Genomic DNA, 57,671 nt, shown 5'->3' on the forward strand with positions numbered 1-57,671 from the left:
GTGCCACGCGCTCGTCGCTGAGAGCAATCATCTCGGCGGCAAGTATGGCAGCGTTCTGTGCGGCATTGACTCCTACTGTGGCCACGGGTATGCCTGGGGGCATCTGGATAATGCTCAGCATGGCATCGAGTCCGTCGAGCATGCCCTTGATGGGTACTCCGATGACGGGCAGAGTGGTCGAGGCGGCAATCACTCCGGGCAGGGCTGCCGCCATGCCTGCTGCAGCGATGATGACGCGTATGCCCCGCTCCTTGGCTCCGCGTGCGAATGTCTCTACGGCGTCGGGGGTGCGATGTGCCGAGAGTGCGTTGACCTCAAAGGGAATCTCATGGTCGTTGAGCCACTTGCAGGCTTTCTCCATTACGGGCAGGTCGCTGGTGCTGCCCATGATAATGCTAATGATTGGTTTCATAATATGTATGTTTATGATATGCAGTTCAGATGATAACAATAAAGCCGATTAACAGTCCGATGCCATAGCCGGCAAGCACCTGTCCGAGGGTGTGCTGGTGGAGGATGATGCGGCTGGAGCCCACCATGCCCGAGACGAGCAGGGTGAAGCAGAGCCACCACACGGGGTTGAAGGCAAAGAGCATCGAGAACGCCATGAGCGCTCCCGTGACGCCACCGATGGCGGCGGTATGGGTGGAAATCTTCCACCACACGTTGACGATGGCGCACACTATCTGGATGAGCAGTGCCGCCATGAGGATGCGCGCCATAAAGCTGGGGATGCGCAGCCGCGTCATGAGGTAATAGCAGGCGAAGTAGCAGAAGATGGAAACGGCGTAGGGCACCATGCGGCGCTCCTTGACGCCTATCTGCAGCGGCGTCCAGCCCTGATAACGGTGGTAGAGGTGGATGAGCAGCGTAGGCACGAGGATGGTAAACAGATAGACCATGCCCAGTACCAGCAGCTTGTATGCCCAGGGGAGTAGCCCGAGATAACTGAAAACAAACAGGGCTACCAATCCCACGATGGGAAGGTAGAAAGGAGTGAAGATGGCGCTCATCACGCGCGCCGCAATGATTATCTTTTTCGTGTTCATCGTCTAAGTCGTGCTACGGGAATGCCCAGTCGGTCTCTGTATTTGGCTATGGTGCGCCGCGCCACGGGAAATCCCAGTTCCTTCATCTTCTCTGCCAGTGTGTCGTCGCTCAGTGGGGCGCGCTTGTCTTCCTTGTCGATGAGCTCCTGGAGCGCCACGAGCAGCCGGCGGGTGGATGTCTTCTTGCCATTGCTGCCCACATAGCCGTCGGAGAAGAAGAACTTGAGCGGGTGGATGCCCCACTGGGTCTGCATGTACTTGGCGTTGGCCACGCGGGAGACGGTAGAGATGTCGAGTCCGGTGACGGTGGCGATATCCTTGAGTATCATGGGTCGCAGGTCGCTCTCGTCGCCGTCGAGGAAATACTGTCGCTGCCAGTCGATGATGGCTTGGGTCACCAGAGTGAGCGTCTGTCGCCGCTGCTCTACTGCGCGGATAAATCCGCGTGCCTTGTCTATCTTCTCTTTGGCAAAGAGAATGGCCTCTTTGGCGTTGCGGTTGAGTCCGTCCTTGTTGCGCTTGTAGGTGTCGACCATGTCGAGAAACTCTCGGCTCACGCAGAGCTGCGGGATGTCGCCGTCGTTGAAGGTGAAGCTGATGTGTCCGTCGTCAGAGGTTTCGACGATGATGTCGGGGGTTATCTGCTGCCACTTGCCGTTGGCAGTGCCGTCGTAGGCCACGCCGGGCTTGGGGTTGAGCTTGGACAACTGGGCGCGTAGGGCTTCGGCCTGGACGTCGCTGAGCTGCAGACTCTGCTGTATCTTGTCCCACTGGTTGTGGGTGAAGGCTCTGTAGTACTGTGTGATGACGCGCCGCATGAGCTGCTTGGTCTGCGACTCCTCACGGCGGTTGATCTGGATGAGCAGACACTCCTGCAGCGAGCGTGCGCCTACGCCAGCAGGGTCGAAAGTCTGCAGAATGGCGAGCATACGTTCAATCTCGCTCTCGGCAACGTCGATATTGTTGTAGATGGCGAGCTCGTCGCAGATGGTGCTGATATCCTTGTGGAGCAGGCCGTCGGACTCGAGCGAACCGATGAGGTATTCGAGTATGGCGCGCTCGGTATCGGTGAGCTGTAGCTCCATCATCTGCTCCTTGAGCTGGTCGTAGAACGAGGGGATGTCGGCTTCGTACTGTGCAGGTTCGGCAGAGGCTGTGCCCTGGTGGTATCCGTCGGCGGGCGAGACCTCGTCGTCGTTGTCGCCCAACTGCTCGAGGGCGCTGTCGAGGGCGTCTTTGCGCTCCTGGCGCTCATTCTGCTCGTCAAAGGTCTCTGCGGTGTCGTCGTTGTCGAGCTGGTTGTCGCTATGGGTCAGGTCGTCGGCGTCGTCAACACGCTCGAGGGCGGGGTTGTCGTTGAGCTCGGTGTTGACGTGCTCTGCCATTTCTGCGGCGGGCATCTCAAGCATTTTGACCAGCATCATCTGCTGCTGGGTGAGGCGCTGCTGCTGGATGAGGCGCTGCTGCTGTTCCTGTATTAAACGTTGCTCGTTCATAACCTGAAGTCTGACTTACTTGAAATAGTCCTTCACCTGTGCGGCAAAGGACGCAAGAGGGTTGGGGTCGTCGTTGCCGAAGCGGTTCCATATCGCCTTGCACGCCTCGTAGAGCGCGCCTTCGGTATCGGTAGTTCTATTAAGGTAGGGGTCGAATCCCTGGAATATATCCATCACCTGGCATACCTCGGCGGGGGTGATGCCGATGAGCTGTGCCAGCTCGACGATCTCGGGCGTCTCGGGCACCATGGTGATGGGCACCAGCCTGAAGTAGAGGTCGAGCACCAGCACCAGCGCGAGGGGAATAAGGGTAGTGCCGTCGATGGGCTTGAAGTCGTTCTCCCACGACATGCCGCTCACCTCGACGCCCTGATAGAACTCGCTGGCAAGCCCGAATCCATTCATGCGCCGCAGCAGGTTGACCTCCTTGCGCAACCGAGCGGGGTGGGTTGCGTACTTGTCCCAAAGCTGCTGGATGACCGGGGCGTCAATCTGACGCAGGCGGAACATCTGGGCGCGCAGCACGCGTGGCTCGATATGCAGCTCGAGGGCCAACTGCACCAATCCACGTGAATATAGCGCCTTTACACCTACGGGTTTGCGCAGGTAGAGCTGCATCAGCAGCAACCAGTAGTCGTCCGACCAAGATACATTCTTTGCCATATACCTTATGATTATAAGTGCAAAGTTAGTGTAAACCGCAGAGAAATACAAAATAAAACCCGTTTATTTTCTCTCTTGTTGCGCTGTCGTCGTCATGATGGTTGGCGCGATGGAGATTGCCCCCAGGTGTGAAATCGAGAAAGAAACGGCCCGTGGGGGAAAAAATGGAGCAGATTGTTTTGTATTCTCTGCGGTTTGCATTACCTTTGTAGCAAAGATATATAATATGTATAAGAAGACGATATTAGCTATGGCGCTGCTTGCCATGTCGGTGATCTCGACACAGGCACAGAAGCAACCGGTAGATTATGTCGATCCGTTTATCGGAACGACCAATTTCAGTGTGTGTAACCCTGGCGCCATCCGGCCTCACGGCTTGATGTCTGTGGTTCCGTTCAATGTGATGGGGTCCGACCTCAATGTCTACGACAAGGACGCCCGCTGGTGGTCTACGCCCTATGTGCATGAGAACAAGTACTTCACCGGCTTTGCCCATGTCACCCTGAGCGGTGTGGGCTGCCCCGAGATGGGTTCTCTGCTGCTGATGCCCACGCAGGGCAAGCTGGATGTAGACTACCGCAACTATGGCTCCGAGTACCGTAACGAACAGGCTACGCCGGGCTACTACTCCAACGAGCTCACCAAGTATGGCATCAAGTGTGAGGTCACTGCCACCGACCGCTCTTCCATTGAGCGCTTTACCTTCAAGAAGGGCGAGGCCCATCTGCTCATGAACGTCGGCGACGGCCTCACCAACGAGGTGGGAGGAAGCATCCGCCGGGTTTCGGATACCGAGATAGAAGGCATGCGACTGTTGGGAACATTCTGCTACAACCCTCAAGCCGTGTTCCCCATGTACTTCGTGATGCGCGTGAACAAGGCGCCGCGCGAGGCAGGCTTCTGGAAGAAGCAGCCGCCTATGACCGGCGTCGAGGCACAGTGGGACCCAGACAACGGAAAGTACAAGATATACCGTAACTATAAGCGTGAGCTCGCCGGCAATGAGGTGGGCTACTATTTCAGCTACGACGCCGAAGAGGGCGAGCAGGTTGAGGTTCAGATAGGCGTCAGCTTCGTGTCTATTGCCAACGCCCGCGAAAATCTGGACCACGAGCAGCAAGGTTTCCAGTTTGACAAGGTTCGCGCAGAAGCACGCAAGCGTTGGGCCGAAACCCTCAACACCATTACCGTTGAGGGCGGAACCGAGGCACAGCGCCGCGTGTTCTATACCGCTCTCTACCACACCCAGATACATCCCAATATCCTCCAGGACGTCAACGGCGAATACCCCGAGATGGAGAACGGACGCATAGGACGTACCGACCGCACCCGCTACACGGTCTTCTCGCTCTGGGATACGTATCGCAACCTGCACCAGCTGGAGACTCTGCTCTATCCCGAGCGACAGACCGACATGGTGCGCTCGATGATAGACATGTATAAGGAGTGGGGATGGATGCCGAAGTGGGAGTTGTTCGGACGGGAGACATGGACCATGGAAGGCGATCCGTCGATACCGGTCATTACCGATACCTGGCTCAAAGGTTTGCGCGACTTCGACATCGAGACAGCCTACAAGGCGTTCCGCGCCAGTGCCACGCTGCCCGGCAAGGACAACCGCATGCGTCCCGACATCGACGACTATATCGCCAAAGGCTACGTGCCTCTCGGCGCCTTTGCCCAGGACAACTCGGGAGACAACTCGGTGTCGCACGCCCTCGAATACTATATCGCCGACTATGCCTTGAGCAATCTGGCGACAGCCTTGGGCAAGAAGGACGATGCCGCCCTGTTCTACAAGCGTTCACTCGGCTACAAGAACTATTACGACAAGAAGTTTGGAACCCTGCGTCCACGCCACGCCGACGGCTCTTGGCTCACCCCGTTTGACCCCAAGGACGGCGCCGACTTCTCCAACGCTCCCGGATTCCACGAGGGCTCGGCCTGGAACTACACCTTCTACGTGCCCCACGATGTGAAGGGACTGGCACGCCTCATGGGTGGCGAGAAGGCTTTTGTCAACAAACTGCAGCGGGTGTTTGACGAGAATCTCTATGACCCTGCCAACGAGCCCGATATCGCCTATCCCTACCTGTTCAGCTACTTCAAAGGCCAAGAGTGGCGCACGCAGAAAGAGGTGGCACGCCTGCTCGACAAGTATTACAAGGCCACGCCCGACGGTATTCCCGGCAACGAAGACTGCGGCACCATGTCGTCGTGGGCCATCTTCTCGATGATGGGTCTCTACCCCGACTGCCCCGGCCAGCCCTACTACACCCTCACTACGCCCGTTTTCGACCGTGTGACGCTGCATCTCGACAAGCGTTACTATCCCCAGGGCGACATAGTTATCGAAGCCAACCGCGACCTTGACGGTCAGAAATTTATCAGCAGCATGTCGCTCGGTGGCAAGAAACTCAGCCGCTACCGCATCTCTCACGACGAGCTGACCCGTGGCCGCCACCTGGTCTTCAACCTCAAATAAGAAACTTATCACAAAGTTTGTAGAAACCGGCACCTGCATCAGGGCGATTTCTACAGACTTTATCATTACTACACGTTATCTCTATACCATTATCATGAAACAGAAATCAATGCTATTGGTGGCGCTTCTCGCCACATTCTTGGTTTACGCCAAGGCCGACAACTTCTATGAGCCCTATCGCCAGACAGCGCTGCGCCTGCCTGCCGTTCCGCTCATCACCAATGACCCTTACTTCACCCTCTGGTCGCCCTACGACCACCTCAACGATGGTAACATCACCCACTGGTCGCCCCGACAGAAGCCCCTCGAGGGTCTGTTGCGCGTAGACGGACAGGTATACCGCTTCATGGGAGCCCCGGGCAAGAAGCTGCTCGACGTGGTGGCGCCCAATGCCGAAGACGCCGAATGGGAGGGCCGCTACACCACCGACACTCCTGCCGACGGATGGCAGAAGCCCGGCTTCGACGACACCGCATGGAAGCAGGGCAAGGCCGCCTTTGGCACCAAGGAAAACCTCACCATGCGCACGCTCTGGACCGGCGACGGCAGCAATATCTACATACGCCGCACCGTCACGCTCACTGCCGACCAGCTCGCCCGCGACCTCTATGTCATCTGGTCGCACGATGACGATGGCGCCCTCTTCATCAACGGCACCCAGGTGCGCAGCGAGAAGGGCTATAGAGACGGCGCCCGCATCGCGCTCACTGCCGACATGAAGCGGCTGCTGCACGAGGGCGAAAACCTCATTGCCATGCACGGACACAATGGCACCAAGGGCGCACTGGCCGACTTCGGCCTCTACTGCGACGCTGCCCCCGTGCTCAAGGAGATACGCCAGGCGCGCCAGACCTCTGTCAGCGTGCTCGCCACCAGCACCTACTACACCTTCGAGTGCGGCCCCGTCAAACTCGACGTGGTCTTCACCTCGCCCATGCTCTACGACGACCTCGAGCTGCTTTCCACCCCAGTGGGATACATCTCCTACCGCGTGGCAGCCACCGACGGCAAGACCCACGATGTGCAGTTCTTCATGGGCGCCGACCCCATGGTGGCCAAGTTCAAGAAGCCCCAGCCCACGCGGTCTACCTTTGAGACCCACAATGGCGTGAACTATGTCAAGACAGGCACCATAAACCAAGCCATCCTTGCCACCAAGGGCGACGGAGTGTGCATCGACTGGGGCTACTTCTACATGCCCGCCGTCAATGGTACCGTGAGCCTGGGCGAGAGCACCGCCATGATGACCGCCTTCATACGCAAAGGTGCCCTGCTCGCGACCCAGACCGAGATGATAAGCCGCAAGAGCTACGATGTGCCCACCCTCGCCTATATGCGCAATCTGGGCCAGGTGACCACTGCCGAGAGCTACATGATGATAGGCTACGACGAGATTTTCGACATCGAGTACATGTTCCACCGTTACAAGGGCTACTGGGCACGTGACGGCCGCACCACTATCTTTGACGCCTTCGACCGTTATCATAGAGACTATCAGAATATCATGGAGCGCAGCCGCCTGCTCGACAAGCGCATCTACGACGACGCCCTCGCCGCAGGCAACGTGCACTACGCCGAGCTGCTCTCTGCCTCCTACCGCCATGTCATGGCAGCCCACAAGCTCTTTGAAGACAACGACGGCAACCTGCTCTTCTTCTCCAAGGAGAACGCGTCCAACGGCTGTGTCAACACCGTCGACCTCACCTATCCCTCAGCCCCTCTCTTCCTGATATACAATCCCGAACTGGTCAAGGCCATGATGACCAGCATCTTCGAGTATAGCCGCAGCGGCCGGTGGGACAAGCCCTTTGCCGCCCACGACCTGGGCACCTATCCCATAGCCAACGGCCAGGTATACGGAGCCGACATGCCGCTCGAGGAGGCTGGCAATATGCTCACCCTCGCCGCCGAAATCTCGCGCATCGAGGGCAACACAGCCTACGCCGACCGCTACTGGGACATCATCACCACCTGGGCCGACTATCTGGTAGAACACGGACTCGACCCCGCCAACCAGCTCTGCACCGACGACTTCGCCGGACACTGGGCACACAACGCCAATCTGGCGCTCAAGGCCATCATGGGTGTGGCTGGTTATGCTAAGATGGCAGAGATACGCGGCAATGCCGATGTGGCCAAGCGCTACATGGACAAGGCCCGCGAGATGGGCAAGCAGTGGGAGCAGATGGCGCGCGAGGGCGACCACTACCGGCTCGCCTACGACCGCGAAGACACCTGGAGCCAGAAGTACAACATCGTGTGGGACAAGATGTGGGGCACCCATATCTTCTCGGACAAGGTGATGGACCGCGAGTTCAAGTATTATCTCACCAAGCAGAACAAGTATGGCTTGCCGCTCGACTGTCGTAAGGACTACACCAAGAGCGACTGGATCATGTGGCTCGCGGGTATGGCCCCCAACGCCAAGACCTTTGAGGCGCTCATGGAGCCTGTCTATACCTATGTCAACGAGACGCCCACACGCGTGCCCATCAGTGACTGGCACAACACCAAGACCGGCCGCCAGCAGGGATTTAAGGCCCGCTCGGTTATCGGTGGCTACTGGATGAAAGTGTTGATGGACAAAAACAAGAAGAAATGAAATACACATTCCTATCATTGACCCTATTGGTGGTTTCGGCGATGGCCGGAGCCACCAATGCCGTTGCTGCCCCCGCCAAGGGTAAGCCCGCTGTGGCGGTGACAGCCACCCGCGTCGAGGGGCTCGACCACGCCGAGGGCATAGACTGCCCCCGACCACGCTTCAGCTGGCAGCTTGATGCCTCTGTGCCCAACGTCAAGCAGACGGCTTACCGCATACGCGTGGCATCGTCGCCCCAGCTGCTGCGCAAGGGCAAAGCCGACCTCTGGGACTCTGGCCGTCAGCCGTCTGACCGCCCCCAGGGCGACATAGTTATCGAAGCCAACCGCGACCTTGACGGTCAGAAATTTATCAGCAGCATGTCGCTCGGTGGCAAGAAGCTCAGCCGCTACCGCATCTCTCATGACGAGCTGACCCGTGGCCGCCACCTGGTCTTCAACCTCAAATAAGAAACTTATCACAAAGTTTGTAGAAACCGGCACCTGCATCAGGGCGATTTCTACAGACTTTATCATTACTACACGTTATCTCTATACCATTATCATGAAACAGAAATCAATGCTATTGGTGGCGCTTCTCGCCACATTCTTGGTTTACGCCAAGGCCGACAACTTCTATGAGCCCTATCGCCAGACTGCGCTGCGCCTGCCTGCCGTTCCGCTCATCACCCATGACCCTTACTTCACCCTCTGGTCGCCCTACGACCACCTCAACGACGGTAACATCACCCACTGGTCGCCCCGACAGAAGCCCCTTGAGGGCCTGTTGCGCGTAGACGGACAGGTATACCGCTTCATGGGAACCCCGGGCAAGAAGCTGCTCGACGTGGTGGCGCCCAATGCCGAAGACGCCGAATGGGAGGGCCGCTACACCACCGACACTCCTGCCGACGGATGGCAGAAGCCCGGCTTCGACGACACCGCATGGAAGCAGGGCAAGGCCGCCTTTGGCACCAAGGAAAACCTCACCATGCGCACGCTCTGGACCGGCGACGACAGCAATATCTACATACGCCGCACCGTCACGCTCACTGCCGACCAGCTCGCCCGCGACCTCTATGTCATCTGGTCGCACGACGACGATGGCATCCTCTTCATCAACGGCACCCAGGTGCGCAGCGAGAAGGGCTATAGAGACGGCGCCCGCATCGCGCTCACTGCCGACATGAAGCGGCTGCTGCACGAGGGCGAAAACCTCATTGCCATGCACGGACACAATGGCACCAAGGGCGCACTGGCCGACTTCGGCCTCTACTGCGACGCTGCCCCTGTGCTCAAGGAGATACGCCAGGCGCGCCAGACCTCTGTCAGCGTGCTCGCCACCAGCACCTACTACACCTTCGAGTGCGGCCCCGTCAAGCTCGACGTGGTCTTCACCTCGCCCATGCTCTACGACGACCTCGAGCTGCTTTCCACCCCAGTGGGATACATCTCCTACCGCGTGGCAGCCACCGACGGCAAGACCCACGATGTGCAGTTCTTCATGGGCGCCGACCCCATGGTGGCCAAGTTCAAGAAGCCCCAGCCCACGCGGTCTACCTTTGAGACCCACAATGGCGTGAACTATGTCAAGACAGGCACCATAAACCAAGCCATCCTTGCCACCAAGGGCGACGGAGTGTGCATCGACTGGGGCTACTTCTACATGCCCGCCGTCAATGGTACCGTGAGCCTGGGCGAGAGCACCGCCATGATGACCGCCTTCATACGCAAAGGTGCCCTGCTCGCGACCCAGACCGAGATGATAAGCCGCAAGAGCTACGATGTGCCCACCCTCGCCTATATGCGCAATCTGGGCCAGGTGACCACTGCCGAGAGCTACATGATGATAGGCTACGACGAGATTTTCGACATCGAGTACATGTTCCACCGTTACAAGGGCTACTGGGCACGTGACGGCCGCACCACTATCTTTGACGCCTTCGACCGTTATCATAGAGACTATCAGAATATCATGGAGCGCAGCCGCCTGCTCGACAAGCGCATCTACGACGACGCCCTCGCCGCAGGCAACGTGCACTACGCCGAGCTGCTCTCTGCCTCCTACCGCCATGTCATGGCAGCCCACAAGCTCTTTGAAGACAACGACGGCAACCTGCTCTTCTTCTCCAAGGAGAACGCGTCCAACGGCTGTGTCAACACCGTCGACCTCACCTATCCCTCAGCCCCCCTCTTCCTGATATACAATCCCGAACTGGTCAAGGCCATGATGACCAGCATCTTCGAGTATAGCCGCAGCGGCCGGTGGGACAAGCCCTTTGCCGCCCACGACCTGGGCACCTATCCCATAGCCAACGGCCAGGTATACGGAGCCGACATGCCGCTCGAGGAGGCTGGCAATATGCTCACCCTCGCCGCCGAAATCTCGCGCATCGAGGGCAACACAGCCTACGCCGACCGCTACTGGGACATCATCACCACCTGGGCCGACTATCTGGTAGAACACGGACTCGACCCCGCCAACCAGCTCTGCACCGACGACTTCGCCGGACACTGGGCACACAACGCCAATCTGGCGCTCAAGGCCATCATGGGTGTGGCCGGTTATGCCAAGATGGCAGAGATACGTGGCAATGCCGACGTGGCCAAGCGCTACATGGCCAAGGCCCGCGAGATGGGCAAGCAGTGGGAGCAGATGGCGCGCGAGGGCGACCACTACCGGCTCGCCTACGACCGCGAAGGCACCTGGAGCCAGAAGTACAACATCGTGTGGGACAAGATGTGGGGCACCCATATCTTCTCGGACAAGGTGATGGACCGCGAGTTCAAGTATTATCTCACCAAGCAGAACAAGTATGGCTTGCCGCTCGACTGTCGTAAGGACTACACCAAGAGCGACTGGATCATGTGGCTCGCGGGTATGGCCCCCAACGCCAAGACCTTCGAGGCACTCATGGAGCCTGTCTACACCTATGTCAACGAGACGCCCACACGCGTGCCCATCAGTGACTGGCACAACACCAAGACGGGACGCCAGCAGGGATTTAAGGCCCGCTCGGTTATCGGTGGCTACTGGATGAAAGTGTTGATGGACAACAACAAGAAGAAATGAAATACACATTCCTATCATTGACCCTATTGGTGGCTACGGCGATGTCCGGAGCCACCAATGCCGTTGCTGCCCCCGCCAAGGGCAAGCCCGCTGTGGCGGTGACAGCCACCCGCGTCGAGGGGCTCGACCACGCCGAGGGCATAGACTGCCCCCGACCACGCTTCAGCTGGCAGCTTGATGCCTCTGTGCCCAACGTCAAGCAGACGGCTTACCGCATACGCGTGGCATCGTCGCCACAGCTGCTGCGCAAGGGCAAAGCCGACATCTGGGACTCCGGATGCCAGAACTCTGACCGCCAGCTCTACATCGACTATGCAGGACAGCCGCTCGCCAGCGGCACCCGCTACTACTACCAGATAGAGAGCCAGACCACAGCCGGCAGCGCCGTGAGCCGCGTGGGCAACTGGCTCACTGGCCTGATGGACCGCACCGAGTGGCGTGCCCTGTGGATAGGTGGCAGCTTCGACTCTGATGTCGAGGCGCCCAAGGACCGACGCACCCGCATCAACGCCCGCTATCTGCGCCGCGACTTCAGCATCGCGGGGCGTGTAAGGAGCGCCGTGCTCTACATCAGCGGACTGGGACTCTACGAAGCCTACATCAACGGACACCGCATAGGCACGCAGGTGCTTGCCCCCGGACCCACCAACTACGACCGCGAGGTGATGTACAATACCTTTGATGTGACCCGCGAGGTCAGGCGCGGAGCCAACGCCATAGGCGTGGTGCTGGGCAACGGCCGCTTCATGGCCATGCGCAACCCCGGCATGCGCGGATTTGGACTGCCACGGCTCCTGGCCCAGCTCGTAGTGACCACCACCGACGGCCGCCAGACGGTGATCGCCACCGACACCTCGTGGCGCATGATGGCCGACGGCCCCATACAGACCAACAACGAGTTTGACGGCGAGCGCTACGACGCCACCCGCGAGATGCCGGGCTGGAGCCTCGCCGGATATGACGACAGCCGCTGGCGGCAAGCCGAGCGCGTCAAGACTCCGGCGCCCGTGGTGCGCGCACAGATCAACCCCAACATCGAGGTGATGGACAGCGTGGCGCCACGCTCCATCTACCGTACTGCCGACGGCCGATATATCATGGACATGGGGCAGAACATGGTGGGATGGCTGCGCATCAGACTGCGCGGCGACGAGGGCGACACGCTGCGGCTGCGCTTTGCCGAGCGCATGAAGGACAGCGACTCGCTCTTCATGCTCAATCTGCGCACGGCGCTCGTCACCGACACCTACGTGAGCGCCCACAAGGCTGCTACCTGGGAGCCGAGGTTTACCCTCCACGGCTTCAGGTTTGTCGAGCTGAGCGGCTTCAAGCGACAGCCCTCGCTTGCCGACATCCAGGGGCGGGTGGTCTACGACCGCATGGCCACTACCGGCACCTTCGACACCTCTGACCCCACCATCAACGCCGTGTACCACTGCGCCGTCTGGGGCATACGCGGCAACTACCGCGGCATACCCACCGACTGTCCGCAGCGTGACGAGCGGTTGGGATGGCTCGGCGACCACGCCACAGGGGCTTATGGCGCCAGTTATATCTACGACGCCCACCAGCTCTACGCCAAATGGGTGCGCGACATCACGCTTACGCAGCGTGCCGACAGTGTGGTGAGCGACATCGCACCGCGCTACTGGAGCGTATACAGTGACAATGTGACCTGGCCCATGGCGTGGTACACCGTGGCAGCGATGCTCGACGAGCAGTATGGTGACTCGCAGCCCCTCCGCGAGGCCTATGAGCCGATGAAGAAGTTCATGCTGCACCTCAAAAACCGTTACGATGACCACGGCATCATCACCCGCGATGTCTACGGAGACTGGTGTCTGCCGCCCGAAAGCCCCGAACTCATACACTCCAAGGACTCTACACGCATCACCCGCGGACCCGTGCTCGCCACGGCAGCCTACTACCGGCTGTGCCGGCTCATGGAGCGCTTTGCCGGGATAGCGGGCAAGACCGCTGATGTGGCGCTGTGGCAGGAGATGGGTAGGGAGACGCGCGAGGCGTTCAACCGCCGCTTCTACCATGCCGACAAGGGCTGGTATGACAACAACACGGTGACCGCCAACATCCTGGCGCTGCGCTGGGGGCTGGTGCCCGAGGGCGAGGCCGATAGAGTGTTTGGCCAGGTGGTAGCCAAGATGACCGCCGCCGGCACTCCCCATATCTCTACCGGTGTGCTGGGCACGCAGGAGATCATGCGCGGACTCACCGACTACGGGCGTGGCGACATAGCCTACACCCTCGCCACCAACCGCACCTATCCCAGTTGGGGATTCATGACCGACCACGGAGCCACCACCATCTGGGAACTGTGGAACGGCGACACCGCCAACCCACGCATGAACTCGGGCAACCATATCATGCTCCTGGGCGACCTCGTCATCTGGTACTACCAGTATCTGGCGGGCATTGGTCAGACCAACGACAGCCGCGGCTACAGCCACATACGTCTGCAGCCCCGCATCCCAGAGGGTCTGAGCCATGTCAATGCCACCCACCGCTCGCCCTATGGTCTCATAGAGAGCCGCTGGCGTAGAGACGGCAATATGCTGCACTGGCAGTTTACCATCCCTGCCAATACTACTGCCGAAGTGTGCATCCCCCAGCGTGGAGGCACCTACGACACGCGCCACTATGGTTCGGGCACCTATGAGGTAAGCACCGCCATCAGGTAGGGCGATAGACCGTCAAAGGGGGCACAAGCTCAATAACCACAATTACCCCAAAATCGGTCATTAGGGCTTGCTTAGAGAAGATAACATTGATTGACAATATGATAATGAAATAGAATAATATGACGAAGAAGGAATCTCTTCAACTATTTGAAGAAAAGAAGGTGCGCACTGTATGGGACGATAAGGAGGAAAAATGGTATTTCTCCATTGTGGATGTATGCGGTGTGCTGACTGACAGCAAAGATGCCAATGCTTATTGGAGAAAGCTGAAGCAGAGGCTCAAAAAAGAAGGTAATGAAACCGTGACAAATTGTCACGGGTTAAAACTTCGTGCCTCAGACGGCAAATTGCGCATGACTGACGTTGCCGACACTGAGCAACTCTTCCGCATTATCCAGTCGATTCCTTCACCGAAGGCAGAGCCTTTCAAGGTATGGATGGCACAGGTGGCAAGCACTCGTTTGGAACAGATGCAGGATCCTGAAAAGAGCATAGACCAAGCCATTGTTGACTACAAACGTTTGGGATATTCCGATGCTTGGATAAACCAGCGTATTAAGTCTATAGAAATCAGAAAAGAACTCACCGATGAATGGGCACGCACTGGTGTACAGCAAGGCCTGCAATATGCTTCTCTTACCGACATCATTACCCAAGAGTGGAGCGGAATGACGACCAAACAGTACAAGAGTTTCAAAGGCTTGAAGAAGGAAAGCCTGCGCGACAATATGACCAACATGGAGATAGCTCTCAATATGCTTGCCGAGGCATCTGCCACGGAGTTGTCCAAACAGCGCAACCCTAATGGATTCCATCAGCAGAAGCAAGTTGCTAAGGATGGTGGCAGCGTGGCGAAAGCGGCACGCACGCAGTTGGAGTCAAAGCTGGGACACGGAGTGATAACACAGGCTAAAGCCAGTGATTATCTGCCAAATATAGAAGATAACGATGAATAAGAATATTTTTGCTGTCCGCTAAAACTCTAAAGAGCACAAATACCTCGCCCGGAGTCCTCTGAAAATGGGATTTCGGGCTTGTTTCTTCAAAAAGTAAGCCCCACTCTAATCAAAACTTGGAGAATGTTATTGATTGAGTGTAAAAAGCGTTAGGTTATGACCACAAATAATCAACCTCTAATGACCGATTTCCTCTATAAATAGTATATTTTTATCCTACTGGTGTAAAAGGGGTTTTATATATGTTTGGGTTTATAGTGGGTTGTTGTCTTGCGCTGCTGCAGCGTTGCGCTTGCGTCTCAGCTCTTCGACCGAGTCGGTAAGGTTGACGATGCCTGTGGTGGGGTCGAGCCTCAGATTGTATTCCTCGTGGCTGCGCTTCCAGCGGTTGTGGGTCCAGAGATAGCACTCGGGCTGCCGGCGTATCGACGCCTCAAGCAGCTGGAAGTAGCGGTCGGTGAGCTGCCACTCGGTGGTCTGCTCGGGATGGTCGGTGATAGGCACGAAGTGGGCCTCGTAGTATCCGCGTCGTATGCGGCGCACGTCGATGTAGAAGACTGCCTGCCGGGTGCCTCGCATTATCTTCTCGGTGCCCGTGAGCACAGGCGTATCGTGGTGGAGGAAGTCGAGCCAGTGGTGGATGTTGTTCCAGAAGGGTATCTGGTCGGATATATATCCCATGATGATAGGCTGGTGCTCGGCACGGTAGCGCGCGATGCGTCTCAGGGTCTCTGCCATAGGTATGCTCTCAGACCCGAAGCGCGAGCGCAGATGGAGGAAGAGGCGGTCGAACTCCTTATTCTCCAGTACATGGTATATCTGTGTGCACTGTGCTGCCTGTGTCACCCACAAGGGTAGTGAGGTAATCCACTCCCAGTTGCAGAAATGTCCGAGATAGATGCCCACGGACTGTCCGCGCTCGATGGCCTCGTTGACCTTGTCTGTTCCGGTGAAGCGCATGTGGCGCATCATCCATCGGCGGTTGACGGAGAGGAGCTTGATGGTCTCGACCAGATAGTCGCAGAACCATGAGTAGAAGCCCCGTTCTATGGCGCGGCGCTGTGTCTCGGACTTCTCGGGGAACGACTCTGCCAGATGGCGGCGCACGAGTCGCTTGCGGTAGCCCACAACGTGGTAGACGAGCAGATAGAAGAAATCTGACACGATGTAGAGCACCCGTAGCGGGAGCAGCGAGAGCAGGTAGAGCAGACTGAAGATGAACTTGTATAAGATACGCATCATAGTGGTAGTCGTGGGGTTAAACCTGCTGCATGTCGTGCAGCTTCTTGTAATAGCCGTCTATCTGGAGCAGCTCGTCGTGGGTACCCCGCTCTACGATACGGCCCTCGTGGAGCACGCAGATTTCGTCGCTGCTCTTGATGGTAGAGAGTCGGTGGGCTACGGCGATGGTTGTGCGCGTCTTCATGAGTCGCTCCAGCGCCTCCTGAACCAGTCGCTCGCTCTCGGTGTCGAGCGCCGAGGTGGCCTCGTCGAGGATGAGTATGGGCGGGTTCTTGAGTATGGCGCGGGCTATGCTGACGCGCTGTCGCTGTCCGCCGCTGAGTCGTCCGCCGCGGTCGCCGATGTTGGTATCGAAGCCGTGCTCAGACTCGGTGATGAACTCATAGGCATTGGCTATGCGTGCGGCGCGCTCTACCTCTTCCTTGGTGGCGTTGCTCACGCCGAAGGTGATGTTGTTGTAGAACGAGTCGTTGAAGAGGATGGCCTCCTGGTTGACATTGCCGATGAGCTGTCGCAGGTCGTGTATGCCCAGGTCCTTGACATTGATGCCGTCGATGAGCACCTCGCCCTCCTGCACATCGTAGTAACGGGGGATGAGGTCGAGCAGGGTAGACTTGCCCGAGCCGCTCTGTCCCACGATCGCGATGGTCTTGCCCTTGGGTATGACGAGGTTGATGTCGCGCAGCACCCACTGCTGGTCGTAGCGGAAGGACACGTGGCGGAACTCAATCTGGTGCTCCAGCCCGCTGATGTGTACGGGGTCGCTCTTCTCGCGGATGTCGATTTCGGCATTGAGTATGCGGTCGATGCGCTCCATGCTGGCCAGACCCTTGGGGATATTGTAGCTGGCGCGCGAGAACTCCTTGAGCGGATTGATGATGGAGTAGAGGATGACGAGGTAGTAGATGAATGTGGGGCCCGTCATGACGTGGCTGCGCAGTACCATGATGCCGCCAAACCACAGCACGATGACTATCATGAGTGTGCCCAGGAACTCGCTCATGGGGTGGGCGGCCTGCTGGCGCACCTGCACGCGGGCGAGGTTGTCACGGTAGCTGGAGTTGGTGCGGTCGAAACGCTGGTTCATCTTCTCCTCGGCGCAGAAGGCCTTGATGATGCGCAGTCCGCCGAGGGTCTCCTCGACCTGGCTCATGGTGTCGCTCCATAGCGCCTGGACTTTGATGCTGCTGGCCTTGAGCTTGCGTCCCACCACGCCCATAAACCATCCGAAGAGGGGCACGAAGCAGAGGGTGAAGAGGGTGAGCTTCCACGAGATGAAGAGCAGGGCGCAGAAGTAGAAGAGTATAAGGATAGGGTTCTTGATGAGCATGTCTATCCAGGCCATGATGCTGTTCTCAATCTCCTGCACGTCGCCGCTCATGCGGGCGATGATGTCGCCCTTGCGCTCTTCGCTGAAGAAGCCGAGCGACAGCGAGGTTATCTTCTTGTACAGCGAGTTGCGGATGTCGCGCACCACGCCTGTACGCATAGGTATGATGGCTGCCGAAGACAGGAAGTAGGCTGCCGTCTTGAGGAAGGTCATGAAGGTGAGAATCAGACCTATCAGCAGCAGAGTGGTCACGGGGTTGGTGATGCTGATCAGTTCGCGCACGTAGTAGTCGGCATTGTTGGACAGCACGTCCTTGATGTTACCGCTGCCCCAATCCATGAGGTGGGTGGCTGTGGCATGTCCCTTGACGTCGAAGAGTATCTGCAGGATGGGGATGATGGCTGCAAACGAGAAGATGTTGAGTATGGCTGCCAGGATATTGAATATCACCGAGCCTACCAGATAACGCTTATAGGGCGGTACGAACCGTCTGATAATTTGTAAAAACTCTTTCATAATTACAAAGGTATGTCATTTATGAATATAAAACAACAAAAGGGGTAATGTTTTTTACGCCTCGGCGTGTATTTCTTCGCCGAAGAGTGTGGCGCTGGTGCTGCCGGTGATGCGCACGCGTATGGTTTCGCCCACGTGGTGGGTGCCCTTGTCCACAACTACCGCCTTGTTTTGCGGGGTGCGTCCCATGAGCTGTTCGCGGCTGCGCTTGCTCACGCTCTCGAGCAGCACGTCGAACTCGCGGCCTACATCCTTGCGGTTCTGCTCGGCGCTGACCTCGGTCTGGAGCTGTATGAGCTGGTTGAGTCGGGCAATTTTGACCTCCTCGGGCACATTGTCGGGCAGATGCTTGGAGGCGTAGGTGCCGGGGCGCTCGGAGTACTTGAACATGAAGGCGCTGTCGAAGCCCACCTCGCGTACGAGCGAGAGGGTGAGCTCGTGGTCTTCCTCGGTCTCGTCGTGGTAGCCCACAAAGAGGTCGGTGGATATGCCGCAGTCGGGTATGATGCGCCGTATGGCGGCTATGCGCTCCAGATAGTCCTCGCGGGTGTACTTGCGGTTCATCAGATGGAGTATTTTGTTGGAGCCGCTCTGTGCCGGGAAGTGTATGTGGTGGCAGAGATTGGGCTCCTCGGCGATGGCGTAGAGTATGTCGTCGGTCATATCCTCGGGGTTGGAGGTGGTAAAGCGCACGCGCATATCGGGCACCGAGCGCGCCACAAGCCGCAGCAGCTGGGCGAAGGATGTGGAGCCCTCCTCGCGCTTGCCGGCGGGCGAGAGTCCATAGGAATTGACATTCTGGCCGAGCAGCGTCACCTCGCGGAAGCCCCGGTCGCGCAGGTCGGCAACCTCGCGCAGGATGCTGTCGACATCGCGTGAGCGCTCGCGGCCTCGGGTGTAGGGCACGATGCAGTAGTGGCAGAAGTTGTTGCATCCGCGCATGATGCTGACAAATCCGCTGATGTGGGCGAGGCCTATACGCTGTGGGATTACATCCCGGTAGGTCTCGGTCTTGCTCAGGGCGATGTCGATGGCATTGTGGCCGTTCTCGCACTGCGCCATCATGTCGGGCAGATTGAGATAGCTGTCGGGTCCGCATACCAGATTGGCGTGGTGGTGGTCAATGAGTTCGTCCTTGACGCGCTCTGCCATACATCCCAGTACACCCAGGATGAGATTGCGGCCCTTCTTCTGCTCGGCATGGAGGGTCTCGAGGCGGTTGTATATCTTGTTTTCGGCGTTCTCGCGTATGCTACAGGTGTTGAGGAAAATGGCGTCGGCGTCGGCCTCATTGTCACACAGGTCATAGCCCGCCATCTTCATGATGGAAGCCACCACCTCAGAGTCTGCCACGTTCATCTGGCATCCGTAGGTCTCTATATACAGTTGTTTCATTATCTTGAATATTCTATAGGTTTTCTATCTGTGTCTGCGTTCAATCATGCCGCGCGAAACGGCCATGAACAGGGCGAAGAAGAGGGCTCCCGTGGCCAGACCTGCCAGTGCGTCGATGGCGTAGTGGGCCTGGATGTAGACCGTGGCGAGGCAGAGGAACACGTAGAGCGGCAGCAGGCATATCAGGTGCTTGCGGCTGCGCACATGCCACAACAGGAGCATGCACACGGTGGATATGCCCACATGAGAGCTGGGGAAGGCTGCCGTGGGGCGTTCTCCGGCGGCTTTGGCGTCTTCGACCATCTGGTAGAAGATGCCGTCGGTATAGCCCGGAGTGGCGAGGCAGTCGGTGTGGGTGCTGAAGTAGTGGCCCAGGTTGGGGAACACGCCTTCGGCGATATGGCGCAGACCTACCGCCTTATAATAAAAGGTGGGGCCTACGACCGGCACCAGGTCGAAGATGACATAAAAGGCCATAAACGATGCCATGATGACGAAGATGCAACGCTGGAACTCGGCATAGTGGCGGAGGAAATAGACCAGAGCCACGCAGGCTATCATGGGGTAATAGGCGGCGTAGCCCATGCTCATCAGCTCGGAGATGACGGGCGAGGAGAACTTCTCGGCAAACACCAGCGCGGGCTGGAAACCAAACAGCGCCTGCTCCCACTGGGCAAAGACGTGGTCCAGATTGGGCAGCACGCGGTTGAGCTCATAGGTATCGGGATACCACCATGCCAGCAGCGCCATCTGTCCCACAACTCGGGCAAACATAGTGGCACGGCAGGGCACGATGCGATAGACTGTCCACAGGGCAGCCATCATCGCCACCACGCGCATGCGGCCCCAAATCATCGAGTCGGGGTTGGCGAGCTTGGTATAGGTAAACAGGATAAAGAGCAGGGTAAACACCAGATAGCCCAGCACCACCCACTCCATCGCCAGGAGTCCGCGGCGCGGCTGTTTCTCTATGCGGAAATAATCTAACAGTTTTTTCACTTCTTGTATGTATTATGATATGCAAGCCGATGGCATCAGAGCCATCCCTCATTCTTGTACCAGTCTATGGTTTCGGCCACGCCGCGGGCGAGGTCGTAGTGGGGGTGGTAGCCCAGTTCGTCCATAGTGGGCTCGATGTCACAACGCCAGTTGCGCTGGCGCAGGATGTTGAACTTGTCGTGGTTGAGGGCTGAGATGCGTCCGGTGGAACGCGCCACGAGTTCGCCTATGGATGTCACAATCCTCAGCACCCAAACCGGCGCAGTGATGCGTATCCACCAGGGGTTGCCCAATGCCTTACGGATAAGGTTGCTGAAATCGGACGAACGATAGACATTGCCGTCGCTGAGGAAGTATTTGCGACCGTTCATGCCGTGGTCGAGGGTGAGGAATATGGCTTGCACCACGTCTTTGACATAAACAAAGGTGATGTCCTGACGCTGGAAGCCTACGGCGAAGTCGATGTGGTTGCTGATGGATTTCGCCATCATGAAGTAGTCTTTCTCCCGAGGGCCATAGACGCCCGTGGGTCGGAGAATGACGTATGGAAAATTGTTGCCTACGGACTCGAGGAACCTTTCGGCCTTGAGTTTGCTCTTGCCGTAAGCAGTATTGGGGCGGGGGTAGTCGTGCTCGGTTATCTCCTGATAGGGCTGCTCTTCGCGGATGGCTCCCATCACGCTGAGCGAACTGAGATAAACAAAGCGGTGGATGGGCATCTGCAGGTTGAGTATCGCCTTGACCAGCCGCTTGGTTCCCTCGGTGTTGACCTCGTAGAACGTGTCCTCGTTGAGGCACTTCGTGGCTCCGGCGGCATGGATGATATAGTCGAAGGAATGGGTGCTTAACGCCTCTTCCAATCGCTCTTGCGACGAGAAGTCCAGCTCGATAAAGTGGATACGTGGGTCGGCGAGATACTTACGCGAACTCGATGGGCGCACGGCTGCCCAGGTCTCCATGCCTTGGCGCAATGCCTCCTCAACGATAAAGCTGCCTATAAAGCCGCTCGCACCCGTTATAAGTATGTTCATTAATGGTGAATTATGTAATCAGTATGCAAAATTACATGAAAATAAGCGTATTACAAAATAATTGCACCATTTTGTTGGTTTTTGCCCCATTCGCCACCACATTTGGGGGCTTGCGCTCCCTGTCTTCCATGCCTGTGGGTGGCGTCTTGGCGGTGGTGGCGATAGTGGCTACTTCTTGATATGACGATGGGGAATGTCCCACTTCTGGCACTGCTCGCACCAGGCGCGCTCGGTATTGCCGGTATAGTTGGGCTCGTCAACGCGCACGTCCATCTTCTTTCCAGCCGGCTTGCGGGTATTTTTCCGCTGCTGCCCACTGCTCGACGGGCTGTTGCTTCGCATCTCCTGGGCGCGGCGGTTATTGTACTCAGCTTCCTGTCGCTGGTGGTTAGCGTCATACTCGAACAGACCATGCTGGGCATTGTATCGGTTGATGTTGGCTTCATGTTGCCTGTATACCGACTCGGCAATGGGGCGGTCGTACAGTTGTTGCTGCCCTTTGAGCGGGATATAGATAATGTGGCTCCAGTCTTTGGCTATCTTTATGGTCGGCGCATCGATGTAGGCGCCCTGGCTATAACTAAGGAATCCCGGTTGGTAGAAACGTCCACCCACGACGATGTAGTCGCTCTCATACTTCACGTTGTCGGGGCCGAAATCGCGGGCAAGGATACCCAGGTTGTAAGCTCGGAGCTGTATCCAGCAGCCACCATTGGCGTGGCCCGTGATGTTGAGGCTCACCTCGCCAGCCTTGCCGCCCGATTTGGCATAGAAGTAAGTGGTGTTGGAAGCGGGTAAGGTTCCGAAGGCGGGATGGACGATGCCTGCCGATGTCTGCGCCACGTGACGTTTAGCCTGCGACTGCGTGGCCGCACTGCGTGGAGTCTGCGTGGAAGTAGAGCGATTTCCATTCCGCGCCTGTGCCTGCTGTCGTTGCCTATTGGCAGTCTCCTTGCGCTGTTGCCGAGCCAGCAATCGGTCTTTCTGAGCCTGGTCGGCCTGTGCCATGGCCAGCAGGTTCTGCGTCTTGGCCGTCTTGGGTATCTCGGTGATAAAACACTTGTCTACACGGGCGATGAACTCGTAGAAGGGAGCCGTTATCCGCGACTGCCACAGCTTGTCGTTGTCGTTGGCACGTGCCAGATAGGGGCCCAGGTACTTGGCCATGTTCTTAGCCATGTGCTTGACCATGTGCTTGGGCCTCTTCTGCTCCGGGATGACCGTCTGCCCCATGGCATCGATTACCACGATGGTGCCCCGGTCGGTCTTGCAGGTGAAGAGAGCCGTCCGCTCAATCTGTTCGGGTGTACACTGAGTGCCCTTGTACTTGGTTTGGGTGTAGATGTCATCATCCAGATACAGGTTGTCTATATCGGCGTATATGGGAGGCACTATGACCTCGCCGGCCATGTTCATCAGGCCGTAGTGGCGGTCCTTTACAAAGCGTATCAGCCCTATTATATTCTCGTTGTGACCGTCAGCGTTGTTGCGCAGAGGGTATGGCCATACATCGTACATACGGTCACCATACTGTCGGTCTCCATCTACAGGGCCGTTGCCTATGCGCTGCATGTCGGCACCCAGTATGTCCCATTTGCCATTGTCCTTGCGTCGGCAGAAGAGCAGTTCGCCCTCCCAGTCGGTGCCATAGTCCCATATCTTTATCTCACTATAAATGTCGCTGATGCGTTGGCCTCGGGCATTGATAACATAGCAGTTGGGGTGGTCATTGATGATAATGTAGTAGGGCGTAATATCGGCAAAGGGATAAGGGCCGTTTCCCACAATGTTAAAGTCGCGGTCTATAATATAATAGTCGTTGCTCCCCTTGTACCGTGCCTCGCCTAAATAGCATCGATAGGGGAAGAAGAGGAAATCGAAGTAAGGCTGGACAACCCATTGGCCAGAGCTGTCGACGACACCCTGTAGGCCATTGGGGCCTTTCTTGGTGGTGCAGGAAGGTAACTTCCACTTGTCGAACCGCGATTGTGCGCTGGAGACTACTGTCGACAGGCCCAGGAGGGCAATGAACAGGCTGCGTCGAATGGAGATTGTGGGCATAAGCTATATTTTACAGGGTTAGATATACTGCATCAGCACATCCCATACACAGATGATATGGCACACCGAACCGAGGAGCACGAAGAAGTGGAAGATGGTATGGTTGTACTGCCGCTTGTGTAGCGTATAGAAAAGCGCGCCGGTGATATAGGCCACTCCCTCGGCGATAAGCCATACCACTGCCGAGGTACTCACGGCATCCATCAGCGGCTTGAAGGCTGCCAGCACCGACAAGCCCATCAGCACGAAACATAGGGTTTCGAGGTTGCTATGGGCCTTGAGCTTGCGAAACGCCATGACGGTGCCGGTGATGGCGCAGAGCCACACGAAGACAAACAATCCCCATCCCCAGTAGCCCTCATCGCGCAGAGCCACCAGGGTGATGGGCGAATAGGAGCCGGCTATGTGCCAGTAGATGGCGGCATGGTCCCATCGGCGCAGCCGCTCTTTCCATACAGACTTGGCGCTGAGGGCGTGGTAGACGGTGGATGCCGTATAGGAGCAGAGCATGCCAAAGAGGTAGAGTATCACGCCCGCCGTGGCCCAGCCGTTGTGGGCCTGGGCGCACCATACCAGAAAGATGGTGCCTATCACCACGCCGAGCATGATGCCGCCGGCGTGGCTCCACGAGTTCCAGAGTTCCTCTGTGTGCGTGTACTTTATCTTCATCTCCTATGGCGCATCTTGACCACGGGCTTGTCATTGCCGACAAGCGTGAAGTCGAGTTGTTTCTTTTCGAGATTGGTCTTGGCCACCTGGATGCGCACAGCGTCGCCCAGCTGGTACTTGTGGTGGCGACGACGGCCCACGAGGCAGAAGTTGCGCTCGTCAAACTCGTAGTAGTCGTCGTCCAGGTCGCGCATGGGTATCATGCCTTCACAGTGGTTCTCGTCTATCTCGGCATAGATGCCATAGGCTGTGATGCCGCTGATGTGGGCGTCGAACTGCTCGCCCAGGTGGTCGCCCATAAATTCCACCATCTTGTACTTGATGGAGTCGCGCTCGGCGTTCTGTGCCACCAGTTCCATGTCAGAGCAGTGCTCGCAGAGCTCCTCATAGTGCTTGGCGTTGGCCGAACGGCCGCCCTCAGCGTAGCGGGTGAGCAGGCGGTGGACCATGGTGTCGGGATAGCGGCGGATGGGACTGGTAAAGTGGGTGTAGTATTCGAACGCCAGACCGAAGTGGCCTATGTTCTTGGTGGTGTATTTGGCCTTCATCATGGCTCTCAGCGCCACCTTTTGTATCAAGTTCTGCTCGGGATGTCCCTCACATTCCTCCATGAGTCGGTTGATGCTCTTTGCCATGGCTTTCTTGGTTCCGTCGGTCTTTACCCTGTATCCGAACTTGGCTATAAACTCACGCAGCGTCTCCATCTTTTGTGGGTCGGGGTTGTCGTGTACGCGGTAAGGCAGCGTTTTGGCCTTCCTGCCTTTCGCCGTCTTGCCCACGCTCTCAGCCACAGTCCTGTTGGCGAGCAGCATGAATTCCTCTATCAGCTTGTTGGCGTCCTTTGAGCGCTTGAAGTAGCAGCGTATGGGTTTGCCCTTTTCGTCGATGTCGAAGCGCAGTTCCTCTGAGTCAAACTTCACTGCACCATTCTTGAACCGGGCAGCGCGCAGCCTCTTGGCCAGTCTGTCGAGAGTCACTATCTGTTCGGCGTTCTCGCCACGGTATTTGCCGTCCTTGGGCTTGGGAGCCGGTTCGCCGGTGCCATCCACCACTCCGTTGTCTTCCAGTATCTTCTGCGCGTCTTCATAAGCATATCTGCGGTTAGACCGGATGATGGTATGCACGATGCGGTAGTCTCTTACCATGGCGTCTTCGTCGAGGTTGAAGACCACGCTGTAGCAGAGTTTGTCTTCGTCGGGGCGCAGCGAGCAGACGAAGTTGCACAGCCGCTCGGGCAGCATGGGGATGGTGCGGTCTACCAGATAGATAGACGTGGCGCGACGCTCGGCCTCGCGGTCTATGATGTCGCCCTCGTGCACATAGTGAGACACGTCGGCGATATGCACGCCTACCTCCCAGAGTCCGTTGTCGAGACGCTTGATAGACAGCGCGTCGTCAAAGTCCTTGGCGTCCTTGGGGTCGATGGTACAGGTCCAGGTGTTGCGGAAGTCCTCGCGCTCAGCCTCGTCCTGCTTCGTGATTTCGCCCGTGATCTTGTCGGCGGCATCTTCCACAGCCTTGGGGTAGCGGTAGGGCAGTCCGTACTGGGCGAGGATGGTGTTCATCTCCACATCGTTGTCGCCACACTTGCCCAGGATGTCCACCACCTCGCCTATCATGTTGGTGTGCTCCTCGTCGGGCCAGCTCACAATCTTTACCACCGCCTTGTCGTCGGTCTGACCTTTCTTCAGCCTCTTCTTGGGGATGAGTATGTCGCGCGCCAGATTGTCGTTGGTCTTCAGGAAGGCGATGTCCTTGCCTACCACCAGCTTGCCCACGAAGGTGTCTTTCTTGCGCTCCAGTATCTCTATCACCTTGGCCTCCTTGATATGGTTCTGGCGACGCGCCATTACCGATACCCTCACCTTGTCGCCGTCGAGCGCGCCCATGGAGTTGCGCTCCGACACGAAGATGGGCTGCTCGCCGTCGGAGGGTACGAATGAGTTCTTGCCGTTAGACTTCCGTCTGAATACGCCTTCCTGTACCTGGCCTTTGGTGTTGAGCTGATACGAGTTGATGGACGTGCGCACGAGGAAGTCGTCCCACGCCATCTCTTCCATCGTGTCTACCGCCAGCATCTTGGCAGGATGGGTGTCCAGGTGTAGGGCTCTGAATATCTCTTTGAATGTATAGACTCGTTCCGGATTTGCGGAGAAGAAATTAACCAGCATCTCGGACAGCTGCCGTTTGGTGATGCGCTTCCCGCCTTTCTTTGCTTTTCCCATAATGGTAGTGTTTTAAAATTATATTGAAAATTAAGGAAAAAAAAATGAAAAAACAAAAAAAAAGTTGAAAAATTTCGTTTCCCCCCTCGTCAGCCCCGCCGTTATGGCGACGACGATGCCGCCCTCCGCCATATATATTAATAAGGTGTAGGCCGTCTCCTTGCCCCTTGCCCTTGCCCCTACGGTGGCGGCAAGCCCCTCTGATGGCGTCGCCAGCCCCCCGACGCGCGCCGAAATCAGGAAAATGCACATAATCGTCACGCCCTCAGTCAATTTCTTGGCAGAAAGCATCGCGCAATTCAAGTTTTTTATCTAACTTTGTCCCATACGAATATTTATAACCACTTTTACAGAGCACAACTAATTCATGAAAAAAAGAGGAATTACCACATTGTGGCTTCTGATGGTGGCGCTGGTCATGATGGCCAAGAGCTATACCGTCACATCGCCCAACGGGCAGCTTACCGCCCAGGTAGAGGTAGGCACAGTCATCAAGTACAGTCTCAAGGACGCCAGCCTGCAGCTCGTGCTGCCCTCGGCCATAGCCCTCAAGACCGACAGAGGCACATGGGGCGAGAACTCCCATCTGCGCCGTGCCGTGAAGACAACCCACCGCGGCCAGATAGCCGCCTTTGCCTACAAGCGCAACGAGGTGAGCGACTGCTACAACCAGTTGCGCCTCCAGTTCAAGGAGGGATTTGACCTCATCTTCCGCCTCTACGACGAGGGCATGGCCTACCGTTTCGCCTCGACCCTCAAGAGCGAGGTTACCATCAACGACGAGCAGGCGCAGATGCGTTTTGCCCGCGACTGGAAAGCGCAGATACCCTATGTGCGCGACAGTGGCGACCGCGAAGACCAGCTCCACAACTCGTTTGAGAACAACTATACCCACACTGCGCTGTCACAGCTCATGGACACCCGCCTCATCTTCACCCCGCTCATCGTCGAGGCCGACAAGGGCGTGCGGCTCTGCGTGGCAGAGAGCGATGTCGAGCACTATCCCGGGCTCTTCTGGCTGGGCAACGGCAAGACGCCCGAGCTCACCGGCGTGTGTGCCCCCTATCCCAGCGGCATCAAGATTGGAGGCTACCGACTGCTCGAGCAGCTGCCCACAGGTCGCGAGAACTATCTCGTCAAGGCCCATGCACAGCAGCAGTTCCCCTGGCGCATCATCTGCTATGCCACTGCCGACGAGCAGTTGCTCGACAACGACATGGTATACCGCCTCGCCTCACCCTCTCGCCTCGCCGACACCTCATGGATACGCCCCGGCAAGGTGGCTTGGGACTGGTGGAACGACTGGGGAGTATACAAGGTAGACTTCCGGGCCGGTATCAACACCGAAACCTATAAGTACTACATCGACTTTGCCCACCGCCACGGCATAGAGTACATCCTCCTCGACGAGGGATGGGCCAAGCGCCGTCGCAACGACCTCTTCGCCATCGTGCCGGGCATAGACATCAAGGCCATCGTAGACTATGGCAAGGCCAAGGGCGTCGGCGTGATCCTCTGGGCCGGCTACTATCCCTTCGACAAGGACATGGAGCGCGTGTGCAAGCACTACTCGGAGATGGGAGTCAAGGGCTTCAAGGTCGACTTCATCAACAGCGACGACGCACGCATCGTAGACTTCCACTACCGTGCCGCCGCGATGACCGCCAAGTACCACCTGCTCATCGACTTCCACGGCACCTACAAGCCCACCGGACTCAACCGCACCTATCCCAATGTCATCAACTTTGAGGGCGTCAACGGACAGGAGCAGACCAAGTGGTGCACCATCAAGGAGTACAACCAGCCTCTCTACGATGTCACCGTACCCTTTGCCCGCATGCTCGCCGGACCTATGGACTACACCCAGGGAGCCATGATCAACGGCACCCAGACCACCTATGCCCCCAACAACTCACGGCCTATGAGCCAGGGCACCCGCACCCACCAGCTGGCGCAGTATGTGGTCTTCCTCTCGCCCCTCAATATGCTCTGCGACTCGCCCACCCACTACAACCAGGAAGAGGAGTGCACCCGATTTATCGTGTCGGTGCCCACTGTCTGGGACGAGACCATCCCACTCAAGAGCGAGATAGGTGAGTATGTGGCAGTGGCACGCCGCAAGGACGGCAAATGGTTTGTGGGTGCGCTCACCAACTGGACCGCGCGCGACCTCACCCTCGACCTCTCGCCGCTCAACATCGCCGGTCGCCAGGCCGACGCGTTCTACGACGGCATCAATGCCGACCGTTCGGCAGAAGACTACAAGCGCTGCCAGATTACCATCCCCGAGGACGGCAAGCTCAAGGTGCACCTCGCCCCCGGCGGTGGATTTGTCATGGCGGTAGAGTAGGAGAGCGCCACTATCTCCGCCACGGCGGAATGCCCCGATACAGAGCCTCGGGCGTAGCATACGGGTTTGCCCGATTGCCCCGAGGCCGATACTGATGGAAATACGGATATCGCTGATTTGCCTGATAGCATTTGCCAAGAATATCAGACAAATCAGCGATATCCGTATTCGTTTTGTAGGAGCAGATATAGATGCGGTGATTGGTTTAGGGGTTGATACTTGTGCTGGATGCGGGGACGGGTGATTGGTTTGTGGTTGATGCTTGTGATGGATGCGGGGGCGGGTGATTGGTTTGGGGTTGATGCTTGTGATGGATGTGGGGTTTCCGATTGGTTTGGGGTTGATAATTGTGATGGATGTGGGGTTGGGCGATTGGCCTGATTTTATGGGCATCATCCCCAAGGCATAGCAGGTCCATTCCAGCAGCAACTCTGTAGGAGTTGCGATTTCCCAGCCCAGGGTTGCGGGCGAAGCACGCTACCCTGGGTATATATACAATAAGGTATAGCAATGCTGTAAGTATTGCGATTAGCCGAAGGCGTTACCCCGACGCAAACCCATCGCTACCTATATGTAGGGGAATTATCCAACTGAGTATAACGCCTACGGCTAAGCGCAACTCTTACAGAGTAGCAATATTAGTGGGTGCATTACCCAGGGTAGCGGGCCATGCCCGCAACCCTGGGCTATGTAATCGCAACTCCTACAGAGTTGCCGGGGGATGCGTACCATCCACAACGGACTAACCATACATGCCCCATCGGTTCGCACCATCCACAATGTGCTAACCATACATGACGCATAGGTGCGTACTATCTATAATAAATGGAGGCCCGTCAGCAGCGGCAACTCCTACAGAGTTGCCAGGGGATGCGTACCATCCACAACGGACTAACCATATATGCCCCATCGGTTCGCACCATCCACAATGTGCTAACCATACATGACGCATAGGTGCGTACTATCTATAATAAATGGAGGCCCGTCAGCAGCAGCAACTCTGTAGGAGTTGCGATTTCCCAGCCCAGGGTTGAGGGGCGAAACTCCTCTACCCTGGGTAAGGATATAAAAAGAGATGGCAACTCTGTAGGAGTTGCGATTAGCCGAAGGCGTTATACTCAATCTTATTATTCCCATCAACCCATTACTGGCAATTATCCTGCTGCGGGTAACGCCTACGGCTAAGCGCAACTCTTACAGAGTAGCAATATTAGTGGGTGCATTACCCAGGGTAGCGGGCCATGCCCGCAACCCTGGGCTATGTAATCGCAACTCCTACAGAGTTGCCGGGGGTGCGTACCAGCCATCGCAGAAGCCCCATCTCGGCCTTCTGCAACCCTCACAACCACCCCCAACGCAGATAATCATAAAAAATGTTTGATTTCTGTAATACATATTCAAAAATATGCGTAACTTTGTCTGTGAAAACAATATACGCGATATGAACGACAACCACAACAGCCGACGGGGAGGACGACGCGAGGGCGCCGGACGACCATCGACAGACAGCAAACTCTTTACCTTCAGGGCACCACGACAGGTGGCGACGCTGATAGACAGCCACCCCAACAAGAGCGAGTTTATCACCCGATGCATCCGACAGGCTGCCAGCGCCACCACAGCGCTCGGGCGGATGGGCACCGTGGTGAGCGCCACCGAACTGGACGACCTCGCGCTGCCCTACTTCGACATAGGGCTGGTGGCGGGCTTCCCCATACCGCTCGACAACGACGAGCGCAGCCAGGACATCAACCTCCTGCGCATGCTCTGCCCCAACCCCGAAGCATCGTATCTCATACGCGTCGAGGGCAACTCGATGATAGACGCCGACATCCACTCGGGCGACATCGTCATCGTAGACAAGAGCCGCCGCAACCCCTCGGAGAGCGAGGTGGCGGTATGCGAGCTCAATGGAGAGTACACCCTCAAGCGCTTTGTACGGCGGGGCGACGAGGGATGGCTCGTTCCCGCCAACCCCGACTTCCCCGAGATACGCGTGACGCCCGCCGACTCCTTCAGCGTATGGGGTACGGTGACGTATATCATCCACCGGCCCAGAGACTGACGATATGTGGGCACTGGTAGATTGCAATAGCTTCTTCTGTTCGGTAGAGAAGGTGTTCCACCCGGGACTCCAGGGACGACCCGTGTGCGTGCTGTCGAGCAACGACGGCTGCATCGTGGCGCTCACGCCCGAAGCCAAGGCCGTGGGACTGCGCCGCGGCGACCCGCTCTTCAAGGTGAGCGACATCGTGGAGCGCCACCAGGTCAGAGTGTTCTCGACCAACATGCAGCTCTACGCCGCCATGAGCAAGCGGGTGACCAACATACTGCGGCAGAGCATCATGCGCGTCGAGAATTACAGCATCGACGAGAGCTTCTGCGACCTCGGAGGATATGAGCGCCACCACAACCTGGCGGAGATGATGCGCGACATAGCCGGGCGCATACGCCTGTGGACCGACATACCCGTGAGCGTGGGCATAGCCCCCTCCAAGACCCTCGCCAAGATGGGCAGCAAGTTTGCCAAGCAGTATCGCGGCTACCACGGCGTGTGCTGCATAGACAGCGACGACAAGCGGCGCCGCGCGCTGCAGCTCTTCGACCTCGCCGACGTGTGGGGGATAGGACGCCGTACGCTGGAGCGGCTCAACTATTACGGCATACACTCGCCGCTGCAACTGGCAGACAAGAGCGAGGCGTGGGTGAAGAGCCATCTCGCCAAACCGGGGGTGCAGACATGGATGGAACTCAACGGCCAGCCCTGTATAGACACCACCGAGGTGAGGCGCAACCAGACGGTGACCACCTCGCGCAGCTTCGGCAGCATGGTCGAGAGCATGGAGCAGCTCAAGTCGGCGGTAGCCACCTTTGCCGCGTCGTGCGCCAACAAGCTGAGAGGTCAGCAGGCCGTGGCGCGACAGGTCACGGTGTTTATCGCCAGCAACGCCTTCCGCGACGACCTGGCGCAGTATGCCAATGCCGCCACCGTGACGCTGCTCACCCATACGGCCGACACCATGGAGATAACCGCCGCCGCTCTCCAGGCGCTGGCGCACATCTACCACCACGGGGTGATGTACAAGAGGGCAGGGGTGACGGTGAGCGACATCATCGCCGCCCACGCCGCCACAGCCGACCTCTTCGACCCCATCACCAACAGGGCAGAGCGGGCACAGCTCATGGCAGCCACCGACAACATCAACCAGCGCTACGGGCTGAAGACCATCAGACTGGCAGCCGAAGGCGACGAGCAGCAGCCCTGGAAGGTGAAATGCGAGCACCGCAGCCCCAACTACCTCACGGATATCAGAGACATACTCGTAGTGGGATGACCCCACGCGCCGTGCAGACCACCATGGCCGGCACGCACCGTAAGTCACGAGCCCTCGTGTCGTACGAAACGAGTCCACGTATCAACCGTCACGTGCCCACGTATCAACCGTCACGAGCCCGCCATGACCATCGCTACGGCAGCCAATGCGGTCGCGACAACCCTAAGGACGGTCGCGCCGTTCCCCGAGGCCATCATAATCATTACCATGATAGTCATTATTATTGCAGAGTTGGATATAAGGATTGCAGCGTTGGCCATAAATAATGCAGAGCAGCCAACAAGTGTTTCAAGGTTTGATACACATTTTCCCACGGTGTTCAAATGTAAATGCAAATCGGTTGATGGGGCCGTATTTGGATGGTGCGCACCTCTGGCAACTCTGACGGAGTTGCGATTACATAGCCCAGGGTTGCGGGCATGGCCCGCTACCCTGGGTAATGCCCCCACTAATATTGCTACTCTGTAAGAGTTGCGTTTAGCCGTAGGCGTTATACTCAGTTGGATAATTCCCCTACATATAGGTAGCGATGGGTTTGCGTCGGGGTAACGCCTTCGGCTAAACGCAACTCCTACAGAGTTGCTATGCCTTATTATAAATATACCCAAGGTAGAGGCGCGTTGCACCTCTGCCCTGGGCTTGGAAATCGCACATCCTACAGGGTTGCTGTAGGAATGTGGGCGGTATGTGATAACTGGCTCTATGAGAGCCGTGACGGTTGCGGAGTTTTGGGCCGCATCATGCGCCGTGCTGGCGTACGCCCATGCGGGCTTCGACTACGTTGACGATGTAGTCGCCCAGCTTCTCGCACTCCTGGATGATATCCATATACATGGTACCACAAGCGTAGGAGTATGCGTGTTCGTTGACATCGTTGATGTTCTGGGTCTTGAGCTGTCCGCGATAGTTGTTGATTTCGGTCTCAAGGTTGAACGAGGTGTTGGGGTCGAAGTTCTCCTTGTGGCGCTTGAACATGGTGTTCATCTGGGTAAGTGCCGAGTCGATGAGTCCAAACATCTGATGTGTGTGGTCGTACTGCTTCTCGGTGAAGTCTTCCTTGCTCTTGAACTTGCGGTTGAGGGTGCGCGCAATGTTGTAACAGCTGTCGCCGATAGACTCTATTTCGCTTATCTCGCGCAGCATGGCGCGTATCTTGGCCTTGGTCTCGTCGCTGAGGTGCGAGTCGCTGACGTTGTCGAGGTAGTTGCCTATCTCAATCTCCATGTGGTCTGATATGCCTTCATACTTCTCGATGCGCGAGAAGAGCTTGATGAACTTATCGCTATCCTTCTCGTAGAGCAACTCATTGACCATGCCAAACATGCGCTGTATACGCTCCGAGTAGCTCTGTATTTCTTTCTGCGCCTCAAGCACTGAGAGCTCGGGGGTCTTCATGATACCGCTCTGGATGAACCGCAGGCGGAAGTCTTCGTCCTCGGCATTGGGTTTCGGCTTGATGAGTCGGCACACGAGTCGCTCTATCTGCGGGATGAACCACACGAGGATAGAGGTGTTGGCGAGGTTGAAGGTGGTGTGGAAGGCAGCGAGCACGAAGCTGAGCTTGGCGGCGTTGGCGAGGAAGCCGGGGTCGCCCTGATGGAGCGACTCGTCGTAGCCCACAAATCCGCAGACCATGTCGACAAACGGGCGGAACACGAGCAGTATCCAGCACACGCCGAAGAGGTTGAACACCATGTGTGCAAGGGCGGCACGGCGGGCCTGGGCGTTGGCGGTGAGCGCAGCCACATTGGAGGTGACAGTGGTACCGATATTCTCACCCATCACCAAGGCTATACCCTGATAGATGGGCAGCACGCCGGTAGAGCAGAGTATCATGGTGATGGCCATGATGGCTGCCGAGCTCTGCACACACATGGTGAGCAGACTGCCGATGATGAGGAAGGTCACGGTGGTGAGCAGGCTGTTGGGGTCGAAGCTCTGGAAGAAGTCGAGTACAGCCTGGTTGTGGGAGAGGTCCATGTCGATACCCGTCTGGCGCAGGGTGCCCAGTCCGAGGAACATGAAGGAGATACCGAAAATGAAATCGCCGACCATCTTCCGCTTCTTGGAATAAATCAAGATGATAGCGATGAAGAAAGCCGGCCATACGAAGTCGGTAATGTTGAAAGAGAAACCCGCGCTCATAATCCATGCCGTAAGCGTGGTGCCGATATTGGCTCCCATGATGACGGAGATGGCTTGGGCCAAAGTGAGCAAACCGGCATTGACAAACGATACCGTCATTACGGTAGTGGCGGTAGACGACTGTACCGCGGCTGTAATAAACGTACCGGTAAGGATGCCCATTAAACGGTTGGTTGTCATGGCGCCAAGGATATGGCGCAGCTGTGGTCCTGCCATCTTCTGCAGGCTGTCGCTCATCGTTTTCATACCAAACATAAGCAAGGCTAATGAACCGATAAGCTTAAAAAAAATCCAAATCGACATATTTTTGATAAAAAGTTTGTAAGAAGTCGATAATAATTACTAATTTAGCCCTGTCAATCAAAAGAATCTATCCAATGATGAAACAGATGCTACTTATACGTTGCAAAAATAATAAAAAAGTTTTAAATGTCAACGTTGGAAGTACACTTTCTGAAGTTTTTTCTGCTTCGGAGCTTAAAATGGACCATGGTCCGGTGTGCGCAAGGGTAAACAATAAGGTGCAAGGCATGCACTACCGGCTCTACAACGACAAGGATGTGGAGTTTCTGGATATGCGGTCGGGCTCGGGGTCACGCACGTACACGCGTACCTTATTTTTTATATGTTGCAAGGCCATCAACGACCTCTACGGCAATGTGGAGGTGCGTATAGACATACCGGTGTCTAAGGGTTACTATGTACACGTCAAGCTGGGAAGAGGCATTACCGCCGACGATGTGGCACGTATACGCTGCCGCATGCAGGAGATAATAGACGCCGACACGCCCATACGCCGCCGCATGGTGACTGCCGAGGAAGCCATACGCCTCTTCAGCGAGAAGGGCGACATGTCGAAGGTGAAGCTGCTCAAAGGCCAGGGCAAGCTCTATACGGTGTACTACCAGATAGACGACTTCATCGACTACTTCTACGGTGCCCTGCTGACCAGCACCAGTGAGGTCTATCTCTTTGACCTCGTGGCCTACAGCGATGGTATGCTGCTGCGTGTCCCCTCGCGCGAAGATCCCGGTCAGTTGTGCCCAATGCCCCGCCAGCAGAAGATGTTTGATGTGTTCAAGGAGCACCACGAGTGGCAGAACATCATCGGTCTGCGCACCGTGGGCGACCTCAACGACGCCGTGGACAAGGGGTTTGCCACAGACATCATCAATGTGAACGAGGCTCTGCAGGAGAAGAAGATAGCCCGCATCGCCGACCAGATAGCCGCGCGCCACGATGTGAAGCTGGTGCTGCTGGCCGGTCCGTCGTCGTCGGGAAAGACCACAACCTGCAAGCGACTGAGCATACAGCTGCTCACCTGCGGACTCAAGCCACTCCAGATATCGCTCGACGACTACTTCATAGACCGCGACAAGACTCCGCTCGACGCCAATGGCGAGTATGATTATGAGAGCATACACGCCCTCAACATAGCCCTCATCAACGAGCAGTTTAATGCCCTCTTCAAGGGCGAGGAGATAGAGTTGCCCAGATACAACTTCCAGGCGGGCAAGAGCGAGAAGAGCGGCAAGCGGCTGAAGCTGGGCCCCAACGACATAGTGGTGGTCGAAGGCATACACGCCCTCAACCCCGAGCTCACCGCCCAGATTCCCGAGCAGCAGAAGTTCCGCGTGTATGTGTCGGCGCTCACCACCATCCTGCTCGACGAGCACAACTATATCCCTACGACCGACAACCGGTTGCTGCGCCGCATCATACGCGACTACAAGTATCGTGGCGTAAGCGCCCAGGAGAGCATACACCGCTGGCCCAGCGTGCGCGCCGGCGAGGAACGGTGGATATTCCCCTACCAGGAGAATGCCGACGCCATGTTCAACAGTGCCATGCTCTACGAACTGGCCGTCATCAAGCAGCAGGCTGAACCGCTGCTCGAGCAGGTGCCCGAAAACTGCGAGGAATATGCCGAGGCACACCGCCTGCTCAAGTTCCTGCGCTATTTCCATGCTATCTCTTACCGTCAACTGGCTCCCACCAGTCTGCTGCGCGAGTTTCTTGGCGGTAGTTCATTCAAATACTAAAACTAAAACAGTTATTCATTTTACCTTGACATCCTGTTATGGAAGAAGACATCGTGATCAAAGAGTTGGACCAGGTTGTAGTAAGATTCTCTGGCGACTCCGGTGACGGCATGCAATTGGCCGGCAACATCTTTTCTACCATTTCTGCCACCGTGGGCAACGACATCAGTACCTTCCCCGATTATCCTGCCGACATCCGTGCCCCGCAAGGCTCGCTTACGGGTGTTTCCGGATTCCAGGTGCACATCGGCGACGGCACGGTATATACTCCCGGTGACCGTTGTGACGTGCTGGTGGCGATGAATGCCGCTGCGCTGAAGACCCAGTACAAGTATACGAGGCCCCAGGCCACCATCATCATCGACACCGACAGTTTCGGTCCCAACGACCTGCGCAAGGCCGATTTCCTCACCGACGACTATCTGGGCGAACTGGGCATAGACCCCGACTGCGTGGTGGCTTGCCCCATCACCACGATGGTGAAACACTGTCTGGAAGACTCGGGTATGGACAACAAGAGCATTCTCAAGTGTCGCAACATGTTTGCCCTGGGAATGGTGTGCTGGTTGTTTGACCGCAACCTTGAACTCGCCGAAGAGTTCTTGCACCATAAGTTTGGCAAGAAGCCCCAGGTGGCTGAGGCCAACATACGCGTGGTGCATGCCGGCTACGACTATGCCCACAACACCCATGCCGGCGTGCCCGCCACCTATCGCATAGAGACCCACTCCAAGGTGCCCGGACGCTATATGGACATCACCGGCAACAAGGCTACCGCCTACGGACTGATAGCCGCCGCCGAAAAGGCAGGACTGAAGTTGTATCTGGGTTCATACCCCATCACTCCCGCCACCGACATACTGCACGAACTGTCCAAGCACAAGTCGTGTGGCGTCATCACGGTGCAGTGTGAAGACGAGATATCGGCTTGCGCCAGCGCCATAGGTGCCTCGTTTGCCGGAGCACTGGCAGCCACCTCTACCTCGGGTCCCGGCATCTGTCTGAAGAGCGAGGCCATCAACCTGGCTGTCATCGACGAGCTGCCGCTGGTCATCATCGACGTTCAGCGTGGCGGTCCCTCGACCGGTCTGCCCACCAAGAGCGAGCAGACCGACCTGCTGCAGGTGCTCTACGGCCGCAACGGCGAGAGTCCCATGCCCGTAATCGCTGCCACCAGCCCCACCGACTGCTTCTCGGCAGCCTACATGGCAGCCAAGATAGCCCTGGAGCATCTCACCCCCGTGGTGCTGCTCACCGACGCCTTCATCGCCAACGGTTCGGCGGCATGGCGTCTGCCCAAGATGGACGACCTGCCCGAGATACATCCCCACTATGCCACCAGCGACCAGCGCTACAGGTATACCCCCTATCAGCGCGACCCCGAAACCTGTGTGCGCTACTGGGCTATACCCGGACAGGAAGGCTATACACACATTCTGGGCGGACTGGAGAAGGACGGCAAGACCGGCAGCATATCGACCGAGCCCGAGAACCACGATCTGATGGACCATCTGCGCTCGCGCAAGGTGGCTCGCATCGAAGTGCCCGACCTCGAGGTGCAGGGCGACAAGGACGACGCTGAACTGCTCATCGTGGGATTCGGTTCGACCTACGGCCATCTGCTCTCCACGCTCAAGGAACTGCGTGGCAAGGGTTACAAGGTGGCACTGGCACAGTTCAAGTATGTCAACCCGCTGCCTCACAATACCGTCGAGGTGCTCAACCGCTATCCCAAGGTAGTGGTGGCCGAACAGAATCTGGGTCAGCTGGCTGCGCTGCTGCGTATACGCATCAACAACTTCTCGCCCTACCAATATAATAAGGTGAAAGGCCAGCCCTTTGTGGTCAGCGAGCTCACCGAAGAGTTTGAGAAGATACTGCTTGCGCCCAACCGCACCAAGACCGGCCTCACCTATGAGGACAACATCATCGCTTAACCCTTAACAGAATTCATTATGAACGAATATACAGCCAACGATTACAAGAAAGGGCAGCCACGATGGTGCCCTGGATGTGGCGACCATTTCTTCCTGTCCAGTCTGCACAAAGCCATGGCCGAACTGGGCGTTCCTCCCTATCAGACGGCAGTAATCAGCGGCATAGGCTGCTCCAGCCGTCTGCCCTATTACGTCAACACCTATGCCATGCAGACCATCCACGGACGTGCGGCAGCCATTGCTACCGGTACCAAGATAGTGAACCCCGACCTCGCCGTATGGCAGATTAGCGGCGACGGCGACGGACTGGCCATCGGAGGCAACCACTTCATCCACGCCATGCGCCGCAATATCGACCTCAACATGATACTGCTCAACAACCGTATCTACGGACTCACCAAGGGTCAGTACAGTCCTACATCGCCACGCGGTTTCGTCTCCAAGTCTTCGCCCTATGGTACGGTGGAAGACCCCTTCCGCCCCGCCGAACTCTGCTTTGGTGCCCGCGGACGCTTCTTCGCCCGAGCTGTGGCCAACGACGGTGCCGGCACTGTGGAAATCCTCAAGCGTGCCTACCAGCACAAGGGAGCCTCGGTGTGCGAGATTCTGCAGAACTGCATGATATTCAACAATGGTTGCTATGCTCCCATCTATACCCGCGAAGGTCGTAGCCGCAACGCCATCTACGTGGAAGACGGCAAGCCGCTGGTTTTCGGCGAAAACCATGAATATGGACTCGTGCAGGAAGACTTCGGACTCAAGGTGGTCGAGATTGGACGCGACGGTTATACCCTCGACGACATCCTCGTACACGACAGCCACTGCGAGGACAACACCCTGCAGCTCAAGCTCGCCATGATGGACAATGAGCACGGTTTCCCCGTGGCTCTCGGCGTGATACGCGATGTCGAGGCTCCTACCTACGACAGCTGCGTCAACCAGCAGGTGGAAGAAGTCAAGGCCCAGAAGCCTTATCACAACTTTGAGGAACTGCTTGAGACCAACGACATCTGGGAGGTGAAGTAGCAACGTCATCCCCGCACCATCCGCCCTTACCGCCGCCGGTGCCGAGATACTCTCCTTCGGCCCCGAGATGGTGAAATATAAGGCATCTTGGTGAAAAACAAGCGAAAACATTTGCAGAGTTGGGAAAATATGCGTAACTTTGCATCGTTCAGTGGAATGAGGGACTCCAACCGGAGTTCCTCATTTTTTAATAATAACCGTATGATAGATAAAAACGTTGTAAAAAGCGTAGTAGAGGAATGGCTTAAGGATAAGGAGTATTTCCTCGTGGATGTAGAGATTAGTACAGACAACCGTATCGTAGTTGAAATCGACCATGCCGATGGCGTGTGGATTGAAGACTGCGTAGAGCTGAGCAGGTTTATCGAAGACCATCTGAGCCGTGATGAAGAAGATTACGAGCTTGAGGTGGGTTCAGCCGGCCTGGGCCAGCCTTTCAAGGTTCCCCAGCAATACATCAACTTCATTGGCGAAGAGGTCGAGGTGCTCGATGCCGACGGTATCAAGGTGCGTGGCACGTTGAAGAGCGTTGACGGCAACGACTTTGTGGTCAGCGTGAGCGAGAAGGTAAAGGTAGAGGGCAAGAAGCGCCCCCAGCTCATGGATGTCGACCATCACTATCAGATGGATAAGGTGAAATATACTAAATACTTAATAAGTTTCAAATAAGCTATGGCAGCAAAGAAAACAAACGAGGTGACAATCAGTATGATTGATACCTTCAAGGAGTTTAAGGATACTAAGAACATAGACCGCACCACACTGGTGAGCGTGCTTGAAGAGAGCTTCCGCAACGTGTTGGCCAAGATTTACGGCAGCGACGAGAACTTCGACGTGATTGTCAACCCCGACAAGGGCGACTTCGAAATCTATCGCAACCGCGTGGTCGTTAACGACGGTGAGGTGCAGGATGAGAATAAGGAAATCAGCCTGACCGACGCCCGTAAGATTGAGCCCGACTACGAGGTGGGCGAGGACGTTTCGGAGAGCGTGAACTTTGCCAAGTTTGGCCGCCGCGCCATCCTTACCCTCCGACAGACCCTGGCGTCCAAGATACTGGAACTGGAGCACGACTCGCTCTATAATAAATATAAGGACCGCGAGGGCCAGGTTATCTCTGCCGAAGTATACCAGATATGGAAGCGTGAGGTACTTCTTGTCGATGACGAGAACAACGAGCTCATCCTGCCCAAGGCAGAGCAGATACCCTCCGATGTGTACCGCAAGGGCGAGACCATTCGTGCCGTGATAGAGCGCGTGACCAATGACAACAATAACCCCAAGATCATCCTGAGCCGTACCAGCCCCAAGTTCCTGGAGCGATTGCTCGAGGCCGAGGTGCCCGAGATAGCCGATGGTCTGATAGTCATCAAGAAGATTGCCCGCATGCCCGGCGAGCGCGCCAAGGTTGCCGTTGAGAGCTTCGACGACCGCATCGACCCCGTAGGAGCCTGCGTGGGAGTCAAGGGAAGCCGCGTGCATGGCATCGTGCATGAGTTGGGCAACGAGAACATCGACGTCATCAACTGGACCGCCAATACCAAGCTCTATATCCAGCGTGCGCTGAGTCCTGCACGTATCAACAGCATCAGCGTGAACGAGGAAGAGCACAAGGCCGAGGTCTATCTCCAGCCCGAGGAGGTCAGCCTGGCTATCGGTCGTGGCGGTATGAACATCAAGCTGGCTTCGCTGCTCACCGAGTACACTATCGACGTATTCCGTGACGTTACAGGCAACGAGGTCGAGGAAGACATCTATCTGGACGAGTTCTCCGACGAGATCGACCAGTGGGTTATCGACGCTGTCAAGGCGCTCGGACTCGACACAGCCAAGCAGGTAATCTCGGCTCCACGCGAGATGCTTATCGAGAAGGCCGACCTCGAAGAAGAGACCGTCGACCACATGCTCGATGTGCTGCGTGCTGAATTTGAACAATAATAGAAAACAATTAAGAGAAAGGAAGAGGTAATTAATGAGTATCAGATTAAATAAAGCATTAAGAGAACTGAACATCGGACTCCAGACGGCAGTGGAGTTCTTGGAGAAGAGAAAAGAACTGGGCGAAGTGAAGTCAGAGCCCAGCTTCAAGCTGAACGACGAGCAGTACAATGCTCTTCTCGAAGCGTTCAAGCAAGATGCTGATGTAAGAAACAAGGCAGAGCTGATGTCCCACAAGAAGCAACAGGACAAGAAGCAGGCTGCCGAAGAGAAGAAGCAGGCTGCCGAGGACAAGAAGCAGACCGCCGAAGCACAGCCGAAGACCAAGTCGCAGACCTTTAATGTGATTGGCAAGATAGACCTTGACAGCCTCAATAAGAAGCCAAAGTCACCCGCGCCAGCTGCTACTCCTGCCTCCGACAATACCGAGAGTAAGACCGCTGCCGTAAGTCAGAAACCGGAAGAGAAGAAAGCCGAACCCAAGGTGGAAGCACCCAAGGAGGAAAAGCCCGTAGCCAAGGAGGCCCCCAAGGCCGAGAAGCCTGTGGCTGCACCCGTGGCAGAGAAGAAGGAAGAGAAGCCCGCCGCAGCCCCCGTGGCCGAGAAGGCTCCCGAGGCCCCTGCCCAGGAGAAGGCTCCCGCCGAGAAGGCTCCTGCCACAGCCGGAGTCTTCAAGCTCCCCACCGAAGCCAAGAACCCCAATGCCCCCAAGGTCAATGTGCTGGGCAAGATAGACCTTGACGCCATCAACCAGAGCACCCGACCCAAGAAGAAGACCAAGGAGGAAAAGCGAAAGGAGCGTGAGGAAAAGGCACAGGCCAAGAACGGCGAGAAGAAGAAGCGCCAGCGCATAGGAAAGGAGCGCGTGGACATCAACGCCGAGGCTGAGAGCAACAACGGCCGCAACAAGAAGAAGAACGGTAACGGCAACAACAATAACCCTAATGCCAACAACGCCAATAATGCCAACAACGGTGGCAACGGCAAGAATGGCAAGAACCGCAAGCGCAACCAGAAGCCTCTCGAGGTAGACGACGAAGCTGTAGCACGCCAGGTGAAAGAGACGCTTGCCCGCCTTACCAACAAGAACCAGAACAAGAAGGGCGCCAAGTACCGCAAGGAGAAGCGAGAGGCCGTCCAGGAGAAGCTCTCCCAGGAGGCAAAGGCCGAGCGCAAGGAGAGCAAGACGCTCAAGCTCACCGAGTTTGTTACCGTGAGCGAGCTCGCCACGATGATGGACGTGAGCGTCACCCAGGTCATCTCTACCCTCATGGGCGTAGGCATCATGGTGTCTATCAACCAGCGCCTCGACGCCGAGACCATCAACCTGGTGGCCGAAGAGTTCGGCTTCAAGACCGAGTATGTGAGTGCTGAGGTTCAGGAAGCCGTGAGCGTAGAGGAAGACGACGAAGCCGACCTCGTGTCGCGTGCGCCAATCGTTACCGTGATGGGCCACGTAGACCACGGTAAGACCTCGCTGCTCGACCATATCCGCAACACCAACGTGATAGCCGGCGAGGCCGGAGGTATCACCCAGCACATCGGCGCCTATAGCGTGACGATGAAGAACGGCCGCAAGGTGACCTTCCTCGATACCCCTGGCCACGAGGCGTTTACCGCCATGCGTGCCCGTGGTGCCCAGGTTACCGATATCGCCATCATCATCATCGCTGCCGACGACTCTGTGATGCCCACCACCAAGGAGGCCATCGCCCATGCCCAGGCTGCCGGCGTGCCCATGGTGTTTGCCATCAACAAGATAGACAAGCCCGGAGCCAACCCCGACAAGATACGCGAGGACCTCGCCAACATGAACCTGCTGGTCGAAGAGTGGGGTGGCAAGTATCAGTGCCAGGAGATCAGTGCCAAGAAGGGCATCGGTGTCGACGAACTGATGGAGAAGGTGCTGCTCGAGGCCGACATGCTCGACCTCAAGGCCAACCCCAACCGCAAGGCTGTGGGCACCATCATCGAGTCGTCGCTCGACAAGGGCCGCGGCTATGTCAGCACCGTGCTGATTGGCAACGGTACCCTCAAGGTGGGCGACTACGTGATAGCCGGTACCAGCTGGGGGCGCATCAAGGCCATGTTCAATGAGCGCAACCAGCGCATCGACAGTGCCAAGCCCGCCGAGCCCGCCATCATCCTGGGTCTCAACGGCGCTCCTACTGCCGGTGATGCCTTCCACGTGCTCGATACCGAGCAGGAGGTGCGCGAGATAGCCAACAAGCGCGAGCAGCTGCAGCGCGAGCAGGGTCTGCGCACCCAGAAGCGACTCTCCCTCGATGACATCTCCCACCGCATCGCCCTCGGCTCGTTCAAGGAGCTCAACATCATCGTCAAGGGTGATACCGACGGTAGTATCGAGGCTCTCAGCGACTCGTTCATCAAGCTCTCTACAGAGAAGATCAATGTCAACGTCATCCACAAGGCTGTGGGTCAGATTTCGGAGAGCGATGTTACCCTCGCCGACGCGTCCGACGCCATCATCGTGGGCTTCCAGGTACGTCCTTCGGCTGCCGCGCGCAAGCTCGCCGACCAGGAAGGCGTAGAAATCAATACCTACTCCGTCATCTACGACGCCATCGACGACGTAACCTCTGCCATGGAGGGTATGCTCGACAAGGTGAAGAAGGAAATCATCACCGGACAGGTAGAGGTGCGCCAGGTCTACAAGATTTCCAAGGTGGGTGCCGTGGCCGGATGTCTCGTTACCGAAGGCAAGGTACACAGCAAGGACAAGGCGCGCGTCATCCGCGACGGTATCGTGGTCAAGACCGCTCCTATCGACTCGCTCAAGCGCTATAAGGACGATGTGAAGGAGGTACCCACAGGTATGGAGTGTGGTATCAGTCTGGTCAACTACAACGACATCCTCGAGGGCGACATCCTCGAGACCTTCACCGAGATAGAGGTAGAGCAGAAGCTCTAAGTCCGGCAGGATAGCCATACTATTGACTTAATAAGGCTATAAGCGGAAATATAGGTAGTGGCATCCTGTTCGTAGAAGAGGGTGTCACTATCATGGTTAATACGACAGAGTGTATCGGGGAGATGTGTATCCAGCCCGTTCGCTCATATGTCATGACACATTAAATCAATGGCAGACAAAGAGAAAAATGAGTTTGTAAGACAGGTGGCCGACCAGAAGTACGAGTTCGGGTTTACCACCAATGTGCATACAGATATTATCGATAAGGGACTCAACGAGGATGTGGTGCGCCTTATCTCGCAGAAGAAGGGAGAGCCCGAGTGGCTGCTCGACTTCCGCCTGAAGGCATTCCGCTACTGGCTCACCCAGCCCCAGCCCACGTGGGGCCACGTGCATTTGCCGGAGATAGACTACCAGGCCATCTCCTACTATGCCGACCCGCTCGCCAAGAAGCCCAAGGACAACAAGATAGACCCCGAGCTCGAGAAGACCTTCGACAAGCTCGGCATACCCCTCGAAGAGCGGCTCGCGCTCAGCGGCACCGCCGTCGACGCCATCATGGACTCCGTGTCGGTGAAGACCACCTTCAAGGAGCAGCTCCGCGAGAAGGGAGTCATCTTCTGCAGCATCGGCGAAGCCGTCAAGGAGCATCCCCAGCTGGTGCGCGAGTACCTGGGCTCGGTCGTTCCCTACCGCGACAATTTCTTTGCAGCACTCAACAGTGCCGTCTTCAGCGACGGCTCGTTCGTCTATATCCCCAAGGGCGTGCGCTGTCCGATGGAGCTGAGCAGCTACTTCCGCATCAACGCCCGCAACACGGGCCAGTTTGAGCGCACGCTCATCGTGGCCGAAGACGACAGCTACGTGTCCTACCTCGAGGGCTGCACCGCACCCATGCGCGACGAGAACCAGCTCCATGCTGCCATCGTCGAGATTATCGTCAAGGACAACGCCGAGGTCAAGTATTCTACCGTGCAGAACTGGTATCCCGGCGACGAGCACGGCAAGGGCGGCGTGCTCAACCTTGTGACCAAGCGAGGCGACCTGCGGGGCAACAACTCTAAGCTCAGCTGGACCCAAGTCGAGACTGGCTCGGCCATCACATGGAAATATCCTTCCTGCGTCCTCCGTGGCGACGGTTCGCAGGCCGAGTTCTATTCGGTTGCCGTCACCAACCACTATCAGGAGGCCGACACCGGCACCAAGATGATACACATGGGAAAGAACACCAAGAGCACCATCATCTCCAAGGGTATCTCTGCCGGACACAGCCAGAACTCTTACCGCGGACTGGTGCGCGCCACCAGCAATGCAGACAACGCCCGCAACTACAGTTCCTGCGACTCGTTGCTGCTGGGTTCCGACTGCGGAGCCCACACCTTCCCCTATATGGATATCCACAATGACACAGCCATCGTGGAGCACGAGGCTACCACCTCCAAGATTTCGGAAGACCAGTTGTTCTACTGCAATCAGCGAGGCATACCCACCGAGCAGGCCGTAGGTCTCATCGTCAACGGCTATGCCAAAGAGGTGCTCAACAAGCTGCCCATGGAGTTTGCCGTTGAGGCTCAGAAACTACTCAGTGTATCACTCGAAGGAACCGTAGGTTAGACCGTTATGCGACAGATTGTTACCCTATTGATGCTGGTCATGGCTGCCTCGGTGCAGGCCCAGGACGACGACAGCCCCCGTTGGTCTGTCGACGCCCACATTGGTGGCAACGCCCTTGTCAGTGGCTCCGCCTCGGGCGGCGATGTGCCCCTCTATCGTTCGGGCTCCACTTCCCAGTCGGGTCTGGTCACCCGGCTTCATGTCGAGTACCTTCTGCCCATCTATTTTCCCCTCAGCGTCAAGGCCGGATATGAGCACGAAGAGATTACGATGCTCAAGGGCGACGCCTCCTACGACCTCAGCCAGCTCTCCCTTGGTGCCCGCTGGCGCCCGGCTTCGCCCCTGTGGCACGTGCAGCCCTATGCCGGCTTCGATGTGCTCTGGGCACCGTCGGCAGAGCGCGGCGGCATGGATATGGAGACCCGGATCGGCTCTCTCAACTATTCCTACCGCGCCCGAGGCGTGGTGCGCATGCCCCGATTCAGCATGGGCCCCGTCGTAGGCGCCGACATCTATCTTTTTTCCCACATAGCTCTCCAGGCAGAGTACAGCTACCGCCTGGGACTTGGCTCCCATTATCATGTCGATTACTCCGACAGCCGTTCCCACACCGTTTCAGCCTACTGTCATGGACAGCCCCATCGTCACGTGTTGACCGTGGGACTCAAGATTGACTTCCCCTTCCGTTTCGACAGCGACGATGTGCGCGGACTGTTGCAGGGGCTGTTAGATTTGTATTAATTCACCATAAACCATTACATATATGTTAGAGGTAAGAAATCTGCATGCTACCATAGCAGGCAAAGAGATATTAAGAGGCATCAATCTCACCATCGGCGACGGTGAGATCCATGCCATCATGGGCCCCAACGGTTCGGGCAAGTCCACGCTCAGCGCCGTCCTTACCGGCAACCCGCTCTACACCGTTACCGAGGGCGAAGCCATCTTCAACGGCAAGAACCTCCTGGACATGAAGCCCGAAGACCGCGCCCGCGAGGGACTCTTCCTCTCCTTCCAGTATCCCGTCGAGATACCCGGCGTGTCGATGACCAACTTCATGAAGGCCGCCGTCAATGCCAAGCGCGAGTACCAGGGTCTGGAGCCACTCAACGCCAGCGAGTTTATCAAGCTCATGCGCGAGAAGCGACAGATAGTAGAGCTCGACAGCAAGCTCTCCCACCGCAGCGTCAACGAGGGCTTCTCCGGCGGCGAGAAGAAGCGCAACGAGATCTTCCAGATGGCCATGCTCGAGCCACGGCTGAGCATCCTCGACGAGACCGACTCCGGTCTGGATGTCGACGCCATGCGCATCGTGGCCGACGGTGTCAACAAGATGCACACCCCCGAGACCTCAGCCATCGTCATCACCCACTACGAGCGTCTGCTCGATATGATCAAGCCCAGCGTGGTCCATGTGCTCTACCGCGGACGCATCGTCAAGACCGCCGGACCCGAACTCGCCAAGGAGATAGAGCAGCGCGGCTACGACTGGATCAAGGCTGAGGCCGGCGAGTAAGCCTCTCCCATCACCTTATTATATATATTGATATGAACAGCGAACAACAGTATATCGATCTCTATACCCAGAGCTCGGGTATCATCAACGCCCACTCGGCACCGGTGATGAACGCATTGCGCGAGCAGGCCTTCGCCGACTTCAGGCGTATGGGCTTCCCCACGCGCAAGGTAGAGCGATATAAGTATACCGACGTGGCCAAGCTCTTCGAGCCCGACTACGGGCTCAACCTCAACCGCCTCGACATCCCCGTCAACCCCTACGACGCCTTCCGCTGCGATGTGCCCAATCTCAGCACCTCGCTCTACTTCGTGGTCAACGACAGCTTCTACACCCGCCAGCTGCCCCAGGCCCATCTGCCCGAGGGAGTCATCGTCGACAGCCTCTGCCGGGTGGCAGCCACGCAGCCCCAGCTCGTAGAGCCCTACTACGGACGCCTCGCCCAGACCGGAGCCGACGCCCTCGTGGCGCTCAACACCATGCTCGCCCAGGACGGACTCTTCATCTACGTGCCACGCCATGTGCGCATGGACCGCACCGTGCAGATTATCAACATCCTGCGTTCCGATGTCGACCTCATGGTCAACCGCCGCGTGCTCATCGTCGTAGAGCAGGGCGCCGAGGCACGGTTCCTCTTCTGCGACCACGCAGCCGACGACCGCCGCTTCCTCGCCACTCAGGTCATCGAGGCCTACGTGGGCGACAACGCCAGCCTCGACCTCTACTGCATGGAAGAGACCCACATACGCAACACCCGCACCAGCAATGTCTTTATCGAGCAGCAGGCCAACAGCCGCGTCAACCACAATGTCATCCCCCCCCACAACGGCACCACCGTCAACCGCCTCGACCTCACCTTCAGAGGCGAGGGAGCCGAGTGCTGCTGCAACGGATGCGTCATCGCCGACAAGACACAGCGCGTGGACAACAATACGCTCATAGACCACCAGGTGCCCCACTGCACCAGCAACGAGCTCTACAAGTATGTGCTCGACGACAACGCCGTGGGAGCCTTCGCCGGACGCGTGCTCGTGCGCCACGGAGCCCAGAAGACCTCCTCGCAGGAAACCAACCAGAACCTCTGCGCCTCGCGTACCGCCCGCATGTACACCCAGCCCATGCTCGAAATCTATGCCGACGATGTCAAGTGCGCCCATGGCAGCACCGTCGGCCAGCTCAACGATGCCGCCCTCTTCTATATGCGCCAGCGTGGCATCAGCCTCGACGAGGCACGGCTGTTGCTCGAGTTTGCCTTTATCAATGAGGTTATCGACACCATCCGCCTCGAACCCCTCAAGGACCGGCTGCACTACCTCGTAGAGAAGCGCTTCCGCGGCGAACTCAACAAGTGTGAGGGATGTAAACTTTGTCATTAAGCCTATGTATGATATCCATCAGGTGCGCGCCGATTTCCCCATCCTCTCGCGCACCATCTACGACAAACCCCTGATTTATCTCGACAACGGCGCCACCACCCAGAAGCCGCTGTGCGTGCTCGACGCCATGCGCGACGAGTATCTCAATGTCAATTCCAACGTACATCGAGGCGTACACTGGCTCTCCCAGCAGGCCACCGAACTCCACGAGGCAGCCCGCGAGACCGTGCGCCGCTTCATCAACGCCCGCTCCACCTCAGAGATAGTCTTCACCCGAGGCACCACCGAGGGCCTCAATCTCGTGGCATCATCCTTCGCCGATGCCTGCATGACCGAGGGCGACGAGGTCATCGTCTCCGTCATGGAGCACCACTCCAACATCGTGCCCTGGCAGCTCCAGGCACGCAAGCGCGGCATCGTGGTCAAGGTGATACCTATCAACGAGCGCGGCGAGCTGCTCCTCGATGAGTATGAGCGCCTCTTCACCCCGCGCACACGCATCGTCAGCATCTGCCATGTCAGCAATGTGCTGGGCACCGTCAATCCCGTAGAGCAGATGGTAAGCATCGCCCACGCCCACAACGTGCCCGTGATGGTCGACGGCGCCCAGAGCGCACCCCACATCCCCGTCGATGTGCAGCAGATAGACTGCGACTTCTTCGCCTTCAGCGGCCACAAGATGTACGGCCCCACCGGCGTCGGCGTGCTCTATGGCAAGGAAGAGTGGCTCGACCGCCTGCCTCCCTATCAGGGCGGTGGCGAGATGATAGAGCACGTCAGCTTCGAGCATACCACCTTCGAGCGCCCGCCCCTCAAGTTTGAGGCAGGCACCCCCGACTATATCGCCACCCACGGTCTGGCCACAGCCATCGACTACATCGAGCGGCTGGGCATGGACAACATCAGCGCCCACGAGCACCGACTCACCAGCTACGCTATGGACCGTCTCGGCGCCATACCCGGCATGCGCATCTTCGGAACCTCCGACCGCAAGGACGCCGTCATCAGCTTCCTCGTCGGCGACATCCACCCCATGGACATGGGCACCCTGCTCGACCGCCTGGGTATCGCCGTGCGCACCGGCCACCACTGCGCCCAGCCCCTCATCGACCATCTGGGCATCCTCGGCACCGTACGCGCCTCCTTCGGACTCTACAACACCTGTGAAGAGATAGACCGTCTGGCAGAGAGCATCGAGCGCGTCGCGCGCATGTTCTAATCCCCGCCCTCTCATGGCAGAGCCCCGGCCCCAGCAGCACCCTATGCGTCCTGCTGGGTCCGTGGCTCTGCCGTTTCTTGCCCATCGCCGTCCCGCGAGTCCTCATTGCCGCCCCGCGAGTCCCAGCCGCCGTCCCCATTAGTCCTCTCAGCAGCCGCGAGTCCTCTCTGTTCTCCCATTAGTCCCCTCCGCCGCCGCGCGAGTTTTCTCCGTTCTCCCACGACTCCCCTCCGCCGCCGCGCAGACCGTCGTTGCCCATGCGCCGACCATCATTGCCGCCGCGTATCGTAAGTCACGTGCCCACGTATCGTACGAAACGTGCTCTCGTGCCGACCGACGCGCGCTCCCGTTTCAACCGTTACGAGCCCGCCATGACCATCGCCACAGCAGCCAAAGTGGTCACGCCAACCCCCAAGACGGTCACGCCAACCCCCAATACGGTCATGCCGTTTCCCGAACGCGTCATAATCATTACCATGGCAGTCATCAATATTGCAGAGTTGGATATACATGTAGCAGAGTTGCCCATAGACAATGCAGAGTTGGCCACAAGTAATGCAAAGCACAAACTGTCTTTTAAGGTGGCAGTAGAGATGTAATGGTGGCTGTCGGTGTGACAGAAGCCCCATGTCGGTTTTCGCCTTGGCTGCCTTCCGTGGTCGGCAGCAGCCCTCTGCTACTGATAAATGACCATTGGCAGTCACTTTTTCTGATTGTCATTTGTTGTTATCCTTGTTATATTCTAATTTTGTAGGCAAAAGCCAGAGACAATGATAGCTATCAATGACAAGCTCGACGAACGGCTGCGCCAACAGATGGACGGCTGTCTGGATGAAGATGAGGAACTGCAGTTCCGCTTCATCGCCAAATCGTATGCGATGTGCGAAAACTCGATTGCCGTATTGAGCAATCTCCGCACCGACAAGAGCCATATATACTATGGCAAGACCAGCGATATCCTGGGCTTCGAGCCGGCGGGCAGCTATGAGAAGATAGACACCATCTGGGAAGAGAAGATACTGAGCCGCATCCACCCCGACGACCAGTGCCGCCGCCATCTGCAGGAACTGGTCTACTATCAGTTTGTGAGCACCTCTCACTCGGACCGGGCCTTCGACTGGTATCTCGAAAACACCATGCGCATGTGCGACAGTCACGGCAGATATCTCCCCACCCGCCACCGCATATTCTACTTCAAGGGCCATGGTCAGCGTGGCGTGTGCTATGCCATCTGTCTCTTCAACCTTGCCCCCAAGACCAGCCATCTTGCCCTGATGCGCAACTCTCTCAGCGGCGAGGAACGGCAGATAGACATCGACGAGAAGCAACTGCTCAGCGAGAGAGAGATTACCATCATGCATCTGGTCAATGAGGGACGCTCGAGCAAGGCCATCAGCGCCTGTCTGGATATCAGCAAGAACACGGTAGACCGTCACCGCCAGAACATCATCAACAAGCTGCAGGCATCTAATATGGTCGAGGCTTGCCACAAGGCCAAACAACTGGGATTACTGGATTGATACAACAACAAATGATATGAAAAAACTATTGGCAATCACCGCGTTTGCTGTTATGGCTATGACAGCTGGCGCACAGAGTCTGAACAAGATGACATGGTTCAACGAACCAGCAAGTTATGACATCAAGGGCAACACCCTGGTCATGGATGTACCCGGTCATTGCGACTATTGGCGCATTTCGCATTATGGATTCACCGTCGATGACGCACCGTTCTATTATGCCACCTATGGGGGTGAGTTTGAGGCCAAGGTCAAGATATCCGGCGACTACAAGGTACGCTTTGACCAGGCTGGTCTGATGATTCGCATCGACAAGGAAAACTGGCTCAAGGCCGGTATCGAGTATGTCGACGGCAAGTACAATCTCAGCACTGTCGTCACCCATCACACCAGCGACTGGAGCGTCATCGCCCTCGACCGCTCCGTCGACCACGTGTGGATCAAGGCCGTGCGCCGTCTCGACGCCATTGAGATATTCTATTCCTTTGACGACAAGACCTACACCATGATGCGCAACTGCTGGATGCAGGACAACACGCCGGTACAGGTGGGTCTTGCCACCGCCTGCCCCGACGGCGAAGGATTCAAGGCCAAGTTTGAAGGCTTCCAGGTAAAGCACCTGCCCGACCAGCGTCGCCTCGAGTGGCTCAAGGCCCACGCCGACAATTGATATTGTACCTCCCCCAGTGTTAAGATGCGCAGCGTCTCTACCCTATGTATACATAGCCAGTATTTACAACCGATTATTACTCAATATTTTATAGATAATAAGTCAGAAATATGGTTGTTATTTTTAATTGCACATTCTAAAAGGTGAAGATTTAACGCTTTTATTGATTATTAACTCAAAAAGGACATCAACTTGGGTCGTTTCTTCTCTTTTCCTTGCTATTCGTTTCCGATATTCCACTTTTGTTTTGGTCTATCTCATATGTACTGCAAAGGTATTGATTTTTGTTTGATATTGCTCCTTGCTTGCTCCTTGTCGTAGATTAATTTTCACACAGGAATTTTTGTTCTCTTTCTATAGGGGCTTGAAACAATCCATTTATTGGAAACAATTAAAGACGGAGCTGGTTTGCCCCAGTGCTTTTTAAGAAACAGGGCAATTATTTTATCTCCACAAAGGCTCTTGTTCCCAATTATGAGGAAAGCCTAATAAACGGGTTCTTACTGATGGGTATTTCGATAAAAGCTGCTTGAAATCTGCAACAAAAGTGTTGCCCATAGAAATGGAGTTAAGCCAATACACCACATAGCAGAGTTGCGGATAAAGTGTTTGTTCACGGAACGAGAAATCCGTAATCCATGTGTTTGGCATACGCATAGGCATCATTGGCTTGACAGGAAAGACCCGATTTGACAGTCTTGAATGATGGGCGCAGCAATTACGAAGTACGGGTCTGGGTACGGATTAAAAGGCTAAGTGATTATTTTCAGTCATTTAGCCTTTTTAATTATCTAATTTTTCCCCACAGCTGTCTATTTATATATTTTAGAAACATATTTTTCCGTAAAGTTATGTACCTTTGTCGGCAAATAAAGATATTCTCGTCAAACAAATATAAATAATATAAACATGGGAAAAAACAGAAAAAAACAAATCGTAGTTTTGTGTATAGCTTTAGTTTGCATTTTCATCTTGGTATTTTCATTGTTCCATAAATCAGCGACAAAAGATAGCGCAAATCCTCCTTTAACAAATGTTTTGACTGATAGCATTTCTCAAATTGTCTCAGCTTGTCCTGGCGAAATTGGTGTGGCGGTTATTGTTAATAACAGAGATACGGTTAAGGTCAATAATAAGAGTGTTTATCCTATGATGAGTGTGTTTAAGGTTCATCAGGCATTAGCTCTTTGTAATGACTTTGACAATAAAGGAATTTCACTTGATACCTTAGTAAATATAAATAGGGATAAACTTGACCCAAAGACTTGGAGTCCTATGCTGAAAGATTATTCAGGGCCAGTCATATCATTGACAGTGAGAGATTTGCTGCGTTATACTCTTACTCAGAGTGACAACAATGCAAGCAACCTTATGTTTAAGGATATGGTTAATGTCGCTCAAACAGATAGTTTTATAGCCACACTCATTCCTCGTTCAAGTTTTCAGATAGCTTATACGGAAGAGGAAATGTCGGCTGACCATAACAAGGCTTACTCTAACTATACATCTCCTCTTGGTGCTGCAATGTTGATGAATCGTTTGTTTACTGAAGGTCTTATCGATGATGAGAAACAAAGTTTCATTAAGAATACGTTAAAAGAATGCAAAACAGGTGTAGATAGGATAGCAGCTCCACTTCTTGATAAAGAAGGGGTTGTTATAGCGCATAAGACAGGTTCAGGTTATGTTAATGAAAATGGTGTTCTTGCAGCTCACAATGATGTTGCCTATATATGTCTGCCTAATAATATCAGTTATACCTTAGCGGTATTTGTTAAGGATTTCAAGGGAAATGAATCACAAGCGTCACAATATGTTGCGCATATATCAGCTGTAGTATATTCTTTATTAATGCAAACTTCAGTAAAATCTTAAACTGCACTTGCTTTGATAATTAATGATTAGTAATCTAAAAGCACTCTAATCGTTATCGGAGTGCTTTTAGATTACTAATCAAATTGCTTCTATTATAATTTGAATCCTCTACTTTTTCTTTCTTCCTGTTGCGGCACTCTTGCTCCATATCTAAGCCTGTGCCATTGCTCCCTGAACCAGTCGGCAATCGGCTTCCTGTTTATTGTCAGGTTCAGCCTGCTTTCATCGTCAGGGTCATTTTCCACCCTTAAAATATCATCCTTTATATCAAAGTTCCGCCTGTGTTGCTCGGAATAGATTTTACCGCTACATTTCAGGGCTTCTTTTTTGACTATAAGACTTTCAGTCATTTCTTTAGAGAATCCCAGCATGGCACAAAACTTTTCCATGCGCAGCATTTCCCTGAACATCGGAAACCACCTAAAAGCCTTGTCTATGATTCTGGCGAGCCGTGACAGTTCTTTTTCTTTCATGTCAAGTTCCTGCCTGTGCATTTCTCTGAGATTGTGGATTTGCGTATCATGCTGTTTCTGCATCTGCTGTACTTGGCTCTGCAATTTTTCAATATTGGTGTTCCGTTTTGAAACCTCGTCTTGCAGTTTTTCGTTGGCACGTTCCAGTTCTTTCAGTTTTCCACTCCCGAAAAGAGAAGCAACTCCACTAGTTATGGCTGTCGCTGCCGTGGTGGCTGTCTTCTTTAACTTGTCAGTGCGTATTTCTGATTTCACCTGTTTCAGTTCCTGCTCGGCAAGATTTATCTGTTCTTCTTTGTGCCGTTTGGCTGCATCCATGCGTTGCAGTTCAGCTTTCTGCTTCTCAATGATAAAGTCGTTCCGTTCCAGATGCTCCTTACCAGTGACAACCTTTGACTGCCCGCGTTCCATCAGCAGGATGTCGGATGCAAGGGTCTGCATCTGCATCATGTCATCGTCATTGAGCTTTCGGCTCTTTCCTGTTTCGTGGTTCATCCAGTCGAAAACGATATGGGCATGATAGTTCGGCTTGAACCATCTGTCCCCGACTTTGAAGCTTTCCCTGTCTTCCGCTTCCGGCTGACCGTTCAGCCAATGCCCTTCATCCTTGTGCAGGAAGATTTGCAGCGGTGTGATTCCCCAGCGTCTTTGACACTCCTCACCGAATTTACGCACGTCTGCCAGTGTGGTGTCCGACCTGACAAGCAGCACTCCTTCACGTATGGGGGAGCATCCCGCAATCTTGACTATTTTACCGTTCTTGCCTTTGCGTTCACGCTCCTTTTCCTGCATGGCACGTCCGGTCTTTTCCTTTACCATCTGTCTGATATTGTCATAATGCGTCCGCAAATCCGGACTGCCGAAGTCGGGATTTATCCACTGTTCGTTATCGGTGGATAGTTCAGGAACGACATAGATTCTGGACTCTCCGATGTGGCGCATGTATTCGGCAGTCCTCCTGTTGTGAGCCTCGCTCGATGCGATGTTGCAGGGCTTGATATGTATGCTTGATTTTGTTGCCATAGATACTTGTTTTTTGGTTTGTACTTTATTGTTAGCTTTTCCGCTGTCCGTAAACGCATGGGGTTCTTAGGGGTGCAACCCATAAGCGGAGATTGCAAAGAGAGGGTCACTCTTTGCTCTGGGTTCTCAGGGGAGAAACGCCCTGAGTGGGTTATTAGGGTAAAACCCTAATCCTCTCGGGAGAGCCCACAACTACGTAAGCGAAGCGTGTAGTTATAGTGGGCTATATCAATGGCAAGCCATTGTCCGACACTACAACCTCCGGTTTCCGCTCTCCTCCGTTAAGGAGGGTTTCCGTCACCGCTGCCGATTAGGGATGCACTGACCAGCACAAGCCCCAGATCATCTATCAGCTTTTGAAGGGCGGGGTTCTTTCCTGTCATTCTTAGCAGGATTCTTTCCGCTTCCACCAGATGGTCAGCTGTACAATTTATCCTGCTGTCCCGTATCTGGTAAATTATCCAGTCGGCTATGTCGATATGTGCCGCCTTCTGCTCCGGCGTTGCGTTCTTCTCTATGAGGTCAGACACCATCACCTTGCAGAAGGTCATGCCGTCGGCACGCTCTTTCCATTCGGCATAGGCATCGGCATCTGGAAAGAGAAGTAGGGTCCGTCCGCTCAGTACACGGAGCTTTTCCTCCCGCAACTGGCTTTTGCCTCCTGCCGCCAGCCATACATAATCGGGGAAGAGGGCGGAACCGATAACGGCACTCTTCTCGGATTCCACCAGAACCGCCACCTTGTCAGGATAGACACTCAGCAGGTGTTCCCCGAAAAGGCATTGGGAAAGCTGCCATTCCTCCGCCAGCACCCGCTGCCTTTTCAGTATGCTGTGTATCCAGTTCACTGCCGATGCATGTCCGTCCTTTACACGGTGTCCGTCCCCGGGATTGTACTGCATCACCTTGCCAGTCCGCACCTTGTTCTCCCGGTCAATCTGCCAGAAGATGACCGCACCGTCACGGGTAGCTCCCAGACGGTAATCCTCCATCAACCGTTCCAGCACTTCCTTTGCCTTGCTGCCGTAATAGGAATCAAGCAGTACTGAAAGGAAACGGCAGAAGTTGCTATGCACGCTCTGCGATTTCTCCACATAGTGCGGCGGTATGTAACCGATGGCTGTCTGTTGCAGCGGTTGCTTGGGCTTCTGCGCCATACATTGTCTGCCGGAAGAGAAATCACCGGTGGTCCGGCATTCGGGGTGGTCGTGAAAATACTGTCTGGGCGTATAATGATACCCGCAACCGCTTTCGTGGTTGCATCTGCCGACTGACGGGTGAAGGGGCGTACCGCTTTCGTCCACATAGTAGGCAAAGGAACGTCTGTCCCCGCAATTCGGACAGGTATGCCGTGTTGACGTTCCTTTATATTTCTGTAATGAATAGTTGCTCATGACTTTTTTTGATGTTTGGTTTTCTACTGTTGTCCCGCTGTCCCGTCCCCTAAAGGCTGGGACAGTGGGACACTTGGGACACCCCGGGACACTCTGGAAAATCAGGGCCCGGTTTGTATGCTCCCATGTTCTGCAAATGATACGGTCGGCTGGCATACAGCCGTGTGCAGGCTGCTTTTTCATGGTTTGTCCTCCTTTTCATGTCCTGCAAACAGCTCCGCCTGCCTTGCTTCTCCTGCTGTCCCGCTTGTCCCATCTGTCCCATGCTGTCCCACCTGTCCCATTGTCCCGTTCTCCTTGGGACGGGACAGCGGGACAGCAGGGACAGCTGCGTTCCTGTCCTCCTTGCTGCGCTGGATTATCCGGCTGACGGTGGACTTGCCGCAATTGACCTGCGAGGCTATCTCCCGGACTGACTTCCCGGATTGGGACAGTTGCAGGATAAGGCAATCCCTTTGTCCCGATTCGTTGTCACCCGGTTTCTTCAGGTGTTCCTTTTCGGTTGAATAGCCCCTGAACACGAATTGCAGGAAGGCATCCGTTTTCTCAATCTCATAGACAATCACATTGTCGGCATCATACGAGAATGTCCCGTAACGGACCTTAAGCTGCTTCACATAGCGGAGTCCCCCGTCCAGTGCGCTTTTCCCGATGACAAACACGCTGTCAAAGAAATTGTAGAGCCGCTTGCTTCCGGCAAGGTCGTTGGACGTGATGGGACAGTCCAGTGAACGCTTTGGGGTGTGTGCCAGGACAAGGATGGAAAGCCCGTATCTCTTTTTGAGATTGTTGAGCTGTATCATCAGCCGTCCCGCCGCAT

At 56.0% G+C, this 57,671-nt stretch carries 41 protein-coding genes (2 of these 41 running past the window's edge); 24 read left to right on the plus strand and 17 right to left on the minus strand.

Annotated elements, in window-relative coordinates:
- The 4 genes in view from purE to CIK92_RS10300 are tightly spaced (at most 25 nt apart) and all read right to left on the minus strand, a layout consistent with a single transcriptional unit that may run on beyond the window.
- Positions 1-412: the 5' portion of a 5-(carboxyamino)imidazole ribonucleotide mutase gene (gene purE / locus CIK92_RS10285; protein ID WP_094389007.1), read on the minus strand. 98 nt of this gene lie to the left of the window's left edge; the window shows 412 of its 510 coding nt (coding positions 1-412); the start codon lies at positions 410-412; its stop codon lies beyond the left edge, outside the window.
- 25 nt (positions 413-437) lie between these two features.
- Positions 438-1,049, minus strand: a complete 612-nt coding sequence (locus CIK92_RS10290; RefSeq protein ID WP_022310468.1) for a phosphatase PAP2 family protein — start codon at positions 1,047-1,049, stop codon at positions 438-440.
- Positions 1,046-2,545, minus strand: coding sequence for an RNA polymerase factor sigma-54 (rpoN, locus tag CIK92_RS10295; RefSeq protein ID WP_094386774.1), 1,500 nt, complete (start codon positions 2,543-2,545; stop codon positions 1,046-1,048). Before rpoN ends, CIK92_RS10290 begins: the two co-directional genes overlap by 4 nt.
- A gap of 15 nt (positions 2,546-2,560) precedes the next feature.
- The gene (locus CIK92_RS10300; protein ID WP_094386773.1) at positions 2,561-3,208 is read right to left on the minus strand and encodes a hypothetical protein; all 648 of its coding nucleotides are present in this window, start codon (positions 3,206-3,208) and stop codon (positions 2,561-2,563) included.
- Positions 3,209-3,458: 250 nt separating this feature from the next.
- Here CIK92_RS10300 and CIK92_RS10305 point away from each other — a divergent pair, with 250 nt between their 5' ends.
- The 6 genes from CIK92_RS10305 (at position 3,459) to CIK92_RS10330 (ending at position 14,998) form a co-directional block, all read left to right on the plus strand.
- The gene (locus CIK92_RS10305) at positions 3,459-5,693 is read left to right on the plus strand and encodes a GH92 family glycosyl hydrolase (RefSeq protein ID WP_254046062.1); all 2,235 of its coding nucleotides are present in this window, start codon (positions 3,459-3,461) and stop codon (positions 5,691-5,693) included.
- 94 nt (positions 5,694-5,787) lie between these two features.
- Complete coding sequence (locus CIK92_RS10310; RefSeq protein ID WP_094389008.1) at positions 5,788-8,295, plus strand: glutaminase domain-containing protein; 2,508 nt, start codon at positions 5,788-5,790, stop codon at positions 8,293-8,295.
- The gene (locus tag CIK92_RS10315) at positions 8,292-8,744 is read left to right on the plus strand and encodes a glycoside hydrolase family 92 protein (RefSeq protein WP_144289399.1); all 453 of its coding nucleotides are present in this window, start codon (positions 8,292-8,294) and stop codon (positions 8,742-8,744) included. The genes CIK92_RS10310 and CIK92_RS10315 overlap by 4 nt, the downstream gene beginning before the upstream one ends.
- Before the next feature lie 94 nt (positions 8,745-8,838).
- Entirely contained in the window at positions 8,839-11,346 is a 2,508-nt protein-coding gene (locus tag CIK92_RS10320) for a glutaminase domain-containing protein (RefSeq protein WP_094389010.1), read from the plus strand.
- The gene (locus tag CIK92_RS10325; protein WP_094389011.1) at positions 11,343-14,042 is read left to right on the plus strand and encodes an alpha-L-rhamnosidase; all 2,700 of its coding nucleotides are present in this window, start codon (positions 11,343-11,345) and stop codon (positions 14,040-14,042) included. Before CIK92_RS10320 ends, CIK92_RS10325 begins: the two co-directional genes overlap by 4 nt.
- 119 nt (positions 14,043-14,161) lie before the next feature.
- Positions 14,162-14,998 carry a Bro-N domain-containing protein gene (locus CIK92_RS10330; RefSeq protein WP_094386769.1) on the plus strand — a complete coding sequence of 279 codons (837 nt, stop codon included), beginning with the start codon at positions 14,162-14,164 and terminating at the stop codon, positions 14,996-14,998.
- Positions 14,999-15,250: 252 nt separating this feature from the next.
- On the opposite strand, the gene CIK92_RS10335 is transcribed toward CIK92_RS10330, so the two are convergent.
- The 9 genes from CIK92_RS10335 to CIK92_RS10375 form a co-directional block, all read right to left on the minus strand.
- On the minus strand, positions 15,251-16,240 hold the full coding sequence (locus CIK92_RS10335; RefSeq protein WP_371594192.1) for a lysophospholipid acyltransferase family protein: 990 nt from the start codon (positions 16,238-16,240) through the stop codon (positions 15,251-15,253).
- Between the two features lie 16 nt (positions 16,241-16,256).
- A complete protein-coding gene (locus tag CIK92_RS10340) occupies positions 16,257-18,086 on the minus strand; it encodes an ABC transporter ATP-binding protein (RefSeq protein WP_094386768.1) in 1,830 nt (609 codons plus the stop codon).
- A 54-nt stretch (positions 18,087-18,140) separates the two neighbouring features.
- Entirely contained in the window at positions 18,141-19,481 is a 1,341-nt protein-coding gene (miaB, locus tag CIK92_RS10345; protein WP_094389012.1) for a tRNA (N6-isopentenyl adenosine(37)-C2)-methylthiotransferase MiaB, read from the minus strand.
- A gap of 24 nt (positions 19,482-19,505) precedes the next feature.
- Positions 19,506-20,420, minus strand: coding sequence for a phosphatase PAP2 family protein (locus CIK92_RS10350; protein ID WP_094389013.1), 915 nt, complete (start codon positions 20,418-20,420; stop codon positions 19,506-19,508).
- A gap of 95 nt (positions 20,421-20,515) precedes the next feature.
- The gene (locus tag CIK92_RS10355) at positions 20,516-21,511 is read right to left on the minus strand and encodes an NAD(P)-dependent oxidoreductase (RefSeq protein ID WP_022310457.1); all 996 of its coding nucleotides are present in this window, start codon (positions 21,509-21,511) and stop codon (positions 20,516-20,518) included.
- A 168-nt stretch (positions 21,512-21,679) separates the two neighbouring features.
- On the minus strand, positions 21,680-23,572 hold the full coding sequence (locus CIK92_RS10360; RefSeq protein WP_094389014.1) for a hypothetical protein: 1,893 nt from the start codon (positions 23,570-23,572) through the stop codon (positions 21,680-21,682).
- A gap of 18 nt (positions 23,573-23,590) precedes the next feature.
- The gene (locus CIK92_RS10365; RefSeq protein ID WP_094389015.1) at positions 23,591-24,241 is read right to left on the minus strand and encodes a hemolysin III family protein; all 651 of its coding nucleotides are present in this window, start codon (positions 24,239-24,241) and stop codon (positions 23,591-23,593) included.
- Positions 24,238-26,466 carry a ribonuclease R gene (rnr, locus tag CIK92_RS10370; protein WP_094389016.1) on the minus strand — a complete coding sequence of 743 codons (2,229 nt, stop codon included), beginning with the start codon at positions 26,464-26,466 and terminating at the stop codon, positions 24,238-24,240. Before rnr ends, CIK92_RS10365 begins: the two co-directional genes overlap by 4 nt.
- Before the next feature lie 30 nt (positions 26,467-26,496).
- Positions 26,497-26,757 carry a hypothetical protein gene (locus tag CIK92_RS10375; protein WP_094389017.1) on the minus strand — a complete coding sequence of 87 codons (261 nt, stop codon included), beginning with the start codon at positions 26,755-26,757 and terminating at the stop codon, positions 26,497-26,499.
- A 76-nt stretch (positions 26,758-26,833) separates the two neighbouring features.
- On the opposite strand from CIK92_RS10375, the gene CIK92_RS10380 reads away from it, so the two are divergent.
- From CIK92_RS10380 to CIK92_RS10390, 3 genes are all read left to right on the plus strand, one after another.
- Positions 26,834-28,816: a glycoside hydrolase family 97 protein gene (locus tag CIK92_RS10380; protein WP_094389018.1), complete on the plus strand. Its 1,983-nt coding sequence runs from the start codon at positions 26,834-26,836 to the stop codon at positions 28,814-28,816.
- Positions 28,817-30,221: 1,405 nt separating this feature from the next.
- Positions 30,222-30,881, plus strand: a complete 660-nt coding sequence (locus CIK92_RS10385) for a LexA family transcriptional regulator (protein ID WP_022310450.1) — start codon at positions 30,222-30,224, stop codon at positions 30,879-30,881.
- A gap of 4 nt (positions 30,882-30,885) precedes the next feature.
- A complete protein-coding gene (locus tag CIK92_RS10390) occupies positions 30,886-32,151 on the plus strand; it encodes a Y-family DNA polymerase (protein ID WP_094389019.1) in 1,266 nt (421 codons plus the stop codon).
- A 738-nt stretch (positions 32,152-32,889) separates the two neighbouring features.
- On the opposite strand, the gene CIK92_RS10395 is transcribed toward CIK92_RS10390, so the two are convergent.
- A complete protein-coding gene (locus CIK92_RS10395) occupies positions 32,890-34,599 on the minus strand; it encodes a Na/Pi cotransporter family protein (protein ID WP_022309866.1) in 1,710 nt (569 codons plus the stop codon).
- Positions 34,600-34,676: 77 nt separating this feature from the next.
- Between CIK92_RS10395 and CIK92_RS10400 the strand changes: the two genes are divergently transcribed.
- The 15 genes from CIK92_RS10400 (at position 34,677) to CIK92_RS10475 (ending at position 53,961) form a co-directional block, all read left to right on the plus strand.
- Positions 34,677-36,338, plus strand: a complete 1,662-nt coding sequence (locus tag CIK92_RS10400) for a nucleoside kinase (RefSeq protein WP_094389040.1) — start codon at positions 34,677-34,679, stop codon at positions 36,336-36,338.
- A gap of 38 nt (positions 36,339-36,376) precedes the next feature.
- The gene (locus CIK92_RS10405) at positions 36,377-38,275 is read left to right on the plus strand and encodes a 2-oxoacid:acceptor oxidoreductase subunit alpha (protein WP_094386758.1); all 1,899 of its coding nucleotides are present in this window, start codon (positions 36,377-36,379) and stop codon (positions 38,273-38,275) included.
- An 18-nt stretch (positions 38,276-38,293) separates the two neighbouring features.
- Positions 38,294-39,301, plus strand: coding sequence for a 2-oxoacid:ferredoxin oxidoreductase subunit beta (locus CIK92_RS10410; RefSeq protein WP_094389020.1), 1,008 nt, complete (start codon positions 38,294-38,296; stop codon positions 39,299-39,301).
- A 201-nt stretch (positions 39,302-39,502) separates the two neighbouring features.
- Positions 39,503-39,970 (plus strand): ribosome assembly cofactor RimP, encoded by a 468-nt coding sequence (gene rimP, locus CIK92_RS10415; protein WP_094386757.1) that lies wholly within the window; start codon positions 39,503-39,505, stop codon positions 39,968-39,970.
- Positions 39,971-39,973: 3 nt separating this feature from the next.
- Positions 39,974-41,239 (plus strand): transcription termination factor NusA, encoded by a 1,266-nt coding sequence (gene nusA / locus CIK92_RS10420; protein ID WP_022309871.1) that lies wholly within the window; start codon positions 39,974-39,976, stop codon positions 41,237-41,239.
- A gap of 34 nt (positions 41,240-41,273) precedes the next feature.
- Complete coding sequence (infB, locus tag CIK92_RS10425) at positions 41,274-44,171, plus strand: translation initiation factor IF-2 (protein ID WP_094389021.1); 2,898 nt, start codon at positions 41,274-41,276, stop codon at positions 44,169-44,171.
- Between the two features lie 168 nt (positions 44,172-44,339).
- Positions 44,340-45,785, plus strand: coding sequence for a Fe-S cluster assembly protein SufB (gene sufB / locus CIK92_RS10430; RefSeq protein WP_022309873.1), 1,446 nt, complete (start codon positions 44,340-44,342; stop codon positions 45,783-45,785).
- A gap of 6 nt (positions 45,786-45,791) precedes the next feature.
- Entirely contained in the window at positions 45,792-46,526 is a 735-nt protein-coding gene (locus CIK92_RS10435; protein ID WP_094389022.1) for an outer membrane beta-barrel protein, read from the plus strand.
- 22 nt (positions 46,527-46,548) lie between these two features.
- Positions 46,549-47,301: a Fe-S cluster assembly ATPase SufC gene (gene sufC / locus CIK92_RS10440; RefSeq protein ID WP_022309875.1), complete on the plus strand. Its 753-nt coding sequence runs from the start codon at positions 46,549-46,551 to the stop codon at positions 47,299-47,301.
- Between the two features lie 32 nt (positions 47,302-47,333).
- Complete coding sequence (gene sufD, locus CIK92_RS10445; protein ID WP_094389023.1) at positions 47,334-48,677, plus strand: Fe-S cluster assembly protein SufD; 1,344 nt, start codon at positions 47,334-47,336, stop codon at positions 48,675-48,677.
- A 4-nt stretch (positions 48,678-48,681) separates the two neighbouring features.
- Positions 48,682-49,896 carry an aminotransferase class V-fold PLP-dependent enzyme gene (locus CIK92_RS10450; RefSeq protein WP_094389024.1) on the plus strand — a complete coding sequence of 405 codons (1,215 nt, stop codon included), beginning with the start codon at positions 48,682-48,684 and terminating at the stop codon, positions 49,894-49,896.
- Positions 49,897-50,153: 257 nt separating this feature from the next.
- Positions 50,154-50,495 (plus strand): hypothetical protein, encoded by a 342-nt coding sequence (locus tag CIK92_RS10455; protein WP_144289400.1) that lies wholly within the window; start codon positions 50,154-50,156, stop codon positions 50,493-50,495.
- Positions 50,496-50,666: 171 nt separating this feature from the next.
- Complete coding sequence (locus tag CIK92_RS10460; protein ID WP_022309628.1) at positions 50,667-51,416, plus strand: response regulator transcription factor; 750 nt, start codon at positions 50,667-50,669, stop codon at positions 51,414-51,416.
- A 16-nt stretch (positions 51,417-51,432) separates the two neighbouring features.
- Positions 51,433-52,086 (plus strand): DUF1349 domain-containing protein, encoded by a 654-nt coding sequence (locus CIK92_RS10465; RefSeq protein WP_094389026.1) that lies wholly within the window; start codon positions 51,433-51,435, stop codon positions 52,084-52,086.
- A 909-nt stretch (positions 52,087-52,995) separates the two neighbouring features.
- On the plus strand, positions 52,996-53,961 hold the full coding sequence (locus CIK92_RS10475) for a CfxA family broad-spectrum class A beta-lactamase (RefSeq protein ID WP_057259305.1): 966 nt from the start codon (positions 52,996-52,998) through the stop codon (positions 53,959-53,961).
- A 92-nt stretch (positions 53,962-54,053) separates the two neighbouring features.
- Here CIK92_RS10475 and CIK92_RS10480 read toward each other — a convergent pair whose 3' ends face one another.
- From CIK92_RS10480 to CIK92_RS10490, 3 genes are all read right to left on the minus strand, one after another.
- Positions 54,054-55,457, minus strand: a complete 1,404-nt coding sequence (locus tag CIK92_RS10480) for a mobilization protein (protein WP_094389027.1) — start codon at positions 55,455-55,457, stop codon at positions 54,054-54,056.
- 281 nt (positions 55,458-55,738) lie between these two features.
- Positions 55,739-56,851, minus strand: a complete 1,113-nt coding sequence (locus tag CIK92_RS10485) for a DUF6371 domain-containing protein (protein WP_094389041.1) — start codon at positions 56,849-56,851, stop codon at positions 55,739-55,741.
- A gap of 179 nt (positions 56,852-57,030) precedes the next feature.
- Positions 57,031-57,671, minus strand: partial view of an AAA family ATPase gene (locus CIK92_RS10490; RefSeq protein WP_057259283.1) — the 3' portion only. 514 nt of this gene lie beyond the right edge of the window; 641 of the gene's 1,155 nt are visible here — the last part of the coding sequence; its start codon lies off the right edge, out of view; the stop codon is at positions 57,031-57,033.

Source organism: Prevotella sp. P4-67, assembly GCF_002251325.1.
GTDB lineage: Bacteria > Bacteroidota > Bacteroidia > Bacteroidales > Bacteroidaceae > Prevotella.

Bases quoted from the DNA above. Each gene is read 5' to 3' on its own strand.
- CIK92_RS10290 (WP_022310468.1), bottom strand. From the start codon at position 1,049: ATGAACACGAAAAAGATAATCATTGCGGCGCGCGTGATGAGCGCCATC.
- rpoN (WP_094386774.1), bottom strand. From the start codon at position 2,545: ATGAACGAGCAACGTTTAATACAGGAACAGCAGCAGCGCCTCATCCAG.
- CIK92_RS10300 (WP_094386773.1), bottom strand. From the start codon at position 3,208: ATGGCAAAGAATGTATCTTGGTCGGACGACTACTGGTTGCTGCTGATG.
- CIK92_RS10305 (WP_254046062.1), top strand. From the start codon at position 3,459: ATGGCGCTGCTTGCCATGTCGGTGATCTCGACACAGGCACAGAAGCAA.
- CIK92_RS10310 (WP_094389008.1), top strand. From the start codon at position 5,788: ATGAAACAGAAATCAATGCTATTGGTGGCGCTTCTCGCCACATTCTTG.
- CIK92_RS10315 (WP_144289399.1), top strand. From the start codon at position 8,292: ATGAAATACACATTCCTATCATTGACCCTATTGGTGGTTTCGGCGATG.
- CIK92_RS10320 (WP_094389010.1), top strand. From the start codon at position 8,839: ATGAAACAGAAATCAATGCTATTGGTGGCGCTTCTCGCCACATTCTTG.
- CIK92_RS10325 (WP_094389011.1), top strand. From the start codon at position 11,343: ATGAAATACACATTCCTATCATTGACCCTATTGGTGGCTACGGCGATG.
- CIK92_RS10330 (WP_094386769.1), top strand. From the start codon at position 14,162: ATGACGAAGAAGGAATCTCTTCAACTATTTGAAGAAAAGAAGGTGCGC.
- CIK92_RS10335 (WP_371594192.1), bottom strand. From the start codon at position 16,240: ATGATGCGTATCTTATACAAGTTCATCTTCAGTCTGCTCTACCTGCTC.
- CIK92_RS10340 (WP_094386768.1), bottom strand. From the start codon at position 18,086: ATGAAAGAGTTTTTACAAATTATCAGACGGTTCGTACCGCCCTATAAG.
- miaB (WP_094389012.1), bottom strand. From the start codon at position 19,481: ATGAAACAACTGTATATAGAGACCTACGGATGCCAGATGAACGTGGCA.
- CIK92_RS10350 (WP_094389013.1), bottom strand. From the start codon at position 20,420: ATGGAGTGGGTGGTGCTGGGCTATCTGGTGTTTACCCTGCTCTTTATC.
- CIK92_RS10355 (WP_022310457.1), bottom strand. From the start codon at position 21,511: ATGAACATACTTATAACGGGTGCGAGCGGCTTTATAGGCAGCTTTATC.
- CIK92_RS10360 (WP_094389014.1), bottom strand. From the start codon at position 23,572: ATGCCCACAATCTCCATTCGACGCAGCCTGTTCATTGCCCTCCTGGGC.
- CIK92_RS10365 (WP_094389015.1), bottom strand. From the start codon at position 24,241: ATGAAGATAAAGTACACGCACACAGAGGAACTCTGGAACTCGTGGAGC.
- rnr (WP_094389016.1), bottom strand. From the start codon at position 26,466: ATGGGAAAAGCAAAGAAAGGCGGGAAGCGCATCACCAAACGGCAGCTG.
- CIK92_RS10375 (WP_094389017.1), bottom strand. From the start codon at position 26,757: ATGCTTTCTGCCAAGAAATTGACTGAGGGCGTGACGATTATGTGCATT.
- CIK92_RS10380 (WP_094389018.1), top strand. From the start codon at position 26,834: ATGAAAAAAAGAGGAATTACCACATTGTGGCTTCTGATGGTGGCGCTG.
- CIK92_RS10385 (WP_022310450.1), top strand. From the start codon at position 30,222: ATGCGTAACTTTGTCTGTGAAAACAATATACGCGATATGAACGACAAC.
- CIK92_RS10390 (WP_094389019.1), top strand. From the start codon at position 30,886: ATGTGGGCACTGGTAGATTGCAATAGCTTCTTCTGTTCGGTAGAGAAG.
- CIK92_RS10395 (WP_022309866.1), bottom strand. From the start codon at position 34,599: ATGTCGATTTGGATTTTTTTTAAGCTTATCGGTTCATTAGCCTTGCTT.
- CIK92_RS10400 (WP_094389040.1), top strand. From the start codon at position 34,677: ATGAAACAGATGCTACTTATACGTTGCAAAAATAATAAAAAAGTTTTA.
- CIK92_RS10405 (WP_094386758.1), top strand. From the start codon at position 36,377: ATGGAAGAAGACATCGTGATCAAAGAGTTGGACCAGGTTGTAGTAAGA.
- CIK92_RS10410 (WP_094389020.1), top strand. From the start codon at position 38,294: ATGAACGAATATACAGCCAACGATTACAAGAAAGGGCAGCCACGATGG.
- rimP (WP_094386757.1), top strand. From the start codon at position 39,503: ATGATAGATAAAAACGTTGTAAAAAGCGTAGTAGAGGAATGGCTTAAG.
- nusA (WP_022309871.1), top strand. From the start codon at position 39,974: ATGGCAGCAAAGAAAACAAACGAGGTGACAATCAGTATGATTGATACC.
- infB (WP_094389021.1), top strand. From the start codon at position 41,274: ATGAGTATCAGATTAAATAAAGCATTAAGAGAACTGAACATCGGACTC.
- sufB (WP_022309873.1), top strand. From the start codon at position 44,340: ATGGCAGACAAAGAGAAAAATGAGTTTGTAAGACAGGTGGCCGACCAG.
- CIK92_RS10435 (WP_094389022.1), top strand. From the start codon at position 45,792: ATGCGACAGATTGTTACCCTATTGATGCTGGTCATGGCTGCCTCGGTG.
- sufC (WP_022309875.1), top strand. From the start codon at position 46,549: ATGTTAGAGGTAAGAAATCTGCATGCTACCATAGCAGGCAAAGAGATA.
- sufD (WP_094389023.1), top strand. From the start codon at position 47,334: ATGAACAGCGAACAACAGTATATCGATCTCTATACCCAGAGCTCGGGT.
- CIK92_RS10450 (WP_094389024.1), top strand. From the start codon at position 48,682: ATGTATGATATCCATCAGGTGCGCGCCGATTTCCCCATCCTCTCGCGC.
- CIK92_RS10455 (WP_144289400.1), top strand. From the start codon at position 50,154: ATGCGCCGACCATCATTGCCGCCGCGTATCGTAAGTCACGTGCCCACG.
- CIK92_RS10460 (WP_022309628.1), top strand. From the start codon at position 50,667: ATGATAGCTATCAATGACAAGCTCGACGAACGGCTGCGCCAACAGATG.
- CIK92_RS10465 (WP_094389026.1), top strand. From the start codon at position 51,433: ATGAAAAAACTATTGGCAATCACCGCGTTTGCTGTTATGGCTATGACA.
- CIK92_RS10475 (WP_057259305.1), top strand. From the start codon at position 52,996: ATGGGAAAAAACAGAAAAAAACAAATCGTAGTTTTGTGTATAGCTTTA.
- CIK92_RS10480 (WP_094389027.1), bottom strand. From the start codon at position 55,457: ATGGCAACAAAATCAAGCATACATATCAAGCCCTGCAACATCGCATCG.
- CIK92_RS10485 (WP_094389041.1), bottom strand. From the start codon at position 56,851: ATGAGCAACTATTCATTACAGAAATATAAAGGAACGTCAACACGGCAT.